This is a genomic window from Burkholderia pyrrocinia, assembly GCF_022809715.1.
In the GTDB taxonomy this organism is placed as follows: Bacteria; Pseudomonadota; Gammaproteobacteria; order Burkholderiales; family Burkholderiaceae; genus Burkholderia; species Burkholderia pyrrocinia_C.
Genome location: NZ_CP094461.1, coordinates 806,458 through 861,497, shown reverse-complemented (window position 1 = coordinate 861,497; position 55,040 = coordinate 806,458). Strand labels below are relative to the sequence as shown.

At 66.2% G+C, this 55,040-nt stretch carries 60 protein-coding genes and 1 pseudogene (2 of these 61 only partly in view); 37 read left to right on the top strand and 24 right to left on the bottom strand.

The window, feature by feature from the left end; genetic code table 11:
• Positions 1-567 carry the beginning of an NAD(P)/FAD-dependent oxidoreductase gene (locus MRS60_RS34050; protein ID WP_243567005.1) on the bottom strand. The gene continues 663 nt to the left of window position 1, outside the view, so only the first 567 of its 1,230 coding nucleotides appear in the window; the start codon lies at positions 565-567; the stop codon falls past the left edge of the window.
• Positions 568-798: 231 nt separating this feature from the next.
• On the opposite strand from MRS60_RS34050, the gene MRS60_RS34045 reads away from it, so the two are divergent.
• The gene (locus MRS60_RS34045; RefSeq protein WP_131947232.1) at positions 799-2,211 is read left to right on the top strand and encodes a PLP-dependent aminotransferase family protein; all 1,413 of its coding nucleotides are present in this window, start codon (positions 799-801) and stop codon (positions 2,209-2,211) included.
• A gap of 10 nt (positions 2,212-2,221) precedes the next feature.
• Here the strand turns inward: MRS60_RS34045 and MRS60_RS34040 are convergent, their stop codons facing one another.
• A complete protein-coding gene (locus MRS60_RS34040; RefSeq protein WP_243567004.1) occupies positions 2,222-2,665 on the bottom strand; it encodes a hypothetical protein in 444 nt (147 codons plus the stop codon).
• 536 nt (positions 2,666-3,201) lie between these two features.
• On the opposite strand from MRS60_RS34040, the gene MRS60_RS34035 reads away from it, so the two are divergent.
• Positions 3,202-4,626 (top strand): PLP-dependent aminotransferase family protein, encoded by a 1,425-nt coding sequence (locus tag MRS60_RS34035; RefSeq protein WP_034184677.1) that lies wholly within the window; start codon positions 3,202-3,204, stop codon positions 4,624-4,626.
• Positions 4,627-4,824: 198 nt separating this feature from the next.
• Here MRS60_RS34035 and MRS60_RS34030 read toward each other — a convergent pair whose 3' ends face one another.
• The 4 genes from MRS60_RS34030 to MRS60_RS34015 form a co-directional block, all read right to left on the bottom strand.
• Positions 4,825-5,199, bottom strand: coding sequence for a hypothetical protein (locus MRS60_RS34030; protein WP_243567003.1), 375 nt, complete (start codon positions 5,197-5,199; stop codon positions 4,825-4,827).
• Positions 5,200-5,453: 254 nt separating this feature from the next.
• Positions 5,454-6,023 carry a hypothetical protein gene (locus MRS60_RS34025; RefSeq protein ID WP_217589129.1) on the bottom strand — a complete coding sequence of 190 codons (570 nt, stop codon included), beginning with the start codon at positions 6,021-6,023 and terminating at the stop codon, positions 5,454-5,456.
• Complete coding sequence (locus MRS60_RS34020) at positions 6,020-6,529, bottom strand: hypothetical protein (protein WP_243567002.1); 510 nt, start codon at positions 6,527-6,529, stop codon at positions 6,020-6,022. The genes MRS60_RS34025 and MRS60_RS34020 overlap by 4 nt, the downstream gene beginning before the upstream one ends.
• Before the next feature lie 364 nt (positions 6,530-6,893).
• Positions 6,894-7,907: a LysR family transcriptional regulator gene (locus tag MRS60_RS34015; protein WP_243567441.1), complete on the bottom strand. Its 1,014-nt coding sequence runs from the start codon at positions 7,905-7,907 to the stop codon at positions 6,894-6,896.
• A gap of 107 nt (positions 7,908-8,014) precedes the next feature.
• On the opposite strand from MRS60_RS34015, the gene MRS60_RS34010 reads away from it, so the two are divergent.
• From MRS60_RS34010 to MRS60_RS34000, 3 genes are read left to right on the top strand one after another with little or no spacing between them, the layout of a single operon-like run.
• Entirely contained in the window at positions 8,015-8,749 is a 735-nt protein-coding gene (locus tag MRS60_RS34010) for an SDR family NAD(P)-dependent oxidoreductase (protein ID WP_131947240.1), read from the top strand.
• A gap of 12 nt (positions 8,750-8,761) precedes the next feature.
• A complete protein-coding gene (locus tag MRS60_RS34005) occupies positions 8,762-9,529 on the top strand; it encodes an SDR family NAD(P)-dependent oxidoreductase (RefSeq protein WP_034184523.1) in 768 nt (255 codons plus the stop codon).
• 27 nt (positions 9,530-9,556) lie between these two features.
• Positions 9,557-10,153, top strand: coding sequence for an NADPH-dependent F420 reductase (locus MRS60_RS34000; RefSeq protein WP_034184522.1), 597 nt, complete (start codon positions 9,557-9,559; stop codon positions 10,151-10,153).
• Positions 10,154-10,403: 250 nt separating this feature from the next.
• On the opposite strand, the gene MRS60_RS33995 is transcribed toward MRS60_RS34000, so the two are convergent.
• The 6 genes from MRS60_RS33995 to fdhD all read right to left on the bottom strand — a co-directional run bounded on the left by MRS60_RS33995 (position 10,404) and on the right by fdhD (position 14,973).
• Positions 10,404-10,589 carry a hypothetical protein gene (locus tag MRS60_RS33995; protein ID WP_034184521.1) on the bottom strand — a complete coding sequence of 62 codons (186 nt, stop codon included), beginning with the start codon at positions 10,587-10,589 and terminating at the stop codon, positions 10,404-10,406.
• A gap of 41 nt (positions 10,590-10,630) precedes the next feature.
• Entirely contained in the window at positions 10,631-10,888 is a 258-nt protein-coding gene (moaD, locus tag MRS60_RS33990; protein WP_243567001.1) for a molybdopterin converting factor subunit 1, read from the bottom strand.
• A gap of 58 nt (positions 10,889-10,946) precedes the next feature.
• Positions 10,947-11,519, bottom strand: a complete 573-nt coding sequence (locus MRS60_RS33985; protein WP_243567000.1) for a molybdenum cofactor biosynthesis protein MoaE — start codon at positions 11,517-11,519, stop codon at positions 10,947-10,949.
• A 46-nt stretch (positions 11,520-11,565) separates the two neighbouring features.
• Entirely contained in the window at positions 11,566-12,690 is a 1,125-nt protein-coding gene (moaA, locus tag MRS60_RS33980) for a GTP 3',8-cyclase MoaA (protein WP_243566999.1), read from the bottom strand.
• 199 nt (positions 12,691-12,889) lie between these two features.
• Positions 12,890-14,104 (bottom strand): molybdopterin molybdotransferase MoeA, encoded by a 1,215-nt coding sequence (locus tag MRS60_RS33975; protein WP_243566998.1) that lies wholly within the window; start codon positions 14,102-14,104, stop codon positions 12,890-12,892.
• Complete coding sequence (gene fdhD, locus MRS60_RS33970) at positions 14,101-14,973, bottom strand: formate dehydrogenase accessory sulfurtransferase FdhD (RefSeq protein ID WP_175747990.1); 873 nt, start codon at positions 14,971-14,973, stop codon at positions 14,101-14,103. Before fdhD ends, MRS60_RS33975 begins: the two co-directional genes overlap by 4 nt.
• 421 nt (positions 14,974-15,394) lie before the next feature.
• Between fdhD and MRS60_RS33965 the strand changes: the two genes are divergently transcribed.
• The 5 genes from MRS60_RS33965 to MRS60_RS33945 all read left to right on the top strand — a co-directional run bounded on the left by MRS60_RS33965 (position 15,395) and on the right by MRS60_RS33945 (position 20,052).
• Positions 15,395-16,795: a cytochrome ubiquinol oxidase subunit I gene (locus tag MRS60_RS33965; RefSeq protein WP_034184515.1), complete on the top strand. Its 1,401-nt coding sequence runs from the start codon at positions 15,395-15,397 to the stop codon at positions 16,793-16,795.
• A 3-nt stretch (positions 16,796-16,798) separates the two neighbouring features.
• Positions 16,799-17,806: a cytochrome d ubiquinol oxidase subunit II gene (gene cydB, locus MRS60_RS33960; protein ID WP_034184514.1), complete on the top strand. Its 1,008-nt coding sequence runs from the start codon at positions 16,799-16,801 to the stop codon at positions 17,804-17,806.
• Positions 17,807-17,969: 163 nt separating this feature from the next.
• Positions 17,970-18,890: a bestrophin family protein gene (locus tag MRS60_RS33955; RefSeq protein ID WP_243566997.1), complete on the top strand. Its 921-nt coding sequence runs from the start codon at positions 17,970-17,972 to the stop codon at positions 18,888-18,890.
• A gap of 98 nt (positions 18,891-18,988) precedes the next feature.
• On the top strand, positions 18,989-19,582 hold the full coding sequence (locus MRS60_RS33950) for an SMI1/KNR4 family protein (protein ID WP_243566996.1): 594 nt from the start codon (positions 18,989-18,991) through the stop codon (positions 19,580-19,582).
• A gap of 83 nt (positions 19,583-19,665) precedes the next feature.
• Entirely contained in the window at positions 19,666-20,052 is a 387-nt protein-coding gene (locus MRS60_RS33945; RefSeq protein WP_034184511.1) for a VOC family protein, read from the top strand.
• A gap of 18 nt (positions 20,053-20,070) precedes the next feature.
• Here the strand turns inward: MRS60_RS33945 and MRS60_RS33940 are convergent, their stop codons facing one another.
• Positions 20,071-20,511 carry a nuclear transport factor 2 family protein gene (locus tag MRS60_RS33940; RefSeq protein WP_243566995.1) on the bottom strand — a complete coding sequence of 147 codons (441 nt, stop codon included), beginning with the start codon at positions 20,509-20,511 and terminating at the stop codon, positions 20,071-20,073.
• Between the two features lie 214 nt (positions 20,512-20,725).
• Between MRS60_RS33940 and MRS60_RS33935 the strand changes: the two genes are divergently transcribed.
• On the top strand, positions 20,726-21,139 hold the full coding sequence (locus MRS60_RS33935; RefSeq protein ID WP_243566994.1) for a VOC family protein: 414 nt from the start codon (positions 20,726-20,728) through the stop codon (positions 21,137-21,139).
• 117 nt (positions 21,140-21,256) lie between these two features.
• Here MRS60_RS33935 and trpS read toward each other — a convergent pair whose 3' ends face one another.
• On the bottom strand, positions 21,257-22,270 hold the full coding sequence (trpS, locus tag MRS60_RS33930; protein WP_034184508.1) for a tryptophan--tRNA ligase: 1,014 nt from the start codon (positions 22,268-22,270) through the stop codon (positions 21,257-21,259).
• A gap of 208 nt (positions 22,271-22,478) precedes the next feature.
• Positions 22,479-22,634: a hypothetical protein gene (locus tag MRS60_RS33925; protein ID WP_165948094.1), complete on the bottom strand. Its 156-nt coding sequence runs from the start codon at positions 22,632-22,634 to the stop codon at positions 22,479-22,481.
• 240 nt (positions 22,635-22,874) lie between these two features.
• Here MRS60_RS33925 and MRS60_RS33920 point away from each other — a divergent pair, with 240 nt between their 5' ends.
• From MRS60_RS33920 to MRS60_RS33910, 3 genes are all read left to right on the top strand, one after another.
• Positions 22,875-23,354, top strand: a complete 480-nt coding sequence (locus MRS60_RS33920; protein WP_243566993.1) for a hypothetical protein — start codon at positions 22,875-22,877, stop codon at positions 23,352-23,354.
• A gap of 107 nt (positions 23,355-23,461) precedes the next feature.
• Entirely contained in the window at positions 23,462-24,562 is a 1,101-nt protein-coding gene (locus MRS60_RS33915) for an SEL1-like repeat protein (protein WP_243566992.1), read from the top strand.
• Between the two features lie 43 nt (positions 24,563-24,605).
• Entirely contained in the window at positions 24,606-24,986 is a 381-nt protein-coding gene (locus tag MRS60_RS33910) for a hypothetical protein (protein ID WP_432207868.1), read from the top strand.
• A 39-nt stretch (positions 24,987-25,025) separates the two neighbouring features.
• Here MRS60_RS33910 and MRS60_RS33905 read toward each other — a convergent pair.
• Positions 25,026-25,256 (bottom strand): annotated as a pseudogene (locus tag MRS60_RS33905) (HipA N-terminal domain-containing protein); the annotation flags it as partial.
• A 233-nt stretch (positions 25,257-25,489) separates the two neighbouring features.
• On the opposite strand from MRS60_RS33905, the gene MRS60_RS33900 reads away from it, so the two are divergent.
• The 4 genes from MRS60_RS33900 to MRS60_RS33885 all read left to right on the top strand — a co-directional run bounded on the left by MRS60_RS33900 (position 25,490) and on the right by MRS60_RS33885 (position 27,649).
• Positions 25,490-26,140 (top strand): hypothetical protein, encoded by a 651-nt coding sequence (locus MRS60_RS33900; RefSeq protein WP_243566991.1) that lies wholly within the window; start codon positions 25,490-25,492, stop codon positions 26,138-26,140.
• Positions 26,141-26,234: 94 nt separating this feature from the next.
• Positions 26,235-26,570 carry a RebB family R body protein gene (locus MRS60_RS33895; RefSeq protein ID WP_243566990.1) on the top strand — a complete coding sequence of 112 codons (336 nt, stop codon included), beginning with the start codon at positions 26,235-26,237 and terminating at the stop codon, positions 26,568-26,570.
• 185 nt (positions 26,571-26,755) lie between these two features.
• Positions 26,756-27,142 (top strand): RebB family R body protein, encoded by a 387-nt coding sequence (locus MRS60_RS33890; RefSeq protein ID WP_243566989.1) that lies wholly within the window; start codon positions 26,756-26,758, stop codon positions 27,140-27,142.
• A 183-nt stretch (positions 27,143-27,325) separates the two neighbouring features.
• Positions 27,326-27,649 carry a RebB family R body protein gene (locus tag MRS60_RS33885; protein ID WP_034184504.1) on the top strand — a complete coding sequence of 108 codons (324 nt, stop codon included), beginning with the start codon at positions 27,326-27,328 and terminating at the stop codon, positions 27,647-27,649.
• 81 nt (positions 27,650-27,730) lie between these two features.
• Here MRS60_RS33885 and MRS60_RS33880 read toward each other — a convergent pair whose 3' ends face one another.
• Positions 27,731-28,540, bottom strand: a complete 810-nt coding sequence (locus MRS60_RS33880) for a Crp/Fnr family transcriptional regulator (protein WP_235212571.1) — start codon at positions 28,538-28,540, stop codon at positions 27,731-27,733.
• A 273-nt stretch (positions 28,541-28,813) separates the two neighbouring features.
• On the opposite strand from MRS60_RS33880, the gene MRS60_RS33875 reads away from it, so the two are divergent.
• The 8 genes from MRS60_RS33875 (at position 28,814) to argE (ending at position 34,956) form a co-directional block, all read left to right on the top strand.
• Positions 28,814-29,371, top strand: a complete 558-nt coding sequence (locus MRS60_RS33875; protein WP_034184502.1) for an RNA polymerase sigma factor — start codon at positions 28,814-28,816, stop codon at positions 29,369-29,371.
• Positions 29,372-29,484: 113 nt separating this feature from the next.
• Complete coding sequence (locus tag MRS60_RS33870; RefSeq protein WP_105391584.1) at positions 29,485-29,778, top strand: RebB family R body protein; 294 nt, start codon at positions 29,485-29,487, stop codon at positions 29,776-29,778.
• 35 nt (positions 29,779-29,813) lie between these two features.
• Positions 29,814-30,446 (top strand): hypothetical protein, encoded by a 633-nt coding sequence (locus tag MRS60_RS33865; protein WP_243566988.1) that lies wholly within the window; start codon positions 29,814-29,816, stop codon positions 30,444-30,446.
• A 157-nt stretch (positions 30,447-30,603) separates the two neighbouring features.
• A complete protein-coding gene (locus tag MRS60_RS33860) occupies positions 30,604-31,050 on the top strand; it encodes a hypothetical protein (RefSeq protein ID WP_034184499.1) in 447 nt (148 codons plus the stop codon).
• A 227-nt stretch (positions 31,051-31,277) separates the two neighbouring features.
• On the top strand, positions 31,278-32,600 hold the full coding sequence (locus MRS60_RS33855) for a flavin-containing monooxygenase (protein ID WP_243566987.1): 1,323 nt from the start codon (positions 31,278-31,280) through the stop codon (positions 32,598-32,600).
• A 76-nt stretch (positions 32,601-32,676) separates the two neighbouring features.
• On the top strand, positions 32,677-33,126 hold the full coding sequence (locus MRS60_RS33850; RefSeq protein ID WP_034184497.1) for a RidA family protein: 450 nt from the start codon (positions 32,677-32,679) through the stop codon (positions 33,124-33,126).
• Positions 33,123-33,800: a DUF1028 domain-containing protein gene (locus tag MRS60_RS33845; RefSeq protein WP_243566986.1), complete on the top strand. Its 678-nt coding sequence runs from the start codon at positions 33,123-33,125 to the stop codon at positions 33,798-33,800. Before MRS60_RS33850 ends, MRS60_RS33845 begins: the two co-directional genes overlap by 4 nt.
• Positions 33,793-34,956, top strand: a complete 1,164-nt coding sequence (gene argE, locus MRS60_RS33840) for an acetylornithine deacetylase (protein ID WP_243566985.1) — start codon at positions 33,793-33,795, stop codon at positions 34,954-34,956. The genes MRS60_RS33845 and argE overlap by 8 nt, the downstream gene beginning before the upstream one ends.
• A gap of 61 nt (positions 34,957-35,017) precedes the next feature.
• Here the strand turns inward: argE and MRS60_RS33835 are convergent, their stop codons facing one another.
• Positions 35,018-35,941: a LysR substrate-binding domain-containing protein gene (locus MRS60_RS33835; RefSeq protein WP_034184673.1), complete on the bottom strand. Its 924-nt coding sequence runs from the start codon at positions 35,939-35,941 to the stop codon at positions 35,018-35,020.
• Positions 35,942-36,329: 388 nt separating this feature from the next.
• On the opposite strand from MRS60_RS33835, the gene MRS60_RS33830 reads away from it, so the two are divergent.
• On the top strand, positions 36,330-37,751 hold the full coding sequence (locus MRS60_RS33830; RefSeq protein ID WP_243566984.1) for a purine-cytosine permease family protein: 1,422 nt from the start codon (positions 36,330-36,332) through the stop codon (positions 37,749-37,751).
• Between the two features lie 132 nt (positions 37,752-37,883).
• Here MRS60_RS33830 and MRS60_RS33825 read toward each other — a convergent pair whose 3' ends face one another.
• From MRS60_RS33825 to MRS60_RS33805, 5 genes are all read right to left on the bottom strand, one after another.
• Positions 37,884-40,163, bottom strand: a complete 2,280-nt coding sequence (locus MRS60_RS33825; RefSeq protein WP_243566983.1) for an FdhF/YdeP family oxidoreductase — start codon at positions 40,161-40,163, stop codon at positions 37,884-37,886.
• A gap of 124 nt (positions 40,164-40,287) precedes the next feature.
• The gene (locus MRS60_RS33820) at positions 40,288-43,134 is read right to left on the bottom strand and encodes an ATP-dependent Clp protease ATP-binding subunit (RefSeq protein ID WP_243566982.1); all 2,847 of its coding nucleotides are present in this window, start codon (positions 43,132-43,134) and stop codon (positions 40,288-40,290) included.
• Between the two features lie 636 nt (positions 43,135-43,770).
• Positions 43,771-44,040 (bottom strand): hypothetical protein, encoded by a 270-nt coding sequence (locus tag MRS60_RS33815; protein WP_034184672.1) that lies wholly within the window; start codon positions 44,038-44,040, stop codon positions 43,771-43,773.
• 106 nt (positions 44,041-44,146) lie between these two features.
• Entirely contained in the window at positions 44,147-44,962 is an 816-nt protein-coding gene (locus MRS60_RS33810) for a family 1 encapsulin nanocompartment shell protein (protein WP_217589163.1), read from the bottom strand.
• Positions 44,955-46,022, bottom strand: a complete 1,068-nt coding sequence (locus tag MRS60_RS33805; protein WP_131949621.1) for a Dyp-type peroxidase — start codon at positions 46,020-46,022, stop codon at positions 44,955-44,957. The genes MRS60_RS33810 and MRS60_RS33805 overlap by 8 nt, the downstream gene beginning before the upstream one ends.
• Before the next feature lie 384 nt (positions 46,023-46,406).
• On the opposite strand from MRS60_RS33805, the gene MRS60_RS33800 reads away from it, so the two are divergent.
• The 8 genes from MRS60_RS33800 to MRS60_RS33765 all read left to right on the top strand — a co-directional run bounded on the left by MRS60_RS33800 (position 46,407) and on the right by MRS60_RS33765 (position 50,892).
• Positions 46,407-46,775 (top strand): helix-turn-helix domain-containing protein, encoded by a 369-nt coding sequence (locus tag MRS60_RS33800; protein ID WP_217589165.1) that lies wholly within the window; start codon positions 46,407-46,409, stop codon positions 46,773-46,775.
• On the top strand, positions 46,772-47,221 hold the full coding sequence (locus MRS60_RS33795; protein ID WP_034184488.1) for a phosphate-starvation-inducible protein PsiE: 450 nt from the start codon (positions 46,772-46,774) through the stop codon (positions 47,219-47,221). The genes MRS60_RS33800 and MRS60_RS33795 overlap by 4 nt, the downstream gene beginning before the upstream one ends.
• Positions 47,222-47,263: 42 nt before the next feature.
• Positions 47,264-47,461 carry a hypothetical protein gene (locus MRS60_RS33790; RefSeq protein WP_034184487.1) on the top strand — a complete coding sequence of 66 codons (198 nt, stop codon included), beginning with the start codon at positions 47,264-47,266 and terminating at the stop codon, positions 47,459-47,461.
• A 104-nt stretch (positions 47,462-47,565) separates the two neighbouring features.
• A complete protein-coding gene (locus MRS60_RS33785; protein ID WP_243566981.1) occupies positions 47,566-48,021 on the top strand; it encodes a DUF1269 domain-containing protein in 456 nt (151 codons plus the stop codon).
• A 32-nt stretch (positions 48,022-48,053) separates the two neighbouring features.
• On the top strand, positions 48,054-48,302 hold the full coding sequence (locus MRS60_RS33780; protein WP_105391572.1) for a hypothetical protein: 249 nt from the start codon (positions 48,054-48,056) through the stop codon (positions 48,300-48,302).
• A 285-nt stretch (positions 48,303-48,587) separates the two neighbouring features.
• Positions 48,588-50,120 carry an FAD-dependent oxidoreductase gene (locus MRS60_RS33775; RefSeq protein ID WP_243566980.1) on the top strand — a complete coding sequence of 511 codons (1,533 nt, stop codon included), beginning with the start codon at positions 48,588-48,590 and terminating at the stop codon, positions 50,118-50,120.
• Positions 50,121-50,409: 289 nt separating this feature from the next.
• A complete protein-coding gene (locus MRS60_RS35110) occupies positions 50,410-50,538 on the top strand; it encodes a hypothetical protein (RefSeq protein ID WP_347814861.1) in 129 nt (42 codons plus the stop codon).
• Between the two features lie 30 nt (positions 50,539-50,568).
• Positions 50,569-50,892: a four-helix bundle copper-binding protein gene (locus MRS60_RS33765; protein WP_105391569.1), complete on the top strand. Its 324-nt coding sequence runs from the start codon at positions 50,569-50,571 to the stop codon at positions 50,890-50,892.
• 52 nt (positions 50,893-50,944) lie between these two features.
• On the opposite strand, the gene MRS60_RS33760 is transcribed toward MRS60_RS33765, so the two are convergent.
• Positions 50,945-51,991 (bottom strand): sigma-54 interaction domain-containing protein, encoded by a 1,047-nt coding sequence (locus MRS60_RS33760; protein WP_243566979.1) that lies wholly within the window; start codon positions 51,989-51,991, stop codon positions 50,945-50,947.
• Positions 51,992-52,341: 350 nt separating this feature from the next.
• Here MRS60_RS33760 and MRS60_RS33755 point away from each other — a divergent pair, with 350 nt between their 5' ends.
• Both MRS60_RS33755 and MRS60_RS33750 read left to right on the top strand, forming a co-directional pair.
• Complete coding sequence (locus MRS60_RS33755) at positions 52,342-53,709, top strand: sigma-54-dependent transcriptional regulator (protein ID WP_034184482.1); 1,368 nt, start codon at positions 52,342-52,344, stop codon at positions 53,707-53,709.
• Between the two features lie 76 nt (positions 53,710-53,785).
• Positions 53,786-55,040 carry the 5' portion of a hybrid sensor histidine kinase/response regulator gene (locus MRS60_RS33750; RefSeq protein ID WP_243566978.1) on the top strand. It continues 1,052 nt past the right edge of the window, so 1,255 of the gene's 2,307 nt are visible here — the first part of the coding sequence; its start codon is at positions 53,786-53,788; its stop codon lies beyond the right edge, outside the window.

The window sequence follows — 55,040 nt, the reverse complement described above, 5'->3', positions numbered from 1 at the left end:
GAACAGCACGCCGCGCTCGAAGATCGGCGCGAGCGCGGGCTCGAGCCGGCGGATCGCGTTCGCGTCGAGCAACTCGAACGGCACGCCGAGCCGGCGCCGCAGCGCGAGCGATGGCTGCGCGGCATCGAACGACGCCTGCCGCGCATACAGGTACAGGCATTCGCGCGGCCGCACGAACGCCGCGAGCCGCGCGGTGGAGAGCAGCGGCGCATAGCCGTCGGCGGCGCGCGACAGCAGCGCGGCCAGCGCGCTCGCGCTGCGTGCGTGACGCGCGGGCGTCGATGCGAGCAGGAACCGCGCGAGCCACGGCGCGCCGCGCAGCAGGTACGGCCAGCGGATGCGCAGCGGGCTGTCGGCGGCGAACAGGAAGTGCGGGATGTCGCGGAACACGGACGGGCCGTTCACCGGCACGCAGCCGTACGGCGCGAACGTCGCGGCGTTGCCGAACGACGCCCCGTGGCCGACGCCGGCCGGATCGAACAGCGTCACGCGATGCCCGTCGCGCTGCAGCCATGCCGCCGCGCCGAGCCCGATGAAGCCTGCACCCACGATGGCGATATTCGCCATGACGCATTCCCTCCGGTACACACGGTTCACACAAAGTTGAGATTAAGAATCACACAGTAATTTTTTGTGTGCAATCAAAATGAGATTGTGTGGCGTTAGTGTTTACCCGATTTCAGCTGGCTGATTCAACAGACTTTTCCGCTGACGTTTGACGGGGAGGGGATGTCATATACAATCGCTGGGCAGGCCAGAATGGCAGACAAACGCTTTTTGTGTGGTCACAGGCGATAAATGGCATCAGACAAACTTTCCGGCGAGCGCGACGGCGGTGTGCCGGTGCAGGCGAAGCGGCCGACTTATGTCGAGGTATCGAGCTCGATCGAGGAGGAAATCCGCAACGGCACATATCCGCCGGGCAGCCGCCTGCCGCCGCAGCGCCAGCTCGCGACCGAGCTCGGCATCAACGTGTCGACCGTGTCCCGCGCGTACAAGGAACTGCAGCTGCGCGGCCTCGTGATCGGCAGCAAGCGCCGCGGCTCGCTCGTCACCGGCGGCGCGATGCCGAGCATCGCGCCGGCCCGTGCGGCGCTCGCGGCGGGCAACGGCGTGATCGACCTGACCGTGAACCGCCCGGCGACCGGCGAGTTTCTCGCGAGCCTCGCGCAGACGTTCGGCACGCTGCCGAACGACCCGCGTTTCGCCGCGCTGCAGGAATACCAGCCGCCGCAGGGGCCCGACTGGGCACGCGCGGCCGGCGCGCAGTGGCTTGCCGCGCCCGGCTTCACGCCGTCGCGCGACCAGGTGGTCGTCACGAGCGGCGCGCAGCACGGGCTGTACGCGGTGCTGAACAGCCTGATCGGCACCGACGGCGTGATCGTTGCCGATCGCCTCACGTATTACGGGCTCAAGGCGCTTGCGCCGGTGTTCCAGTTCGAGATCGTCAGCGCGCCGGCCGACGACGACGGCCTGCTGCCCGACGAGATCGAACGGATCTGCCAGCGCATGCCGGTCAAGGCGATCTTCGTCGTGCCGAACCTGCAGAACCCGACGGTGACGACGATGAGCCTCGCGCGCCGGATGGCGCTCGTCGACATCGCGCGGCGCCATCACGTGACGATCATCGAGGACGATGTGTACGGCCCGCTCGTGCGCGACCGGCTGCCGGCGATCGCGGGGCTGTGCCCCGAGCTGACGTTCCATATCGGCGCGACGTCGAAGGTCCTCGCGCCGGGGCTGCGCCTCGGCTACCTGAGCTGCCCGCGCGACAGCGTCGCGCTGTGCGCGGAAGCGGTACGCACGACCGCATGGATGCCGGCGCCCACGTCGATGCTGATCGCGACGGTATGGATCGAGGACGGCACCGCCGAGCGGATCATGGCCGCGCAGCTCGCGGAGATCCGCGCGCGCGTCGATCTCGCGCGGGAACTGCTGCCGGCCGGGCAGTTGAAGTCCGACCCTGCTTGCATGTTCGTGTGGCTGCGGCTGCCGCCGCCGTGGCGCGCCGACGACTTCGCCGCGAACGCGAAGGCGCGCGGCGTGATCGTGATGCCGTCGTCGACGTTCGCGGTCGACCGCGCGGAAATCGAGCACGGCGTGCGCATCAACCTCGCGTGCCCGGCCACGCGCGACGAGCTCGTCAACGGGCTGCGGATTTTGTCCGGCACGCTGAAGGACCGGCCGCGCGCGCTGTTCGGCTCGATCTGACGGCGGGCGCTCAGTCGAGCAGGCCCGCGACAACGTCGACGATCCGCTGCAGCAGCGCTTCGTCGTAAGGCAGCCACGGCACCGCGCGCAGCGGCGACGGCGGCGGCTCGGTCGCGGGTTCGACGGGTTCGCCGTCGCGCATCACGCGGCCGGTCGCGCAATGCACCGACCACGTGCCGGCGCGCACATGGCGTTCGTCGATCGTCATCCTTCCTTGCGCAATCGCGTCGGCGAACACGAGCGACAGCACGTGCTTGCGATGCCGCGCCATCACAACCAGCGGCAAATCCGACAGCCGGTTCAGGCGCTGCCAGCGTTCCGCTTCGATTTCGCGCTGGCGGATCGGGTCGACGGAGAGCACGGCGGCGGCTGCCGCGCGTGTCGCGTCGTCGTCGAGCGCGAACGCGGACACGCTGACGAGCAGGTCGACCGCGCGCGCCACTTCCGAGAACACGACGCGATCGACCTCGCCGATTCGCCTTCGAGCAGTTCGTCGCTCGCATTGGGGAGGTAGACGACGATCCGTACGCCGAGCCCCTGCAGGACCTGGAACACCTTGCCCACCGCACGGTGTCGGCGCCGCGTTCGGCCTTGACCATGAACGACTCGCTGACGCCGAGGTGGCCGGCCGCGTCGTTCTGGCGCCGGCGGCGCCGCGCAAGGCTTCAGGCCGCCCGGGAATTTCATAAGACGTACAGTTCTCCCGCCATGCGCGATTCGCGCCGAACTGTACTCTTGTTCGCGCGATCGATGTGTGTGCTCGTCGCTGACTGTTCTGCTTTTAAGATTCCATCATCAAGTGCACAGTGCCGCAGATCCTGTCGTACCGGAACCCTGCCGGCGCATCTTCAAGAGAGAGCCAGTGATGGAAAAGGCAAAACCGGAGGGAAGGATCAGGAATCACGACGGCCCGGTCGGCGGGTGGAACACGCGCGTGTCGGACGCGCACAGTATGGCGGCGCGGCGGCGCATGCCGACGGGAGGCGCGCGATGAAGCTCTATGAAAAACTCGCGGACGATATCGAGCGCCTGATCCGCCAGGGCGTGTACCGGCACGGCGACCGGATTCCGTCGGTGCGGCAGGCGAGCCAGCAGCACCGGATCAGCATCACGACCGTGCTGCATGCATACCTGCTGCTCGAAAGCCGCGGGCTGCTGGAAAGCCGCCCGCAGTCGGGCTATTTCGTGAACCTGCGCCGCGACGACAGTCATGCGCCGGTGCGCGAACTGCGGCCGTCGAAGCCGATCGCGATCTCGTCGTCGGTGGACGTGAGCCGGCTCGTGCTGTCGACGCTGCGCTCGATCGGCACCGACGACGCGGTGCCGCTCGGCTCGCCGTATCCGGACCCGAGCCTGTTCCCGTTCGAGAAGCTGAACCGCTATGCGTATGCGGCCGGCCGCGACAAGTCGCTGTGGGGCGTGACGGACGGGCTGCCGCCCGGCCATCCGCGGCTGATCCGGCAGATCGCGCGTCGTTACCTGGAAAACGGGATGTCGGTGGACCCGAACGAGATCATCGTGACGGTCGGCGCGACGGAGGCGATCAACCTGTGCCTGCAGGCGGTCGCGAAGCCGGGCGACACGATCGCGGTGGAGTCGCCGACGTTCTACGCGATGCTGCACGCGATCGAGCGGATGGGGATGAAGGCGATCGAGGTCGCGACGCATCCGGAATACGGGATCGACATCGCCGCGTTGGCGGCGATCGCGAAGTCGCAGCCTATCGCCGCGTGCATGGTGATGCCGAACTTCCAGAATCCGCTCGGCTTTCAGATGCCCGACGAGCGCAAGCGCGAGCTGGTTGAGTTCGCAACGAAGTCCGGCATGCCGATCATCGAGAACGGTGTGTATAACGAACTGTATTTCGGCGATACGCATCCGAGTTCGCTGAAGTCGTACGACCGCAGCGGGATCGTGCTGCATTGCTCGTCGTTCTCGAAGAGCCTGACGGCTGCGTACCGGATCGGCTGGGCGTTGCCGGGCCGTTATCGCGATCAGGTCGAGAAGCTGAAATTCCTGAACACGCTCGCGACGCCGTCGTTGCCGCAACTGGCGATCGCCGAGTTTCTCGAGCGCGATGGGTACGAGCATCACCTGAGGCGGATCCGCAAGGCGTACGCGCAGCAGGCGAACCTGATGCGCGCGATGGTGTCGCGGTTCTTTCCGGAGGGCACGCGCATCTCGAGCCCGGCGGGCGGGTATGTGCTGTGGGTCGAACTGCCTGCGCAGGTCGATGCGATGCGGCTGTACCAGCTCGCGCTGGAGCAGGGGATCACGATCGGGCCGGGCTACATGTTCTCGATCACGGACAGCTATCGGAATTTCATCCGGCTGAACTACAGCAGCCCGTGGTCGCCGGAGATCGAGCAGGCGGTGATCGCGGTCGGGAAGCTGGCCGCGGCGTGCATGCGGTGAAGGGGAGTGTGTGGTCTTTTGTGCTTGAACGACGAAGCCGGCCTGGTGCCGGCTTTTTCTTGGGTCTTCGTGGATTCTCATGGATGTTGCTTGCCGACCCGGAGCGGACAGTTTGAATGCCCAGAATCACTGGAACGGGTTAGGTCCTGCCCGAGGTAATTGACCACGACGAACCTTATCCACAACGTTCAAATTTCATCAGACATGATATGAAAACGTCGAAAGCTGGATAAACGGTTGAATTTGCAATTGAAATCCGTAGGGCGGCGTATGTGCAAGGTCGAAACGACCTCCGAACAGCCGTGCAGCAGAAAATTCAATATATGTGCGCTGATCGTCTCGGATGACACGTGCCCCCGGACAATCGAGCAGGTTGAGCCGAACAAACGGCTCTGCAACCCCTTCATTCCTAAGCAAGACCTCGACGTCGCAATCGATCGGCCATATCGTTAAACTCAAGGAAAGGGGCGCTCTCGAAACGAGATACTGATAGTAAATTCCATACTCGCCCACTACCGGAACGACTTCAAGTGCTTCAAGAAAATCCAATGGTTCCCATGAGAAATTTGGCATAGAGCTTCCTGTCGTATCACAGCCGAGCCTTGTGTGGACTCAACGCTAGCGCATCTGATCCTCGTTTGGATTTCGCCCATTTTTGGTGGATTTTCTGCGATCTCTCCAACGATGTCGAACGACCGTTGGTGGCCGACTCGGCCAGTTGCGGTCCCGGCTGCTGGGACCGGCGCAAATCGACTCGAAGCGGGCATTCATCGTGCCAGACCGAATGACCCAAGCTCACTCCTCAACGGCCGACCGCATCGCGACGCTCAAGAACATTGCCGAATGATTTCGAGGTCTTCAACACGCTCCACGGAGTAGTGTCCGTCGTGGCCGTCAATGTGATACACATCGACCTTCAGCGGCGTTCCCGGATGGACTGTTACCTCATAATTTTCCCCAGATTTTGGGGTGAAGCGAAAGGCGCTATCGTATTGGGCTCGTCCCGGCAGGGCAACACGCAGCGTCAGCAAATGATCCGCTTGCATCCTGAGTTCGAAGTAACTTCGGTCGATATAAGTGTCACCGATTGGCATCCCCAGCCGCGGCTGCTGTCGATGTGTCGAAAAGAGAATGATTGTGTGGTCGTTTTTGAATGGAACGCTCGCCACGCCAATGGGCTCGCCGCCCAGTGGATCGCTCGGCAAGTAGCAACCCGGCAACGGAGGGGGTTGATAAAGGAAGAATGCCCCTTCGCCGATTTCGCGAAAACGAACGTTTGCCGTCGGCACGCCTGACGGTGGCATGTAGTTTGTTGTTACACATCCTGTTACCGACAAGGAAAACGCAAACATCGTCAATCTAGTCAGTAGTCTCATCGCTAGTGTTTTTACTTTCATTGGTGCTGAAACTCCTGCCTGACCTCAACCGTGCCGCTATATGCATTGGGGATCCCCCACCGTTTGCCGGTTTGCGCCGTGAGAACCATCCGATCGGATTCCGACGAAGCCGAGTAGACGATAAAGAATCGCGCGGCCGGAGGGACGATAAAGTAGCCTTGTCTGTAGCTACCCTTCACGAAGGTCGCTCCGTTCGTGCCCTCGAATGACTCGACATTGCTGACAACACGCTTGTCAGCATCGAGGAACATGACATACGGCTTTAGCACCGTTGCCAACGGCAACCATGTACTCGAAAACCACGTACGGACGCACAAAACTGTCGCTGTGGACTGTTGGTCCAAGGAGAAGGCGGCATAGACGCCAAGGCCGTCTGGAAATCGAGCCACGGGCGAAGTGCTCGCGTCGAAGTCAATCGTCTTTGCATCGTTCAGTACAAGTGGCTGATAAGACATCTCTGCATAGCTCTTCACGCCGACCCGTGATTCAGCCAAAGGCGTGGCCACGAGTTGTCGAGTTGCACATCCGCTAAGCGCCGCGCAAATTAAACCGATTCCAATCCAGAATTGCCGTTTCACGTCGCCCCCGATTTCCCTAAACATCCTTGATTACGACAATAGGAGGCGATTCTTTAGACCAAACGCTTGTCTGAGCGATGTCCACCGCAAAGAGGCCGGAACTGGATGTCCGATTACTGACGCAAAACGGAGGTCTCACCTATCTTGGCGTACGTCTCGCCATGGCCGCACAGAGCCCGACGGCGGCCGGCTCGGGACGACCCGTTTCCGCCGGTTGATTCTCGAGGATCCGACTGGCTCGATTCCGAGCATTGCTGCCATCGAAGACTCCAGAAAGCGGACTTCCGGCCATCTACTTTGCGGACGTCCGCCGAGGAGCGACAGGCCGCACTGGTTGCTCCTCACGCTTGGCGGGCTGTCTGGCTTTTTTGGTTTTGTGCAAGACCGAACTCTGGGTGGCATCCTTCGGGCAGTTCTGGCGATCGCCTAGAAGCTCAACGAGTCGTGCCTCGCATTCGGAAATAGAGTACCCGCGCCGCAGCGAGATCATGAAGGTGAGAGGACGCATGTGCCATGCGCGCCGTTGGAGTTCGACGAGCGTTCCCTTCGCGAGGTCTTCATCGACCATATGGCGCGGCATGTGGCCCCAGCACAAGCCTCCCCTGAGCAGATCGTGCTTCGCGCCGAGGTCATTCACCCACCACTGGCGTTCGCTGGCGACCCCCTGTTGTGTCTTTTCCGCATCGGGCTGATTGTCCGTTACAACAAGCTGGATGTGCCGGCCAAATTCCTCCCGCGGGATTGGCCCCGCGATCGAGGCCAGCGGATGCGACGGTGCACAGACGGTCACCATTTGCGAGTCACATAGATGCTGCCGTTCTATGGTACCGGGGCTCAGCTCCGGCACGTCCGTGATCGTCACCGCCAATGCGCACGTGCCTTCGAGAACCAAACGCTCGCCACCCTGCATGGTTGTCATGCGCAGATTGATTGCAACCGTTGGAAAGTCCGCCTGCAAGGTGCGCAGGCATTCGATCAGGTGCGCACGTGGGAAATAGGTATCCACGGCAACCGAGACCTGTGGGACTCCGGCTTCAGCAATCGCAACCGCACGCATCTTCATTTCCTCGGTGCGCGAGATTACCCCACGCGCGTCAGGCAGGAGGCTGCGGCCCGCGGCCGTCAGCGTCGCTTTGCGAGTGTTGCGCTCGAACAGCACCACATCAAAGGCGCTCTCGAGTGAGCTGATCGCATGACTGATCGCCGACTGTGCACGCCTTAGCTGCCGTGCCGCTCCGGAAAAGCTCCCCTGGTCACACACGGCGACGAATGCCCGAAGTTGATTGATGGTGACGTTGTCCAACATATATCTATCTGGAAAGTAGATGGTATTCATACATATTCAGTCAATTGTCTTTATGAATCAAGGGCCTCAGAATCGATTTGTCGCTTTTGTTTCGAAGGATGCAGGGCATGAACAGACTGAATGGAAAGACCGCGGTGATCACCGGGGGCGCTACCGGCATCGGCCGCGCCGCGGCAAAGCGCTTCATAGAGGAGGGCGCCTTCGTCTTCATCTTCGGCCGCCGGCAGGAAGCACTCGACGCCGCTGTGGCCGACCTCGGGCCCAATGCCCGCGCAGTGAAGGGCTCGGTCTCCGACCTGGCCGACCTCGACCGGCTCTACGCGGCGGTGAAGGCCGAGCGCGGAACCCTCGACGTCGTCTTCGCCAATGCCGGGGCGGGAAGCCAGCTGCCACTCGGCAAGATTACGGCCGGGCACATCGACGAAATCTTCGACACCAACGTGAAGGGTTCGATCTTCACGGTCCAGAAGGCGCTACCTCTGATGGGCGAGGGCGGTTCGATCATCCTGACCGGATCGAGCGCCGGCACCACGGGCGCCCCGGCATTCAGCGCCTACAGCGCGAGCAAGGCGGCCGTGCGCAACCTCGCACGGACCTGGGCAGAGGACCTGAAGGGCACCGGTATCCGGGTGAACGTGCTGTCCCCTGGGCCGACCGCGACCGAACTCGCGAAGGAAGCGCTGGGCGAGGAAGGCATGAAGGTCTTCGCTTCGCTCAATCCGCTCCAGCGTATGGCCGATCCGGCGGAGATCGGGGCGGTGGCCGCCTTTCTTGCGTCGTCGGACAGCAGCTTCATGACCGCCAGCGAGATCGCCGTTGACGGTGGCCTCGCACAACTCTGAGGAAAAAACGCAATGACACAATCTCTAAAGGGCAAAACAGCTCTCGTTACCGGGGCATCGCGGGGCATTGGCCGCGCCATCGCAGAACGTCTTGCAAAGGACGGTGCGATGGTTGCGCTGACCTACAACGCCAGCAAATCCGGCGCGGACGAGGTGGTCGCGGCCATCGAGAAAGCGGGAGGCACCGCGTTCGCGATCCATGCGGATCTCGTCGACCCGGCGACCGTCCCGGCGTTGTTCGAGAGACTTGACGACGAGTTCACCAAGCGGAACGGAAGCAAGGCCCTCGACATTCTGGTCAACAACGCTGGCAATTCCGGCTGGGTTGGCTTCAAGGACGCGACGCCGGAGAGTTGGGACACCCTGATGGCGGTCTACGCCCGCGCGCCCTTCTTCATCATTCAGGCCGCTCTCGATCGTCTCGCCGATGGTGGACGCATCATCAACATCTCTTCCGCTGCCGCAACGAAGCCCGTGACGGCTGCGCCCGTCTACTCGATGGCGAAAGCGGCCATCAACACCCTGACCCATACGCTCGCAATCGAGCTGGGGCCGCGTGGCATCACCGCGAACGCCGTAGCGCCGGGCTTCACGCGAACGGATGCGAACGCCGATCTTCGGGAGAATCCCGAGCTCGTCAAGGCGGCCGAGGCCCAAATCGCGCTGGGTCGCTTTGGCGAGCCGTCGGAAATCGCCGCCGTCGTAACGTTCCTGGCCTCCGATGACGGTCATTGGGTGACCGGCCAAACGATTGAAGCAAGTGGCGGTTACAAGCTCTGACCGCGCCGGGAAACGAAGGAGAAACATATGAGTTACGCAATCGTTGGCTTCGGCAAGATTGGCCACGCACTTGCCAAGGCGTTCGCCCGCAACGGTATCGAAGTGGCCGTTGCAACCACGCGCGACCCGAAAAGCTTTGCAGCAGAGGCAGCCGCGATCGGACCCACGATTATTCCCAAAACCCTGACCGAAGCAGTCAAGGCGGACATCATCTTTTTGGCGGTTCGTTTCGAGTCGCACCCGGAGGTCGCAAAAGCACTGCCCGACTGGACGGGGAAGACCATCGTCGACGCGATGAACACGCAGGCCCCGCTCGAGGAACTGAGCGGTCTCCCGTCCTCCGCCTTCGTCGCGAAGGTGTTCACCGGAGCCAGGCTGGTGAAAGGCTTCAACCATCTGGTCGCGGCCGTCCTTGATCAGGATCCGGCCGTCCACGGTGGCAGGAGAGTCGTGTTTCTCGCGAGCGACGATGACGGCGCCGCAGCGAAGATTGGCGAGCTTGCGGAAAATCTCGGTTTCGCGCCAATCAAACTTGGCGGGCTTTCGGAAGGTGGACTGCTTGTGCATGCGCGCGGGAAAAGCTGGGGTCATCTGATCTTCAAGGACTTGATCAAGTTCGACTGATGACAACGGCTTCCGGCTATTTCGCTGAGTCGACGGGTTCTATTGCGTGGAGGGCTCTGCATCGACCTGCATCAATCACGCCGCGGATCTCGACGCGCATCGGCGCCGCCGCGATGGTCGTGTTCGCCACGAAAGCGGTGAAGCGGCGGCATTGAAGATTGCAGTTGCGTGAGCGTCCGATGGCGTTGGAGTTCGTCCGGACAGTGCAGCATGCATCCGCCACCCGGCGAACCCCGCGTGTCGCCCGGCCTCAGCGATTGAGTTCTTCGAGCCGCAGGCCGTTGGTCCTCGGACCGAACGCGCCGATGATCACGGCCATCAGGAGCCTGAACACCGTGATCCCGGTGACCACGCCGGGCACGCCGAAATCCTTCAGCAGCGCCGCGACGCCGACCGCCCGGCGGTAACTGTCAAAACCCGCGGGCGTATGCTGCACGGGGCGACCGACGTCATGACGAATTGCGGCCCATCGTCATGTCACCCGCCCGTCACCGGCGGAAAAAACGCCACTTCGCTATCTTCCCGCACGACGAAACCGCCCGTCACCATCTCGAGATTCACGGCTGCCCGCACCGGCCGGTCCATCCGCAACGCTTCCGCGCTGCGCGCGTTGCGCGCGGCCAGCGTGTTGCGCAGCGCATCGACGGTAAGTTCGCGCGCATCGATCTCGACGATTTCCTCGTCGGTATCGAGTTGCTCGCGAATGCTTGCAAAGTATTTGATCGTCAGTTTCATCGCGATGTCTTGAGTGGAATCGGAATCGGCGGAATCGGAAAACGTGAGGCGCGCGCGGTCAGCCCCAGCGCCGCATCGCCTGGTCGTCGTGCACCTTCGCCTCGACCCAGCCCGATTCGCCGTCGTGGCGGATCTCCTTCTTCCAGAACGGCGCGTGGGTCTTCAGGAAGTCCATCAGGAATTCGCACGCATCGAACGCGGACCCGCGATGCGCGGCGGCCACCACGACCAGCACGACCGCCTGGCCGAGCGGGATGCGCCCGACGCGGTGCACGATCCTGACCGCTTCGAGCCGCCAGCGCGCGCTGGCTTCCTCGACGATGCTCCACAGGGCCTGTTCGGTCATCGTCGGGTAGTGCTCGACCTCGAGCGCGACGACGTCGTCGACGTCGCCTTCGTTGCGCACGACACCGAGGAAATTCACGACCGCACCGACATTCGGATTGCGAACGATCGGTGCTAGCTCGGCACCTGCGTCGATCGCAGCGTACTGCACGCGCACTTCGAAGCCGGCAGAAATTGCCGGCGGCGGCTCGGTGTGCGGTTCGGTCGTGTCGGCGGAATGGGAATGACTGCCGGCGCGCAGCGGATCGTCCGGCAGCCCGGCGCGGGATTCGGTGAAGCTCGTCATCACGGTTCTCCTGTAGGCGGTGCGTCCTGTATCGCGCGGCGGCCCATCAGCCGCCGACGAGCGACATGCGCACGGTCGGATAGGTCTTGCCCGGCGCGCGGGCCGGCCGTGCGGCCCGGCGCTCGGAATAACGATCGTCGCGCCGCGTCCAGCGATCGCGCACGGCGGCGGCGAGCGTGTCGACCGGCGCTGCATCGTCGAGCCACGGCCGCAGGTCGGTGCCCTGGGTCGCGAACAGGCACGTATAAAGCTTGCCGTCGGCCGACACGCGTGCGCGCGAGCAGGTGCCGCAGAACGGATGCGACACGCTCGCGATGAAGCCGACCTCGCCGGCACCGTCGATGTGCGCGCAACGGATTGCGGTCGCGTCGTGCCCCGGTTCGCCGACGAGCACGAGCGGATAGTGCTCGTCGATCAGCTCGCGCATGCGCGCGGCCGGCACGACCTTGTCGCCGGACCAGAAGCTCGCGCCGCCGACGTCCATGTATTCGATGAAGCGTACGGCCACGCCGGTATGCCGGAAGTGACGCACGAGCGGCAGGATCTGGTCGTCGTTCGCGCCGCGTTCGATCACCGCGTTGACCTTGACCGGCGCGAGCCCGGCCGCATGCGCGGCTTCGATGCCGGCCAGCACGCGCGACACGGGCACGTCGGCGTCGCTCATCCGGCGGAATACCGCGTCGTCGAGCGCATCGAGGCTGACGGTCACGCGCGACAGCCCCGCGTCGCGCAGCGTGCGTGCTTTCGCGGCGAGCAGCGAACCGTTGGTCGTCAGCGCGATTTCGACGGGCTTGCCGTCGACGGTGGTCAGTGCGGCAAGCCGTTCGATCAGCGCTTCGAGATTGCGGCGCAGCAGCGGCTCGCCGCCGGTGATGCGGATTTTCTCGACACCGAGCGACGTGAACGCGCGTGCGATCTTTTCCAGTTGCGCGAACGACAGCCGCTCGGACGACGGCATGAATGCGTAGCCGGCGCCGAAGCTTTCGCGCGGCATGCAGTAGCCGCAGCGGAAATTGCACTGGTCGATCACGGACAGGCGCAGGTCGCGCAGCGGGCGGCCGAGCGTGTCGGTCGTGCGGGGGAAGGCGCCGGGCGATGCGCCGCCGGAGCAAGCGGCGGCGGCCGGCGCGGCGGAAACGATGGCATTCACGATCGGTTCGTCGGCCTGCATGAAGTAAGCGGAGGGGCGTCGCCGATCGGCCGCGTGCGTGCCGACGTATCGGCGCACAGGTCGTGGCGAGCCTCATCGTGAGCATAGTCCGCCGGACTTTTCCGGCAGGGACACAATCGCGCCCGAATTGCAGGAATACAGTTCGCCGTGCGGGGTGCGCGGCGAATGCTCAGTATCGGGCGGCTATCAGGCGTCGCGATCATGCTAGCCAGTGCGCGAATTCGTAGTACGGTACCGCGTCGCCGCGCGCGATGTGCTTCCCGGCCGGCAGCCGCGCGAGCCCGCTCGCCTGCACGAGCGATTGCAGCGTGCCGGCGCCCTGCTGCCGCAGCGTGTCGAGCACGGCCGAGCCGTCGGCGCCGATGGCGCAACGCACGCGCACGAAGCGCTCGCGCTGCGCATCCGGCTCGAAGTCGATGTCGATCGGCAGCGACGGCACGATCGGCACGCACGCGTCGCGCCCCTGCAGGCAGCGGATCAGCGGCGCGACGAACAGCGCGAACGCGGTCATCGCGGCGCCCGGATTGCCGGGCAGCAGCACGACGGGCCGCGCGTCGAGCCGCGCGAGCGCGACCGGCTTGCCGGGTTTCATGCGCACGCCGCCGACGACGAACGATGCGCCGAGCGCGGCCAGCGCGGGGCGCAGCAGGTCCTTGTCGCCGACCGACGCGCCGCCGACGCAGATCACCAGGTCGCAACACGCGTGCAGGTCGCGCAGCGCGCGATCGACGGCGGGCGCCGTATCGGCCGCATGCAGGCTCATTGCAACGCCGGCACCGGTTCCCGATACCAGCGCGGCGAGCATCGGTGCATTGCTGTTGCAGATCTGCTGCGGCGCACGCGGCTGGCCGCACGCGACGAGTTCGTCGCCGGTCGTCAGGATGCCGACGCGCAGCGCCGGGCGCACGTCGATGCGCGCGAAACCTTGCGCGGCGGCCACGCCGACGTGCATCGCGCCCATCCGCACGCCGGCCGGCACGAGCAGGTCGCCGGCACGCACTTCCTCGCCCCGGCGGCGGATGTGCGAGCCGCTGCGCTGCGGCGCGTCGAATGCGACCCAGCCGTCCTGTTCGTGCGCATGCTCCTGCATTACGACTGTATCGGCGCCGGCCGGAATCAGGCTGCCGGTGAAGATGCGTGCGGCCGTGCGCGCGGCCAGCGGCGCGGGCGTGTCGCCCGCATAGCAGCGCTGCGCGACGCGCAGCGGCTCGCCGTGCGCGAGATCCGCGTGACGCACGGCGTAGCCGTCCATCGCACTCTGGTCGGCCGGCGGCTGGTCGAGCACGGCGGTTAGCGGCGCGGCCAGCACGTGGCCGTCCGCGTCTGTCACCGGAACAGAGGTGGCCGCAGCAAGCGGTGCGAACGCGCCGGCGAAATGCTGCTGCGCGGTGTCGAAATCGATCAGTTGTTTCATGACGAGAGAGCCGGATGCGCTTGCGAAAGCGCCGGTTGGTCGGGATGGGCGGCGTCGGGCGACACGTATTCGACGAAGCCGTCGTTGCGGCAGAAGCCGAGCAGCCGCACGCCGGCTTCGCGGGCGACGTCGATCGCCAGCGACGTCGGCGCGGAGATCGTCGCGATCATCGGGATCCCGACCCGCGCGGCCTTGCGCACCAGTTCGTAGCTCGCGCGGCTCGACAGGAACACGAAACCCGCGCGCAGGTCGGCGCGGCGCCGCGCGAGGCGGCCGATCAGCTTGTCGAGCGCGTTGTGGCGGCCGACGTCCTCGAACACGTCGAGCACGGCGCCATCGCGGTCGCACCACGCGGCCGCGTGGATGCCGCCCGTCTCGCGCATCAGCGTCTGGCGGGCCGGCAACGCGCGCGCGGCGCGTGCGATCGCGTCGGCGCCGATGCCGGCGGCCGCGCCGGCGGCATCGATGCGCGGCGGATGCAGGTCGAGCTGCGCGATGCTTTCGATCCCGCATACGCCGCAGCCCGTGCGGCCGGCCAGCGCGCGGCGGTGCGCCTTCAGTGCCATGAACGCCTGCTGCGACACGGTGAGCCGCACTTCGGCGCTGCCGGGCCGGCATTCGCTTTCGATGTCGAACACGTCGGATGCGCGCTCGACGATGCCTTCGCTCAGCGCGAAGCCGAGCCCGAACGCGTCGAGGTCGATCGGCGTCGCCATCATGACCGTGTGCGAGATGCCGTTGAACACGAGTGCAACCGGCGTTTCGTCGACGACGCGATCGACGGTGTCGCGCGTTTCGCCGGCACGATGACGCGTCACAAGACACGCGGTGCTGCCGGTCGGATCGTCGCGGCGGGTGCAGGGCTCCATGCGTTTTTCTCCAGGCGGATCGGCCGGTGTGCCGGCCGGCCCGGCGCGTACGCCGGGCGACGGGAATCGATGCCGCCGGGCGGGCGCCGAGGGGCGCGCCGTCGCCGCGGGCAGGCGTTGCATCACATGGTAAGGGCGGTGAACAGCGCGCCGCAGGCACAGCGTCGCAACGCGGAAAGCAGTACAGCTGACCACGCCGCAGGCGCGAAATGTGTTTTCCGTGCACACATCCTCGCCGACGGAACCATCACAGTTTCAGCGCACGTTCGAGTGATTGCGAGTATCGTGGCAAACGCGATATCGTCATTCACGCTTCGATGCCATGCGAATGATCGTTTGTGTTCGCATGTGTTGTCGCCAAGCCGTCGCGCGATTTCCTGCTTCGGGCGGACGTTCTCACAATCACGAGCAAATTACGGTCATGGAAATCTTCGATGCGTTCCATCTCGCACGATTGCAATTCGCGTTCACGGTGTCGTTCCACATCGTGTTTCCCGCGATCAGCATCGGCATGGCGAGCTTCCTGGCGGTGCTGGAATGGCGTTATCTCGTCACCGGCGACGCCGCCTACAAATCCATGTTCCAGTTCTGGTCGAAGATCTTCGCGATCGGCTTCGGGATGGGGGTGGTGTCCGGCGTCGTGATGGCCTACGAGTTCGGCACGAACTGGGCCGGCTTCTCGCGCGTCGCCGGCAACATCACGGGGCCGCTGCTCACGTATGAAGTGCTGACGGCGTTCTTCCTCGAAGCCGGCTTCCTCGGCGTGATGCTGTTCGGCTGGCAGCGCGTGAGCCCGCGCGCGCACTTCTTCGCGACGCTGATGGTCGCGGTCGGCACGCTGATCTCGACGTTCTGGATTCTTGCATCGAACAGCTTCATGCAGACGCCGCAGGGCTACAAGATCGAGAACGGCCTCGTCGTGCCGGTCGACTGGTTCAAGGTCATCTTCAATCCGTCGTTCCCGTATCGCCTCGTGCACATGACGATCGCGGCGTTCATCGTCGCGGGCTTCATCGTCGCCGCGTGCGGTGCGTGGCACCTGCTGAAGGGGCGCCGCGACGAGCCGGTGAAGCGCAGCTTCTCGATGGCGCTGTGGATGCTGCTGCTGCTCGCGCCGATCCAGATCGTCGTCGGCGACGCGCACGGGCTGAATACACGCGAATACCAGCCGGCGAAGATCGCGGCGATCGAGGGGCTGTGGGAAACCGAGAAGGGCGGCACTGCGCTGAACCTCGTCGGGCTGCCCGACATGCAGGCCGAAACCACGCGCTATGCGATCCAGGTGCCGCACCTCGGCAGCCTGATCCTCACGCACAGCTGGAGCGGCGAAATCCGCGGGCTGAAGGAATTCCCGCCGCAGGATCGCCCGTATTCGCCGATCGTGTTCTGGACGTTCCGGATCATGGCCGGCCTCGGGATGCTGATGCTGCTGACCGCGCTGCTCGGGCTGCTGCTGAGAAAGGGCGGGCGCCTGTATGAAACGCGCTGGTTCCAGTGGTTCGTGGTGGGCATGGGGCCGTCGGGCATCGTCGCGCTGCTGGCCGGCTGGATCACGACCGAGGTCGGGCGGCAGCCGTGGACCGTCTACGGCGTGCTGCGCACCGTCGATTCGGTCGCGCCGCTTAGCGCGCAGCAGGTCGGCGTGTCGCTGCTGATCTTCGTGGTCGTGTATTTCCTGGTATTCGGAACGGGTATCTACTACATGATGAAACTGATGAAGCGCGGGCCGGCTGCCCAAGCCGGGTACATCGAGCTGCACCGGCATCCGGGGCTGCGCAAGAGCGCGCTGTCCACGCCGCTGAACGTCACCGAAGCGGAGTAAGCCATGCAAATCGATCTTCCTGTCGTGTGGGCCGCGATCATCGGCCTCGGCGTGTTCATCTACGTGATGCTGGACGGCTTCGATCTCGGCATCGGCCTGCTGTTCCCGTTCTTCGATGCGAAGGCCGAGCGGCAAGTGATGCTCGACACCGTCGCGCCGGTGTGGGACGGCAACGAGACGTTCCTGGTGCTCGGCGGCGCGGGGCTCTATGGTGCGTTCCCGGTCGTGTATTCGACGCTGCTGCCCGCGAATTACCTGCCGCTGGTGCTGATGCTGGTCGGGCTGATCTTCCGCGGCGCGGCGTTCGAACTGCGCGCGAAGGCGACCCGCACGCAACACATGTGGGATCTCGCGTTCATCGGCGGCTCCGCGCTCGCGGCGTTCTGCCAGGGGATCGTGCTCGGTTCGCTGCTGCAGGGCATCAAGATCGAGAACAACCAGTTCGCGGGCGGTCCGTTCGACTGGCTGTCGCCGTTCAGCCTGCTGTGCGGGATCGGCGTGCTCGTCACGTATGCGACGCTCGGCTGCGGCTGGCTGATCCTGAAGGTCGACGGCGAACTGCAGCGCAAGATGCGGCTGCTGATGAAGCCGCTCGCGGGCGTGCTGCTCGGCGTGATGGCCGTCGTCAGCCTGTGGACCGTGATCGGGCTGCCGGCCGTCGCGCACCGCTGGTTCGGCAGCGGCAACCTCGGCTGGTTCCTGCCGGTGCCGGTCCTCGTCGTCGCGTGCGTGTGGGGCATCTTCCACACGGTGAAGCGCCAGCACGAGGCCACGCCGTTCCTGCTGACGCTTGCACTCGTGTTCCTCGGCTACACGGGGCTCGTGATCAGCATCTGGCCGAACATCGTGCCGCCGTCGCTGACGATCTGGGATGCGTCGTCGAGCCATTCGAGCCAGCTGTTCGCGCTCGTCGGCACGGTGATCGTGCTGCCGATCATCCTCGTGTACAACGCGATGCAGTACCGCGTGTTCCGCGGCAAGGTGCGCGAGGGCGACATCGGCTATCACTGAGCGGCGCGCGATGTGACGGGGCGCAGTGTGCGCGGGCGTATCGTCGCGCGCAACGCGGCCCCGGCACGGCCCCTGCCCGAAAGCGGCCCGCCACGCGCGGGCCGTTGCGCATCGGGTGCGGGCGTTCCGTGTTGCGTATTCCTTTGTCAGTCGAGAAACAATCATGATCGTCAGACCACGACAAAACTGGCTCAGGATGCTGTTCGTCTGGAACGGCTCCGTGCTGCAATCGATCATTCCGCAACTGGTGTTCATGGCGATCGTCAGCACGCTGGCGGTCTTCACGAACGGGCGCATCTTCGGCGAGAAGATTCCGCTCAACACCGCGCCGTTCACGCTGTTCGGGCTCGCGCTCGCGATCTTCCTCGCGTTTCGCAACAACGCGAGCTTCGAGCGCTTCAAGGAGGCGCGGCATCTGTGGGGCAACCTGCTGATCGCGGCGCGCAACGTGACGTCGCAACTGAATCGCTACCTGCCCGGCAGCGTCGGCGATGCCGAGCGCAACCGGCTCGCCGATCTGCTGATCGCGTTCTCGTATGCGCTGAAGCATCAGCTGCGCCATACCGATCCGACCGAAGACCTGCAGCGCATCCTCGGCGAGGAGCGCGCCGGCGCGCTCGCACGCAAATGCTTCAAGCCGGTCGCGATCCTCGACGAGCTGCGCGGCGGCATCGTCCGCGCGCTGGGCCGCGTGCCCGGCAGCGATGCGACGTGCTGGATGTTCGACACGCAGCTCGACGAACTGGGCAAGTCGGTGGGTGGTTGCGAACGCATCCTGTCGACGCCGATTCCGTTCTCGTACAGCGTGCTGTTGCATCGCACCGTGTATGCGTACTGCGTGCTGCTGCCGTTCGGCCTCGTCGATTCGACGGAGTTCTTCACGCCGCTGATCTGCGTGTTCATCTCGTACACGCTGATCGCGCTCGAAGCGATCGCGAACGAGGTCGCCGAACCGTTCGGCCTCGCGCCGAATGCGCTCGCGCTCGATGCGATGACGCGCACGATCGAGCGGTCGGTGCTCGAATTGGGCGACCGCGCGATGCCGGAGGAATTCGAGCCGGCGTCGACGTACCAGATCACGTAGGCGGGCGGGCGCAACGGATCGGTTATCCGGTCGGCAAAGCGGGCTGCGGCGGGCGCTAGAATGGCGCTTGCCCGTTTCACGAACCCGGACCTGACGCGATGACCCTCGTCGACACCTATCTGGCCGGCCTGCGCGCCGCGCTGCCCGACGCCGACAACGCGGCGCTCGCCGCCGCCACCGGCGCGATGCCCGCGCAACTCGACGCGCTGCGCGCCGCGTATCCGCAATGCCCGGCCAGCCTGCTCGAACTGCTCGGTAAACTCGACGGCACGTACTGGCGCGACTACGGCGGCACGACGATCAACGTGCTGGTGCTGGGCTCCGACGTCTACGAATATCCGTACTACCTGCTGTCGGCCGAGCAGATGCTCGACGAAGCCGCGAAGTACCGCGACAGCATCGCGGACATCTACGGCGACGACGCGAACGACGACGGCGAACTCGTCGATCAGCGCATCGACATCGCATTGCCGATGAGCCGACGCCTGTGTTTCTCGCATTGCATGAACAACGGCGGCACGTCGCAGCTCTACATCGATTTCGATCCCGCGCCCGGCGGCAAGGTGGGGCAGGTCGTGCGTTTCCTGCACGACCCCGACAGCTACGCGGTGATCGCCGACGACTTCGACGGCTACCTGCGCCAGCTGATCGACGGCGGTTATGCGTTTGTCATCGATTTCGACGAAGAATAGCGGCGGGGGCGTTGCCTGTTATCGACGATGCGGCGTGACCGGGCGCACGGCGATTGCCGGTTGCCGCTTCAGGAGAGACTGACATGCGAATCTACGTGACGAGTATTTTTGTCGACGATCAGGACAAGGCGTTGACGTTCTATACCGACAAGCTCGGGTTCAGGCTGAAGAACAACATCCCGGTGGGCGACTACCGCTGGCTGACCGTGGTGTCGAAGGACCAGCCGGACGGCACCGAGCTGCTGCTCGAGCCGAGCAGCCATCGTGCGGTGGGGCCTTACAAACAGGCGCTTTACGAGGACGGTATCCCGGCGGCTTCGTTCCAGGTCGACGATCTCGATGGCGAATTCGCGCGGCTTACCGCGCACGGCGTGCGGTTCACGCTGGAGCCGATGGACGCTGGGCCTGTGCGCGTTGCCGTGATCGACGATACGTGCGGCAACCTCATTCAACTGATGCAGATGAAGTAGCGCGTCGCGCGGGCTCGCTCAGAGCGCTGCGACCGGCGGCGCGTTGAGCGTCCAGCTGCGTTCCTGCAAGCGGCTCCGGATGCGCCACCCGCATTCGGTCCGCATCAGCAGGTCGCGATGCCACAGGCCGACGAAGCACACGCGATCGTCGTCCGCTTCGTCGGCCGAGATCATCATCACCTGGCCGGCGGTGCGCGCGGTCGCGGCGTCGCCGTCGACGATCAGCAGCGCCGTCGAGATCGTGTGCTGCGTGGCGCGCATCGTCGATGTCGCCTGCTTCGGATAGGCCGCGATTTCCGCGCGGTTGCCGACCGGGCCGTCGAATGCTGTGTAGTCGAGCATCGCGTTGGCTGCGAACAGCCGCTCGAATTCGCGCCAGTCCTGGAGGTCGACCGCGTGGCAATAGTGCGTCAGCAGATCCTGGATCTCCAGCCGGTCGATCGCTTCCTGCGGCGTCATGGTGTCGTGGGTGGGCGTGGATGACGGGGAAACGATAGCGGGTGCGCGTGGGTGTGGCATCGGCGGAGTGGACTAAGGGCCTGTCCGCAATTGGCGGGAGCGGTTGGCGGCGGTCTGTGTCAGCACGATCGCCGTTCGTCCGTTAGCGGGCGGGGACTTTGGTGTGATACGCCACGCTTGTGTAGACTCATGCTCGTTCAACGGAGCAAACACCATGCAACTTCTCGATCACGTGTCCATCGGCGTTCCGGATATCGGGCAGGCACGCCCCTTCTACGATGCCGTCATGGCCGCGCTCGGTGCATGCAAGGTCTATGACCGGGGCACTGCACTCGGTTACGGCGAACGTTGCAATGCCAACGACACCGCATCGACCTTTCTGGCGGTTTATCTGGATCCCGCCGAAGTCGGGACGAGCAAGCGACACTGGTGCTTCAAGGCCGCTACCCGCGCGCAGGTACACGCATTTTTCGAGGCCGGCCTGTCTGCCGGCGGCCAGTCCGACGGCGACCCGGGATTGAGGCCGCACTACCATGCCGACTACTACGCGGCCTTTCTGGTCGACCCTGCCGGCAACCGGATCGAGGCAGTGTGTCACGCTGCTCCGTCGGAGACCGAGCGGGCGTGACGGCGCCGATCGGTGACTGACCGCCTGTGGAATGGCCTTGTGCCGATCGGGGCCTGACAAGCCGCTTCGAAATTCCGCCGCGCATCGTCACCGGGTCGCGTTTGCCGCCCACGCCGCTCAATCGAAATACGTGAGCCCCAGCGCCCCCTTCACCTCCGCGAGCGTCGCTCCCGCGACTTCCCGCGCGTGCATCGTGCCGCGCTTCAGGATCGCCATCACCTCGCCCTTGTCGGCCTCGAACTCTCGGCGGCGCGCACGGATCGGCTCGATCAACGACTGCAGCCGTTCGTTCAGCACGCGCTTGACGACGCTGTCGCCGAGCCCGCCGCGCCGATAGTGCGCCTTCAGCTCATCGACCTTCTGCACATCCGGCTCGAACGCATCGAGGAACGTGAACACGACATTGCCCTCGACCTGGCCGGGGTCGCTCACGCGCAGGTGGTTCGGATCTGTATACATGTCCTTCACGGCCTGCGCGATCTCGTCCGGCGTCGCGCCGAGCGTTATTGCATTGCCGAGCGACTTGCTCATTTTCGCCTTGCCGTCGATGCCCGGCAGCCGCGTGACCGACGACAGCACGGCCTCGCATTCGACCAGCACCGGCTGGTCGACGGTCGCGTTGAAGCGGCGCACGAGTTCGTTGGTCTGCTCGATCATCGGCAACTGATCGTCGCCGACGGGTACGTGCGTCGCCTTGAACGCAGTGATGTCGGCCGCCTGGCTCACCGGGTAGGTCAGGAAGCCGGCCGGGATGTCGCGCTCGAAGCCGCGCAGGCGGATCTCTTCCTTGATGGTCGGATTGCGTTCGAGGCGCGCGACCGTGACGAGATTGAGCAGGTATTGCGACAGCTCGGCGAGCTCGGGCACCTGGGACTGCACGACGATCGTCGAGATCGCCGGATCGATGCCGACGGCGAGATAGTCGAGCGCGACCTCGATCACGTTCTCGGTGACGCGCTGGCGGCGGCCCATGTTGTCGGTCAGCGCCTGCGTATCGGCGAGCAGCAGGAATTGCCGCGCTTCGTGCTGCATCTGCACGCGTGCGCGCAGCGAGCCGATGTAGTGGCCGAGGTGCAGCGGGCCGGTCGTGCGGTCGCCGGTAAGGATGGTCGGGCGGTTCGGGTGGGTCATGGTGTCGTTGGCTCCGGGTTGTCGAAGCCGCCAGCCATGATGTCGGCGCAGAAACGCAAATGCCGCCATGGCTGGCGGCATCACGTTTGGGACATGCAAAAGGAAACGGGCCGCCTGGGTCAGGCGCGCCACCAGCAATGCAGGTTCGGCAGGGCAGGTTTGGTTTCCATCGCAAAAGTATAGCGCAGCGCGGGGACGGCCATGCGCGTCAGCGCAACACCGATTCCATCGCGAGGTACGCGGTTTCGGCGGACGGCCACAGCAGGTACAGCAGGCCGGCCATCAGCAGCAGCGCGCCCGCGCGCACCAGCGGCGTGCGGTCTTTGTTGCGCGGGGGGCGGATGGGTTGATTCGGTTTCTTCATGCTTGCAGGCGCGCGATGCGCCACTCCAACGGTTGCTGCAACGGGTCGGGTTGGGAGCGACGCCGGGGTGTTGCGGGGAAACGGGCGGTGCACAGTGGCGTGGGCGGCTGCGCGACGTAAAAAAGGGGATGATCAGATGGTCCGCTCGGGTTCCGGAACGCATGCTGCGCGTCACATATTGCGAGGCGACGCGCATGCTATCAGTTTGGCGGTTCATGAACCGTCAAGAATTGTCGGGCAATGGCCGGGTTAAAGAGTGGTCGGACGCGGGACGTTTTCCGTCGGGTATCTGAAATATTAAAAACTTCAATAAAAATTGCCCGACCCGGACATGGCGCCGATGCTACCGTTGCCGACGAGTCGATCGCGGCTTGGTACAGGGAAATCTACATCCACAGTAAACTGCTGCCGATCGGCGACGGCTTCTTCACGTTGGGCAGCACCAGCCTGAATTTGCGGAGCATGGCGGTTGATGCCGAGATCAACGTGGGCAGCGATGATCGTGCCAAGAGTACCGATCTGCGGAGGCGCGTCTGGAATCTGCATACCGGTGGCAAACATGATGGCAGCGACGGCAGTCCCGTCGTCATCACGGAAACGTTCATGAAGTGGCAAAAACTCATGGATTCGAATGCCAGACGACGGAAGCGCGGTCTAGAGCCGGCGGGCTTCCTGATGGCATTTCAAGACGATCGTACGTCCAGCGTTCGGCTGGCCTAGCGCACTTTCAGATCATGCGGGTTCCGATGAGTTCTACAACGTCTAAACGATTGCGCCTGGCGGGCGTGTTTTCCGTCTCCCTGTTCTTGGCTTGTACCGCTTGCTCGATGAAGGATTCCCTTCCGCGAAATATGTCGCTCGACGCTTTCAACCCGCATCGCGAGACGTTTGATTGCGTGCACGAAGCCGCTGTCGTTCCAGCCGTGGATCCAGAGGCGGATCGCTGGAATCAGCAGGCGATGAAGATGACAAGCGCATTGTTGTGGCCGAACCAGCGCGACTATGCTGGTGCCGTCGCGCTATGGAGCAAGGCTGCCGAGCGCAAGCACTGGAAGGCAATGCTGAATCTTGCGAATGCGTACGCTCAAGGACTGGGGGTCGATCGCAATACCGAGCGTGCGGTGCAGATCACCGAGCAGGCAATGAAGCTGGGCATACCTGCGGCCTACGATCTGATGGGCACGTACTATATGAACGGAGTTGGAGTAAAGCAGGACGCCAGCCGGGCATATGCATTCTGGCAACTTGCTGCGGACAAGGGTAGCCCGAGTGCGATGGCTTATTTGGGCGGCAAGATGGACGCGCTCTATGACGATCCGAAGGCAGGCTTCTGGGGCAACCGCAAGATCGCACTCCAAATGCTTGAATGTGCCGTCGCACAAGGAAATGGGCGGGCGGCATATGAGTTGGGGACGACAATTGCGGGCGATCGAGCCGAGTTGAGCGAGAACAACGAACGCGCACTCAAGACTTTGCACGCGGGCGTGAAATTCGGCAGTGCAGAGAGTGCCGGATGGTTAAGTGCGTCGTTCGGTAAGGGAGATGCGCTGGTCGGTCATGTCAAGGATGAAGCACGCGCCGAACGCTACGGAGTTCTTGCCGATCGCCTCGAGCGCGACCCCGACCTGCGTCTGCCGAATCTGGACAAGGTGGTGCCGCTGCCGCCGGCCAAGTTGCCCAAGTGGGACGGCAACAAGGAAACGTTGATCAATGCGGCGAAGGTGGTGATGTCGGCGCCGGCAACACCTTCCAAGGTCGCGGTGCATCCGGTCTCGCTAGGTACCGGTCGAGCACACGTGCCCGATGGTTACATGCTGCCCGCGACGCCTCCCGCGGGCGTGCCTCCGCAGGCAGAAACGACCGCCGCCCCTGTCGGCGGCTACTGGCTCGCACAACTGACGTATCCGACCGCCGAACGTCATTTCTGAGGACGGTCGCATTTTCTTCCATTACGTCGGCGACGCGATTCCCATGCCCGCGCAACAGGCGGAATCGCATTCCCGCGTAGCGCAAGGCATTGCGCGCGCCGCCGAATTTCCCGATCCTGCCGTTCAGAGTCGAGGCACGCGCGCGTGTCCGGTGACGGGCGTCTGGCAGGCCAGCGCGACGGACGATCATCCTCGGGCGGCCACGTTCAATCAGTGGTATCGCCAGGCCTGCGTCATGCGGGGGGACACGTTCCCCGATCCGCGGGCCATGCATCTGGACGTATCGCCTGCGGACGTGACGTGGACGTGGTGGAACGAGGCCAATCGCTTCGGGTTCGCGAAGCTGCCTCAGGTCAGCGATCGGAAAAGCGCGATGACGCAGTTTGCGCTGCTTTACCCAGAGCGATTCAACATCGGAATCTGAGTCCTAACCCGCCTCGCACACGGAATTCCGGATACCTCCGAGTGCTGCAGCCTCTTCCCGCTCGCCTTCGGCGAGCAGCGTGAGCGCGCCGGCCGATTCGCGCCCGAAGTATGCGAGCAGGCCCCAGGCGTCGCCTTTAGCGTCGCGCGCGAGCGACATGCGCGTCCCTTCTTCCGGCAGCAGATTGTCCACGAACCGCTGGACCGGGCGATCGGTCGACGTATCGATGCACGCTTCCACGCGCAGCCAGAACGTCGGCGACATCCGGTACCCGACACACGCAGCCGCCGCGCGCCGGCGACCGACTTCACAGACCCGTCGCACCCTTCGTCCCTGCAGCAGTCCTGCCGAAATTTCCGGCAAGGCCGTCGCGCATCCATTTCCCGGAGAACACCATGCGATATCCATTGCAGCACGCCGACCAACGCGCGTCGGCGCCGCGTCCATCCGAACCCGAACCGCACGCACCGGCGCCGCGGGCGGACATCGAGGAGGTGTGAGCCATGAGCAGCGAAGCACTCGACCCCCTGCTGCGGCAGTTTGCGGAGAAGCGCTTGGGACGGCCGCTCGAGCCGGGCGAAGAACAGGCGCTGCTGGAGCGGCTGCCGGGCAGGCACGGGAACCCGCCGGCGCCGGCCGCCGGCACGGCCACGCAGGCGAGCGCCGCGAACCCGCCATTGCCGCGGTTGAAAACCCGGCAGGAGGCGCGCGAGCAGGTCAAGCATTTTCTGCAACTCAACCAGCAGAAGGCGTACGAGAAGATGCGCGGCATCCTGCAGACGATCGACGCGCAGAACGAGACGACCCTCGGCATGCTGGCGTCGGAACAGCAGAAAGTGTCCGGCGTACTCGACGCGAACGAGCCGCCGGGCGACGCGCAGGCTTCCGGCACGGCCGACATCCAGGACAGCACCCGCCAGGCGCTGGCGATGATCGGCGAACAGCTGACGGGCCTCATCCGGCAGGAAATCGAAGCCTGCTTTCGGCAATACGTCGATTCGCTCGCCGAACGGCTTTCCGTACGGCTCGACGCGATAGACGACCGGCTGCGGAGCGTCGGCGCCGGTCCGACCGAACCGTCCGAACCGACCGCGCCGGGTGCTGCCGCCACCGCTGCCGTTCACGATACGCCCGGCCCAGCGTCCATGGAGTAGCACGCGGGTCATGCGGCTGAAGTCGAGCGGCTGAATGCGAAACCGGCCGGCCCCGATGTGCGATCTCTCAACTACGTGAATCAAGGAGCTAAAAATGGGTGATAAGTGTCAAGTGTGCCAGGTCAATCCTGCGATTACCGATGCCGTCACGCAGGTCAACGTCAAGGTGGTCGCCGAGGCGCCGGCAATGGCGATGGGCTCGCTGTACCAGGCCCAGAGCCATTCGCTCAGCATCCTGTTCGAGAACGCGGTGCAGCAGCAGTCGCAGGCCGCGATCCAGTCGCAGACGTCGACGAACGTGGGGACGATGCAGCTCTACACGATCGGACCGGAAAGCGCGGGTGCGGCCGCCACGGAAATCGGCTCGAACGGGATCATCTCCCTGCTGGCCGACGTGATCGCGATCGGCAAGGCGGTGACCAGCCACTAAGGGGGCAACGCCGTGGTCGAGCGGCGGCGCAAGCGGCACGAGCCGCCCATGCCGCCGCCCTGCCGCGGATCCGCGGCACGGCCGCCGGCGCCTGAACAGCGGTGCCGCGCGGTGTTCCGGAGCAACCGACAGAACGGGCCGAGCCGATTCGATGCGGCGCCCGTTCGCAAACCAGGAGAAACACGATGGCAAATGACGCAAACGCGAACGCCGAAGACCCGAGGGTCCCGAATGACCCGAAGGACCCCTGCAACTGCAAGACATGCGCGGTCAACGCCGCGATCACCGACGCGGTCACGCAGACCAACGTCAAGGTGGTGGGCGAAGCGCCCGCGATGGCGACGGGCTCGCTGTACCAGGCCCAGAGCCATTCGCTCAGCGTGCTGTTCGAGAACGCCGTGCAGCAGCAGTCGCAGGCCGCGGTCCAGCTGCCGACCTCGACGAACGTGGGCACGATGCAGCTCTATACGCTCGGGCCGGCGAGCGCCGGCGCCGCCGCGACGGAAATCGGCTCGAGCGGGGTGATTTCCGTACTGGCTGACGTGCTCGCGCTCGGCAAGGCGCTCGCCTGACGCGTAACCCGGCGTCGACGCCGGGCGGCAGCCTCGATCCCGTGGCTGCCGCCCGGCGCCCGGCGCCCGCCCCCGTGTCGACGCCCGCGACGGCGAGCGCGCGTGCGGTGCGCATCGCCGACCGATCCACTCATGCTTTCGCCGTGACTGCGCCGCAGCGGCGAGCAAACCAGGAGTAACGACATGACGGAACAGGTTTCCGCCGCGATTACCGATGCAGTCACGCAAGCCAACGTCAAGGTGGTGGGCGAATCCCCGGCCGTGGCCTTGGGCACGCTCATGCAGTCGAACAGCCATGCGTCCGCGATCCTGCTTCACAACGCGGTGCAGATGCAGGCGAACCAGGCGGCGTCCAACCTCGCCGCCACGACCGTCGGCATCATGCAGCTCTATGCCGGCTCGCCGGTGGCGGCCGCCGCCGCGGCGCGCTCGGCGAACGACAACTTTGCGTCGCAGCTGGCCGCCATCGCGCAGTTGATGAACGCCATCAGCCACTGGCGCGGCTGACCTTCACCGCGCGCCGCGCAACCCGGCGCGCGCAACCTTCCCGCACCGCGTCGCGGCACGACACACGTGCTTGCCGGGGCGTCAATTGGCGTCGGCGATGTACCGGAGCTGCTCCGGTTTTTCGATCGTCACGCCGTGCTCGTGAAGCCGGATCAGGCCGTCGCGCTGCATCCTCTGCAGGCTGCTGTTCAGCCGCGGCCGGCTGACGTTGAGCATCGCTGCCAGGATGCTCTGGTTCTCCGGCAGCGGCACCTCGAGATCGTTCCCTTGCATGCGGTTCAGCAGATGGCGCGCGAGCCTTGCCTCGAGCCGGTACAGGCACGCCGACTCGACGAAGTCGCTCAGCTGATGGATATGCCGGCACAGCTGCTCGTGGATGCGCTCCATGAAATCCGCGTTGGCCAGCAGCGGCGCGAAGTACTGGCGATGCAGCAGCGAAATGCGGCAGTCGGGGCTCAACTGGGCGGTGAAGCTGCGCCGGTGTGCGCGGATCAGCGTGCTTTCGCCGATGAGTTCGCCCGGCACCGAGTGGCCGAGAATGATTTCGCGTCCGCCGGGTTCGTGCAGCGTCATATAGACGCGGCCGCGGTGCACGAAGGCGACGAAATCTCCCGGGTCGCCCTTGAAGAACAACAGGCGATTGCCGTGTTCGGGCCACGGCGTGACATGCCGCTCGATATGAGCCAGCAGGCTTTCCGGCAGATCGGTGAGTATCGGTATATTGCGCAGCGTTTGAACGTTAGCAAGGGGAGGCATGTTTTCCGTGCAAGGTTGTTTGACGATGCGGCCACCTAGCGAAAAACGCTGCCTTTGGCACTGCGTGAAAAATGAACAATGGAGATAGCCAGATAATCGGCAAGCAGTCCGGATATGGCGGCACTTCGGCGGCAAGGACGCTTGGTCGATCGACGCGGATAGCAGCGTGCCGGCTCGCGAACGCGTCGCGGCGGCAGTCGTTCTTTTTCATCGCAATGCCGTTATTCACGCCCGGCGGCGCGCCTGAAACGACGGATGGGAGCTATGCCGGGGGATTTAAATTTCCGTTCATAATAATCAAGAAAATTTACCGAAGCCGATTATCTTGATAACGGTGTTACGCGGGTAACAGCGTCATTCGCGGCATCGAATCGATTCTGTGTTTTCCATAAAAAAGGAAGGCACGGGATGACAACCTCGAACCAGCACGCTGCCCCGCCGCCCGAGTCACCGGCGCAGCAGCTCGATCGCACATGGCGGGAAATGCAGGGGAAATTGCGGCGCCGCGCGCGCCTGTTGTGCAAGGGCGATATCTACCGTGCCGACGAACTGCTCTCCGATACCGCACTCAAGGTCCACATTTACCTGCAGCGTTCGCCCGAGCGCGTTCAGAACCTGGCTGGCTTTCTCTTTCTGGCGCTGAACCATGCGTTCCTCGATGGCGCGCGCCGCCGTCTCCGCGAAAGCGGCAGGCTCGAATTCGACCCGGACTGGGACGACGATCACACCGTCGAGCTGGCTGGCCACGCGCCGTCGATGGAGCAGCAACTGCTGCTGCGGCAGCTGCTGCTGCGTCTCGAGCAGGCGCTGTCCACGCTCCCGCCGCAGCAGCAGATGCTGTTCACGCTGAAGTTCGAGGAGGACCGGCCCTATCTGAACATCGCGGCGACGCTCGGGATCAACGAGCCGCTTGCCAGAAAGCGTGTCGAGCTGTTGCGCAAGAAGTTGCGCGAGGAACTCGCGTGAGCACGTTCACGAACGCGGGCACACAGCGTTCCTAACGGCATGCGCGGCGTCGATGGCCTGCCGGCCCGCCGTTCCTTCAATCGCATGCCGGAGCCGAGATCCGAGGAGGCCTCGTGGCAGACAAAGTCAATGAGCAGGTTACCGACGCGCTGACGCAGACCAATGTCAGCGTCGTCGCGGGATCGCCGGCCCAGGCGCTGGGCACGCTTTACCAGATGTTCAGCCAGGCCGTCGGCATCTCGGCGCAGAACATGACGCAGCAGCAGGCGGCGCTGAACCAGATTTCGAACGCGGTCGTGTCGAAGGCGGTGGCCATGATCCTGTCCGTCGAAGCGTCGCCGAAGCCCGCCTCGGGCGGCGCGGCGCATGCCCCGACGGCCGGGCCGCAGACGGGTTCCACGCATTAGGACGCGCTGACTCTCGGGATACCTGAACCATGAACATGAAAGGCATTTTGGGCGGGCGCGGCGACGGCGCGCCGCCGACGTCGCCGACGTCGCAGACACCGCAGACGCCGCGCGATGTCGCAGACGCCGCAGCCGAAGCAACGGCGCCGGCCGATGTCGCGCCGCAAACCGCGGCGTCGAAGGCCGGCGCGCGTACGTGGCCGGTCAACCGGCTGCGCAGGCTCACCGACGCGCTGAAGGCGCCGAACCAGATCGCCGATACGGCCGGGTCAGGCGGTTCGGCGCTGCAGACCGTACAGGCGATCAACGCGGAAGCCGCGTCCTACGCGACGACGCAGATCGCCGTCGGCCCGAACATGATGATCACGCAGGCGGGCGGCATGGTCGCGCAGGCGGCGGCGAACTACTTCGAGGCGTCGACGTCGCTGGCGATCGCGGGCAAGAGCGTGCTGATGAAGGATCTGGCGCAGAAGACCATCGACGAGAACGTGCGCGGGATGGCGATGGATGCGGTGGGCCTGCTGTTGACGGACCTGTTCGTCGCGACCGCGGCGATCGTCGCGGGTGCCGCGGAGGCGATCGAAGGGGAGGCCGCGAGCGTCGCGCTCGACAAGATCGACGAGAGCCTGCAGAAGTATCAGGCGCTGCTGGACAAGAAGGGTACGTAGAGCGCGACCGCGCGCAGTGGCAAGGAATCAACCGACACGACCCGCCGGGCCATCAGGCCGGATGCGGGATGTGAGCGGCGGGACCGATGCGCGCCCGTGTTCCCGGACACGTCGCGGCCCCGTCACCGGCAGTCCCATCGAGTCAAATGAGGAACCCATGCCCTACGACATTCACAATGTACAAGGTCCCGCGCCGCTGGCGGTTGGCGAGCGCATCTGGGGAGATGCGGCGGAAATCGATTTCGGCGCGATGACGAGCTGCATCGCGCTCGTCGAGCAGACGCCGGGCCAGCCGACGTCGGTGCGCGCCATCCATCTGTCGATCGTCAGCGGCGACGGCACGAAGGTTTACGATCCGTCGGCGAACGTGGCCGGGCAGGTCGAGACGATCATGCAGCAGAGCGGCGACCTGCGTACCTGCCTCGGGCGCATCGATCTCTGGCAGGCCAGCCAGCAGCAACAGCTGCAGGATTTCTTCGCCGCGCTGATGCTGAGCCTCGACATGCAAAACTGGGTGCAGGTGCCGGACGGCAACCTGCGGGTGCGGATCAACGGCGGCGTAATCCAGTATCAGAAGGGCACCGGTCCATGGACCAACGCGTAGCCGGCGCGACCCGTTGAAACCGGCGCCCGCCATCCGGGTGGGCGCCGGTGCAGTACGGGCGCGTCGTCCTGCGCCGCTCGCCGCCCGCGCCACACCCAGCTTTTTGCTCGTCAACACCAACAAAAATCATCATTTCGCCTCCGGCGGTGTGTCAGCAGAATGTCTCCATTCCAACTCGTGCGACAGCAAGAACGTCGCATCGAGCCGCACTTCAGAAGGAGACAGCCGTGGCAGTCGAAACAACCTCAATCGATACGCTCGTCGTCGGCGCCGGGCAGGCCGGCGTGGCCATGAGCGAGCACCTGGGCAAGCTGGGCGTGCCGCATCTCGTGCTGGAGCGCAGCCGCATCGCCGAACGCTGGCGCACCGGGCGCTGGGATTCGCTGGTCGCGAACGGTCCCGCGTGGCACGACCGCTTCCCGGGGCTCGAATTCGACGGCCTCGATCCCGATGCGTTCGCATCGAAAGATCAGGTCGCGGACTACTTCGAAGCGTATGCGCGGAAATTCAACGCGCCGATCCGCACCGGCGTCGACGTGAAGAACGTGGTGCGCAACGCAGGCAAGCCGGGCTTCGTCGTCGAGACGTCCGACGGCACGATCGAGGCGAACCGCGTGGTGGTCGCGACGGGGCCGTTCCAGCGTCCGGTGATTCCGCCGATCGCGCCGGACGACGCACGTCTCGTGCAGATCCATTCCGCCGACTATCGCAACCCGGGCCAGCTCCCGGAAGGCGCGGTGCTGGTGGTCGGCGCGGGTTCGTCGGGCGTGCAGATCGCCGACGAGCTGCAACGCGCGGGCCGGCAGGTGTACCTGTCGGTCGGGCCGCACGATCGTCCGCCGCGCGCGTATCGCGGCCGCGACTTCTGCTGGTGGCTCGGCGTGCTCGGTGAATGGGACAAGGAAGTCGCCACGCCCGGCCGCGAACACGTGACGATCGCGGTGAGCGGCGCACGCGGCGGCCATACGGTCGATTTCCGCGCGCTCGCGAACCAGGGCGTGACGCTGGTCGGGCTGACGAAGTCGTTCGACGGCGGCGTGGTCACATTCGAACGCGATCTCGCGGTCAATCTCGCGCGCGGCGACGAGAACTACCTGTCGCTGCTCGATGCGGCCGACGCGTATGCGGTGCGCAACGGGCTCGACCTGCCGGAAGAGCCGGACGCGCGCCGCATCCTGCCGGACCCCGAATGCGTCGCGCATCCGATCCTTGCGCTCGACCTCGCCGGCGCCGGCGTCACGTCGATCGTCTGGGCGACCGGCTATGCGGTCGACTACGGCTGGCTGAACGTCGACGCGTTCGCGGCGAACGGCAGGCCGCAGCACCAGCGCGGCGTGTCGAAGGAGCCCGGCATCTATTTCCTCGGGCTGCCGTGGCTGTCGCGGCGCGGTTCCAGCTTCATCTGGGGCGTGTGGCACGACGCGAAGCACATCGCCGATCACATCGTCACGCAGCGCAAGTACCTCGACTACCACGACGCGTCGCAACACCGCGCGGCCGCGCAAGCGGCGCAGGCCGACGCGCGCCCGCTCGCCGAAGCGACGAACTGACGAGCAGACACGAACCCGCCGCGCTGGGTCTGCTGCCGGTGCGGCGGGTGTTTCCACCGACGATCGAAGGACCTCGATGAGCCAACCCACCCATACGCGTATCCGCATGTTCAACACCAAGGATACCTACCCGAACCAGACGCTCGACAACGACCTGTGCCAGGCCGTGCGGGCCGGCAACACCGTCTACGTGCGCGGCCAGGTCGGCACCGATTTCGACGGCAACCTGATCGGCCTCGGCGACGCGCGCGCGCAGGCCGGGCAGGCGATGAAGAACGTCAAGCAGTTGCTGGAAGAAGCCGGCAGCGACCTCACGCACATCGTGAAGACGACGACCTACCTGATCGACCCGCGTTATCGCGAGCCGGTGTACCAGGAAGTCGGCAAGTGGCTGAAGGGCGTGTATCCGATCTCGACGGGGCTCGTCGTGTCCGCGCTCGGCCAGCCGCAGTGGCTGATGGAAATCGACGTGATCGCGGTGATCCCGGACAACTGGCAGCCGAACCGCGCACCGGAGGCGACATGACTTTCTCCATCGTCGGGCGCTGCCCGGAGACGGGCCAGCTCGGCATCGCGATCAGCTCGTCGAGCATCGCGGTGGGTGCGCGCTGCCCGTGGGTGCGTGCGGGCGTGGGCGCGGTCGCGACGCAGAACATCACGCTGCCGGCGCTCGGCCCGCAGATTCTCGACCTGATCGAGCACGAACAGCTCGCGCCCGCCGCGGCGCTCGATCGCGCGCTCAGCGCGAACGGCTGGAGCCAGTACCGGCAGGTCACGGTGATCGACGGGCAAGGGCAGACGGCGTGCTTCACCGGCAAGGAAGCGCTCGGCACGCATCACGCGGTGAAGGGTGAGCAATGCGTGGCGGCCGGCAACCTGCTGGCCGCGCCGGCCGTGATCGATGCGATGGTGCGCGCATTCGAACAGGCGCCCGGCCTGCTCGCCGATCGCCTGCTGGCCGCGATGCATGCGGCGATCGCAGCCGGCGGCGAGGCGGGGCCGGTGCATTCGGCCGCGCTGAAGGTGGTCGGCGACGTGACCTGGCCGATCGTCGACCTGCGCGTCGACTGGGCCGATGCCGACCCGATCGGGCAGCTCGACGCGCTGTGGCGCGCATATCGGCCGCAGATGCAGGATTACCAGACCCGCGCGCTGAACCCGACCGCCGCGCCGAGCTACGGAGTGCCGGGCGATGAGTGACGCATCGAGCCGCGCGTTGCTCGAACGGTTGATCGCGTTCGCGACGGTCAGCCGCGATTCGAATCTCGAGATGATCGAGTTCATCCGCGACTATCTCGCGGGCTTTGGCGTATCGAGCGAACTGTTCTATAACGCGGAACGCACGAAGGCGAGCCTGTACGCGACGATCGGGCCGCGCGATCGCGGCGGCATCGCGCTGTCGGGCCACACCGACGTGGTGCCGGCAGACGGGCAGGCGTGGACGGTCGAGCCGTTCCGGCTGACCGAGCGCGACGGCCGCCTGTACGGCCGCGGCACGGCCGACATGAAGGGCTTCATCGCGTCGGTGCTTGCGGCGGTGCCCGCGTTCGTCGCGAGGCCGCTGAGCGTGCCCGTGCATCTCGCGTTCTCGTACGACGAGGAAGTCGGCTGTCTCGGCGTGCGGCCGATGCTCGAAGCGCTGGCCGCGCGCGAGCACCGGCCGCGCCTGTGCCTGATCGGCGAGCCGACCGAACTGAAGCCGGTGCTCGGCCACAAGGGCAAGCTCGCGATGCGCTGCCGCGTGAAGGGCGCCGCGTGCCACTCGGCGTATGCGCCGTCGGGCGTCAACGCGATCGACTATGCGGCGAAGCTGATCGGCCGGCTCGGCGAGATCGGCGCGGCGCTCGCGCGGCCCGAACGGCACGACAGCCGCTTCGATCCGCCGTTCTCGACCGTGCAGACCGGGTTGATCAAGGGCGGCCGCGCGCTGAACATCGTGCCGGCCGAATGCGAGTTCGATTTCGAGGTGCGTGCGCTGCCGGATTTCGATGCGCACGACGTGCCGCGGAAGCTGCAGGACTATGCGGAATCCGAACTGTTGCCGAGGATGCGTGCGGTGCAGCCCGATACCGATATTCAACTGCAGCCGCTGGGTGCGTACCCGGGGCTCGCGACCGCGCCCGACAGCGAGGCCGCGCGCCTGCTCGCAATGCTGAGCGGGTCCGATGCGTTCGGCACGGTCGCGTTCGGCACCGAGGGCGGGCTGTTCGGGCAGGCCGGCATTCCGACCGTCGTGTGCGGGCCCGGCAGCATGGACCAGGGGCACAAGCCCGACGAGTTCGTCACGCTCGAACAGCTGCACGGATGCGACGCGATGCTGAGCCGTCTGGCCGCGCATCTTGCTTCGGCCGCCTGATCGGGTTGCCGACACGCACGCGCCCGTCCTGCGGCGCGTGCGTTTTCTTCAGTGCTCAGTGTTATTGCGCCGATTCCGCGACGATCTGCGCGAGCCGCTCGCGGCAGAAATCGACGAACGACTGCGCCTGCTTGGTGAGCTGCCCACGTTTCAGCCGCGCGCTCACGAGCCCGGACGGGCTCACCGTTTCGCTGAGGCCGATCGTCACGACGCGCCGGCCGTCGTACGTGTATTCCGAATACGGGCGCGTGACGAGCAGCGAGAAGCCGAAGCCCTGGCCGACCATCCCGCGCACCATCTCGATCGACGGCGAGCCGAACACGATGTTCGGCGTCAGCCCGAGCTCATGAAACAGGCTGACGAAATACGTGCGGCTCGGCTGCACGTCGAGCAGGATCATCGGCTCGACACAGAGGTCGCGCAGCGACACGTGCGGCTGGCCCGCGAACCGGTGGTTCTCCGGCAGCAGCACGTACGGCTGCTGCGGCGGCATCAGCGGTTCGGTTTCGATCGTGCCGTCGAGATCGTGGTCGTACATCAGCGCGAGATCGAACGTGCCGGACGTCAGGCCCTGCACGAGTTCCTGCTGGTCGCCGTCGCGCAGCCGGATGTTGACGCCCGGGTAGCGCTCGCGAAACCCGGCGATGAGCTGAGGAAGATAGAGCGGCGCGACTGTCTCGAAGCAGCCGATGTCGATCTGCCCGGTAATCACGTCGTTGTCGGCGAGCGCGTTCTGTTCGAATTCGTGCGCGATGCGCAGCAACTCCTGCGCTTTCCGGTAGAAGCGCGTGCCGCTCGGCGTCAGCGATACGCCCTGCGCGTGATGGCGGATGAACAGCTTCACGCCGAAGCTTTCCTCGAGCCCCTTGATCGCGCTGGAGATCGACGGCTGCGCGATGAAAAGCTGGCGCGACGCCTCGGCGACGCTGCCGGATTCGACCGTCGTCACGAAGTATTTCAGTTGCCGCAAAGTGTAGTGAGCCACAAGCACCTCTGATGCCCGGCCCCGGCATGCCGCCGAGGGCGAATTCTGTCCATGGTTTCGCGTAGCACCTTACCTGAAGAAGCCCGAAGCCGAAATTTCCGCTACAGAGCTTTTTCGTATGTCCCGGAAATATTTTTAGTATTTCTCCGTCGCTGCATCGGTGGCGCACCATCGTCTCCAATCCGGATCGCAACGAGGCTGCACACGTGCCGGCGGGACATGTCATCCGTCCCCGCATGCCGCGCATGGTCCGCTTCGGCCGACACCGCCGCGCGTGCACGCGGCGCGTCGTCGCTCGCGTATCCGGACCCGATTGCAGGCGCGCACCCCAACGCGCGTCGGCTGAAACGGCACGCGCGCATCGCCGCGCAGGACAGGAGACTTCACCATGACGAACGTGGACCGCAACGCGTCCCCGATGATAGAGAAACACACGATCGGCTACGTGCCGCCCGCGGAGCGCCACGGCAAGGTGCGCGACCTGTTCACGCTCTGGTTCGGCGGCAACATCGCGCCGCTGCCGATCGTGACCGGCGCACTCGGCGTGCAGCTCTTTCACCTGAACCTGATGTGGGGCATCGTCGCGATCGTCGTCGGCCAGGCGGTCGGCGGCGTGCTGATGGCGCTGCATTCCGCGCAGGGGCCGCAAATGGGCATCCCGCAGATGATCCAGAGCCGCGCGCAGTTCGGTTCGTGGGGCGCGCTGCTCGTTACCGTGATCGCGGCCGTGATGTACGTCGGCTTCTTCGCGTCGAACATCGTGCTCGCCGGCAAGTCGGTGCACGGCATCGCGGCGTCGGTGCCGGTGCCCGTCGGCATCGTGATCGGCGCGGTGGGATCGGGGCTGATCGGCATCGTCGGCTACCGCTTCATCCATATCCTGAACCGCATCGGCACGTGGGTGCTCGGCATCGGGATCCTGGTCGGCTTCTGGATGATCCTCACGCACGTGACGACCGACGATTTCCTGACGCGCGGCGGCTTCGACTTCGCGGGCTGGCTCGCGACGGTATCGCTGTCGGCGTTGTGGCAGATCGCGTTCGCGCCGTACGTATCGGACTATTCGCGTTATCTGCCGGAGGACGTCGGCGTCGCGTCGACGTTCTGGGCGACCTACCTCGGCTGCACGATCGGCTCGACGCTCGCGTTCATCTTCGGCGCGGTCGCGGTGCTTGCGGTGCCGGCCGGCGCGGACACGATGGATGCGGTCAAGCAGGCGACCGGCCCGCTCGGCCCGCTGATGCTGGTGCTGTTCCTGCTGAGCGTGATCAGCCACAACGCGCTGAACCTGTACGGCGCGGTGCTCGCGGTGATCACGTCGGTGCAGACGTTCGCATACAAATGGATTCCGACCGCAAAAACCCGTGCGGCGGTGTCGGTCGTGATCTTCGTTGCGTGCTGTTACGCGGCGATCGGCGCATCGACGAACTTCGTCGGCAACCTCGTCGATCTCGTGCTCGCGCTGCTGGTCGTGCTCGTGCCGTGGACGGCGATCAACCTGATCGACTTCTACGTGATCCACAAGGGCAAGTACGACATCCAGTCGATCTTCATGGAGGATGGCGGCATCTACGGCCGCTTCAATCCGCAGGCGCTGCTCGCGTATGCGATCGGCATTCTCGTGCAGATTCCGTTCATGAACACGCCGATGTATGCGGGCCCGATTCCCGCGCATCTCGGCGGCGCGGACCTGTCGTGGCTCGTGGGGCTGGTGCTGACGTCGCCGCTGTACTACTGGCTCGCGACGCGCGACAGCGCGTACCGGCGCCGGCAGGGCGGTGCGCATCTGCCGCCGACTGCAGCGCAGTAAGCGGGGCGCCTTTCGACGCGGAGCAGGAAGAGGGGGCCACCGCATCGGTCGAGATGCGGTGGCCCGTGGCAGCGTTTCGACATGACGAAGGCAGGCCCGCGGCGGGTGACGTGCCGCAAGCCTGCGCGTGCATTACACGACCGCCGAGCGCGCGACGCGCACCGGCACCGACTTGTACGACGGCGTGCCGCTTTCCTTGTCGATGTAGTCGAGCGGCACGAGCACGTTCGCTTCCGGGTAGTACGCGCCGACCGAGCCCGGCGCGATGTCGTACTCGATCGCGGTGATCTTCTCGAGACGCAGCGTGCGGCCCGACGCGGTGATCGTCTCGATGTCGACGAGGTCGCCGTGTTCGAGCCCGTACTTCGCGAGATCCGCCGGGTTCATGAACAGCACGTCGCGCCGCCCGAACACGCCGCGATAGCGGTCGTCGAGCCCGTAGATCGTCGTGTTGTACTGATCGTGGCTGCGCAGCGTGATCAGCCGCAGCACATTCTCGCCGCCGAGCACTTCCGCGTCTTCCGCGACGCCCTTGTACACCGAGAACATCGCCTTGCCGGTCGCCGTGGGCCACACGCGCTCGGTAGGCGGCAGCGGCAGGCGGAAGCCGCCCGGCGTGCGGATGCGCTCGTTGAACGCCTCGAAGCCGGACACCGTGCGGTCGATCAGGTCGCGGATGCGATCGTAGTCGGCGATCAGGTCGAGCCACGCGACCTTGCTGTTCGGCAGCGTCGCATGCGCGATGCCCGCGACGATCGCGGGCTCCGAGCGCAGCTGGTCCGACGCCGGCTTGAGCTTGCCGGCCGATGCGTGGACCATCGACATCGAATCCTCGACCGTGATCGATTGCCGGCCGCTCGCCTGCATGTCGAGCTCGGTGCGGCCGAGCACGGGCAGGATGAAGGTTTCCTTCCCGACCAGCAGGTGCGTGCGGTTCAGCTTCGTGCCCAGGTGCACGCTCAGGTCGAGCTTCGCCATCGCCGGGAACGACAGCTCGGGATCGGGCAGCGCGACCGCGAAGTTGCCGCCGAGGCACAGCAGCGCCTTCGCGCTGCCGTCGACCATCGCCTGCATGGCCTGCACGGCGTCGTGCCCGTGATGCGCGGGCGGCGTGAAGCCGCATACGTCCTCGATCTTCTTCAGGAACTCGGCCGACGGCTTCTCGGTGATGCCGACCGTGCGGTTGCCCTGTACGTTCGAATGGCCGCGCAGCGGGCAGATGCCTGCGCCGGGCTTGCCGATGTTGCCGCGCATCAGCAGCAGGTCGGCGATCAGGCGCACGGTTGCCGTGCCCTTGTTGTGCTGCGTGACGCCCATCCCGTACGTGACGATCGTCGCGTTCGATTTCGCGTACGCGAGCGCGACCTGTTCGAGCTGCGCCTGGCTGAGGCCGCTCGCGCGCTCGATGTCGTCCCACGACGTGACCTGCAGGTCGGCCGAGAACGCGTCGAAGCCGTTGGTGTGCTGCGCGATGAAGTCGCGGTCGAGCACGTCGCCGCGCTCGGCGTCGAGCTGCAGCAGCGCCTTCATGATGCCCTTCAGCGCGGCTGCGTCGCCGCCCGCGTCGAGCTGGTAGTACGTCGACGCGATCCGCGTCGAGCCGAACGACGCCATCTCGATCATGTCCTGCGGATCCGAGAAGCGTTCGAGCGCGCGCTCGCGCAGCGGATTGAACACGATGATCGGCACGTTGCGCCGCGAGCATTCGTGCAGCGTGCCCATCATCCGCGGGTGGTTCGTGCCGGGGTTGTGGCCGATCGAGATGATCAGCTCGCAGTGGTCGAAATCCTCCAGCGACACGGTGCCCTTGCCGATGCCGATCGACTGCGGCAGGCCGACGCTGGTCGGCTCGTGGCACATGTTCGAGCAGTCGGGGAAGTTGTTGGTGCCGAGCTCGCGCGCGAACAGCTGGTACAGGTACGCGGCTTCGTTCGACGCGCGGCCCGACGTATAGAACTCGACCTGCTCGGGCGGCAGCGCGCGCAGCACCTCGCCGATGCGCGCGAATGCGTCGTCCCATTCGATCGCGCGGAACGTGTCGGTTGCGCGATCGTAGACGAGCGGATGCGTGAGCCGGCCCATGTTCTCCAGTTCGTAGTCCGACATGCGCAGCAGCGACGACACGGTGTTCGCCGCGAAGAACTCGGGCGTCACGCGCTTGGTCGTCGCTTCCCACGTGACGGCCTTCGCGCCGTTCTCGCAGAACTGGAACGTCGACTTGTGCTCCTTGTCGGGCCATGCGCAGCCGGGGCAGTCGAAACCGTCGGGCTGGTTGGTCCGCATCAGCACGATCGGCGCCTCGATGGTTTCCATCTGCGTGCGCACGGCCTCGGCTGTCGCGCGAAGCGCGCCCCAACCGCCGGCGGGCCCATCGTACTTCCTGATGCCTGGCACTTCGCGTCGATTTGTCATTGTGAATCTCCATGAGCCGGGCCCGTGCGGGCGGCTCGGGTTGCGCCGTGTCGCGGCGTGGTGCGGCTCCGTCCGTCGGACGGAGCCGGTCATGCGTGCCCCGGGGCTGCAGGGCAGGCGGGGTTCAGTGCGCGTGCTTCTTCGCGCCGGACGACTTCTTGCCGGACTGCTTTGCGGTGGGCGGCGGCACGTCGGCAGGAGCGTCGTCGGCGTTCGCGTCGCCGGATGCGTTAGCGGCCGCCTTGCCGTTCGGTTTCGTCTTGCCGTCGGCGTCGTTCTTCGCGTCCTTCGTGTCCTTCGCTTCAGGCGCGGCGAGCTTGTCGAACTTCACTTCGCCGCTGTCCTCGTCGTAATCGACCTCGACGCGGTCGCCCGACTTCAGCCGGTCGGCGAGGATCTCCTTCGCGAGCCTGGTCTCGATGGTCTGGCGGATCTGGCGCTTCAGCTCGCGCGCGCCGAACTCCGGCTGATAGCCGGCCTCGGTCAGGTGCTCGACGAGCGCATCGCCCATCACGAGCGTGATGTCCTGCGCGGCGGCCGTGCGCACCACGCGGTCGAGCTGGATCTGCACGATCGCGCGGATGTTCTCCTTCGACAGCGCGTGGAAGACGATCACCTCGTCGATCCGGTTCAGGAACTCGGGGCGGAAATGGCCCTTCAGCACCTGCATCAGTTCGCCGCGGATCGCCTTGTCGGTCTTGCGCGCGGCTTCCGGCTGCGTCAGGTTATCCATGATGATCGCGGCGCCGAGGTTGCTCGTCGCGATGATGATCGTGTTGCTGAAGTCGACCACGCGGCCCTTGCCATCGGTCAGGCGGCCGTCGTCGAACACCTGCAGCAGCACGTTGTAGACGTCCGGGTGCGCCTTCTCGATCTCGTCGAGCAGGATCACGCTGTACGGGCGGCGCCGCACACGCTCGGTGAGCTGGCCGCCTTCGTCGTAGCCGACGTAGCCGGGCGGCGCGCCGATCAGCCTCGCGACCGCATGCCGTTCCATGTACTCGGACATGTCGATGCGGATGATCGCCTGCTCGTCGCCGAACACGGTCTCGGCGAGCGCCTTCGCGAGCTCGGTCTTGCCGACGCCCGTCGGCCCGAGGAACAGGAACGTCGCGATCGGCCGGTGCGTCTGGCCGAGCCCCGCGCGCGACAGCCGCACGGCGTCGCTGACGGCCACCACCGCGTCGCTCTGGCCGACCACGCGCTCGCGCAGTTGCTCCTCCATCTTCAGCAGCTTCTGGCGCTCTTCCTGCGTGAGTTCGGACACGGGAATGCCGGTCAGCCGCGACACGACTTCGGCAACCGACTCGACCGTCACCTCGAGCGTTTCGGAGCCGGTCTTGCGCTGCCACGCCTCCATTTTTTCATCGAGCGTCTTCTGCTTCGCGTTGATCTGCTCCTCGAACTGCTTCGCTTCGTCGAAGCGCTTGCGCGACGTCGCGTAGTCCTGCTCGCGCTTCAGTTGCGCGATCTGCGCTTCGCCTTCCTGGATGTCGACAGGGCGCGACGTCGCGCCGATCCGCACGCGCGCGGCGGCCTGGTCGATCAGGTCGATCGCCTTGTCGGGCAGGAAGCGCGACGTGATGTAGCGGTCGGCGAACTCGGCGGCCGCGACGAACGCGTCGTCGGCGAACGTCACCTGGTGGTGCGCCTCGAGGCTGTCGCGCAGCCCGCGCAGGATCACGATCGTCTGCTCGACGCTCGGCTCCGGCACGAACACCGGCTGGAAGCGCCGTTCGAGCGCCGCGTCCTTCTCGATGTACTTCTGGTATTCGTTGAGCGTCGTCGCGCCGATCAGGCTCAGCTCGCCGCGCGCGAGCGCGGGCTTCAGCACGTTCGCGATGTCGAGGCCGCCTTCGCCGCCGCCCTGGCCCGCGCCGACGATCGTATGCAGCTCGTCGATGAACAGGATCAGTTCGTCCTGCTTTGCAGTCACTTCGTCGATCAGCTGCTTCGCGCGCTCCTCGAACTCGCCGCGATACTTGGCGCCGGCGACCATCGAGTTGATGTTGACCTCGACGAGCCGCTTGTTGCGCAGCACCTCGGGCACGTCGCCGTTGACGATCCGTTGCGCGAGCCCTTCGACGATCGCCGTCTTGCCGACGCCCGGCTCGCCGATCAGCACCGGGTTGTTCTTCTTGCGGCGCGCGAGCACTTCGATCGTGCTCTCGATTTCCTGCGCACGGCCAAGCACGGGGTCGAGCTTGCCCTGGCGCGCGATCGCGGTGAGGTCGCGGCCGAACTTGTCGAGGTTCGGCGTGCCGGTCGGCGCATCGACGCGGCCGTCCTCGGCGCCCTTGCCGACCACCTTCACGACTTTCTGGCGCAGCGCCTCGGGCGTCACGCCGTATTTCTTCAGCAGCGTGCCTGCGATGCTGTCCGGCACCGATGCGAGACCGATCAGCAGGTGCTCGGGGCCGATATACGAGTGGCCGAGATCGCGCGACGCCTGGAACGCATATTGCACGGCCTTCTTCACGCGCGGCGAGATCGACAGCTTGTCGAGCGGTGCATCGGGGGCGGCCGTGCCGGTGTGCGCATGCTCGTCGATATACGACTTGATGTCCTGCGGCGACAGCTTCAGTTCCTTCAGCAGCGCGGCGCACACGTCGGTGTCCGCGAGCGCGTAGAGCAGGTGTTCGGAGTCGAGCTCGCTGCGGCGCAGTTCGTGCGCCTTCTCGGCCGCGCGCTGCAGCAGTTCGAGCGTCTGTTCGCTGAACGCGTCGGTCGGGTCGACCGATTCGCGCGGCACCTCGGCGGCGAGCGGCGATTCGTCGCCGAGCCCGCCGAACAGCGACGACGAGCCACCGCCGCCCAGCAGCGCATCGAACGGGTTCAACATGCTCTGATGCCGCATCAGCTGACGGAAATGGTAGTCGCAGATCGAGATCGTCTTGCGCTCGCCGTCCTGCATCACGGTTGCGCGCGCGACGGCCGGCCGGGCGTGGCAGATATCGCAAAGTGCGGGCATGGTGGTCTGGCTCCTGTCGGTGAAGGTGGGTCGAAGAGTGAAGTCCCGATGCGGTGCGGCGCGCGCGCGTCCCGACCGCGAACACACGACGCGTGGCGCGGCGGTGCGCGTGCCGCGCCCACGCTGTCGCGCAGCGCGCGCCGGCGTGTCACACGGTCGCGGTCGGGGCGGGAGGCGCGAGTGCTGCGAGGAGCCCACGGCATCGCTTCGACTGCGTTCAAAATAGCGAATCGGCGGGGGCCATCCAAGACACAGTTCCACACCGGACCGACCGCGAATTGCACCCTCACATGCGCGCGCACACGGGGGGCAAGGAGTACAGACGGGCGCGCACGCGGCGGCACGGGCGTGCGCGGCATGCGCTGCGCGCGGTGACTGGAGGCAGGAAGGAGCGGAACGCGAACGGAGCGCGGTGCGACATCGGCGCGCAGGGCGCCGGTTGCCGGCAAACGGACGGCGTTGCGGGTGGGTAAGCGCGGCAGAAGCGCCGCAGTGCGAGCGCGCACGCCGGTGGCGTACGCGAACCGGTCGTGTCCGGCCACGCGCGCACCGCAGCCGATGCGTACGTGGCAGCCGAAGGAGAGGTCGGGTTGCACGGTGCGAGCCGGACATGGCGCCAACCGTGGCGAACCGCGATCAGTCGGACAGTTTCATCGCGAGCCGCTGGCGGGCGATCTGCTTCACGTCCGTCGACAGTGCCGCATTCGGCAGACCATTGGCCCAGACGGAGAACGAATCCTCGATCAGGTTGCGCGTGTCGGGCGGCAGCTCGGCCAGCATCAGCGACACGACGGTAAACAATACGGCGGTGTCGGCGGCCTCGCTGCCCGCGTTCGCGTCGACCGTCTTCTTCAGGCTGTCGACCGACGCTTGCAGCGCCTGCAGTGCATCATTCGTATCGCTCATGACATCCTCCATGCGAGATGGGCTCGATCGGCGACGAACATGCGGCCGGCGCCGCGGCCGGCCGCGCGACGCCCGGCGGGCGGGCATCGCACGCAGGCAGCCGCGGTCAGGCCGCCGGATTGCCCTGCGGCGCCACGGCCACCGATGCTTCGCTCGTCAGCATCAGGAACGTGAACGTTTCGCGCAGGTACAGGCGGACGGCCTTGTCGTTATGGCTCGTGTAGCCGATCGATACGTCTTCCCCGAGGTGCAACTCGTAATCGCCGCCGCGCATCGACAGCACGCAGCCGCCGCTGAGCGCCGGCGCCCAGATGATCTCGCCGCTGACGATCCGCTTGATGTGGCCGAGAACCGGATAACCCTGGTCGCGCGCCTCGCTGAGCGCGGTATACGCGTCCGAGCCGAGCACCACCGAGTACGGGCCGTCGACGCCCGCGAGCCGCAGCGCTTCGAGCGCGTCGCTGATCGCGTCCGGGTACGCGCTGACGTCCGCCGGCAGCGTGAGCTTGCGGTTCGACGTGCCTTCGCGGATGCCGACGATGCCGGCGGCCGGGTAGCCGTCGAAAATCGCGTTGTCCTCGGCGAACGCGAGCCGCTGCGCGGCGTCCTTCGCCGGTTGCCAGTCGGCGTCGCGCGCGCCGCGCTCGACGCTGTCGATCGCATCGCGGCTCAGCTCGAACGGCACCGTCAGCTCGACGATCGTGCGGACTTCGCGCAGCCGCGCGTTCACCTGCTCGCGCGGCGCGGTGACCTCCACCAGGTGCCCGGTGCCGACGGCCGACAGCTCGGGGCCCGCGGGGCCGTCGACGTCGACGACGCGGCGGCCGGCCACCGATCGTTTGAAGGTGCGCGCCACTTCCTCCTCGATTTGTTCCCAGGCGGACGACGAGATCGGGGCGAGTTCGCGGTGCAGGTTATTCATAGGCTTGGGTTCCTTTCAGCGAGCCGATTTTCAGCGAGCCGTCGCGCTGCGGCGCGGACGGCGAGGATTCAGGTTGCGCGGCGTCGGCGGCCGGCGCCGCGCGATCGGCGAGCGCTTCGAGCAGGTCGGCCGACGGCACGAAGAACAGCGAGCCGGTGACCGCGCGGCTGTAGTCGAGCAGGCGGTCGTAGTTGCCGGGCGGGCGGCCGACGAACATGTTCTCGAGCATCTGCTCGATCGGCGCCGGCGAGCGCGCATAGCCGATGAAATAGGTGCCGAATTCGCCTGCGCCCGGACGCCCGAACGGCATGTTGTCGCGCAGGATCTTCACTTCCTGGCCGTTCTCGTCGAGCGTGGTCAGCGAACTGTGCGAACACGACGGCTTCACGTCCGGCGCGAGCTCGATGTCGGACAGCTTGGTGCGGCCGATGATGCGCTCCTGCGTCTCGACCGCGAGCGCGTTCCAGCCGGCCATGTCGTGCAGGTACTTCTGCACGATCACGTAGCTGCCGCCCGCGAATTCCGCATCTTCATCGCCGATCACCGTGAAGTCGACCGCTTCGCGGCCTTCCGGGTTCTCGGTGCCGTCGACGAAGCCGATCATCGCGCGCTGGTCGAAATTGCGGAAGCCGTGCACCTCGTCGACGACCGTGACGGCGCTGCCGAGCGCGCCGAGCAGTTGCGTCGCGAGTTCGAAGCACAGGTCCATCGCTTCGGCGCGGATGTGCAGCAGGATGTCGCCGGGCGTCGCGACCGCGACGCGCTGCCCGGCGCCGAATTCGCGGAACGGATGCAGCGACGCGGGGCGCGGGGCGCCGAACAGCGTATCCCACGCGTCGGCGCCGAAGCCGCACACGCATGTCAGGTTGCCGCCCGGCACGCGCTTGCCGACCGAGCGCACGAGCGCGGCGATGTCGCCGCACCATGAACGGATCGTGTCGGCGTGATCGGCACCGGGATTGATCGTCGCCACGAGGAAGATCGCGCTGCGCGTGATCGGGCTGTGAACGGCCTGGGAGAGCGGGGGAGGTGTCTGCATCGCGGCCTGCCGGTCAGTCATGTCGGGACGGACGGGCCGCGGCTGCCGCTGCCGCGGCGCGCGATGGCGTTCGGTTGGACTGTGTCATGCGACTGTTCTCTTTGTGACATGCGGATGAAGGACGTTGCGCGCGCATCGCGCTACGGGCCGCCGCCGCAGTAGCGGCCGGCCGCCCGGCGCGTGACCTGCGCGCACCGCGTAACGTCGTCGAGCATGCAATCTAGCAGCTTCGGCGGGGCTTTGCACTGGTAGCGGTAATCTGTCATTCGAATGTGTCAAACGGGGCCGGATTTTGCGCGCTGGCCGCGCAGCTGTACTCCTGGCATGCACGGCGCTGTGCTCTTGAGCGTGCGTGCCGCGTGCAGTAGATTAGGTCCCGCTGCGCCGCCGACGAGGAGCGTCACCATGAACCTGCTGGAAGCAATGCGTGTTTATGTCGCGGTGGTCGAGCATGGCGACCTGTCCGGCGCCGCGTCCGCACTGAAGCTCGGCGACGCGCAGGTGAGCGACCGGATCGACCGTCTCGAACGGTATCTCGGCTGCCGGCTGCTGCTGTGCCGCGAGCATGGCGACGTGGCATGCACCGACGCCGGTGTCGCGTTTTACGCGTGCTGCCGGCGGACGCTGTCCGCGGTCGAGCAGGCGACCGGCGCGGCCGGTGCGGCCCGCGCGCCGGCGCCGGATGCGTTCGATGCCGCGCATTGCACTGCGCATTGCATGGATTTCCCGCCGTCCGGTACCGCTCACGCATCTTCATACCGACCGTCACCTTGAATACGTCTACCGTTTCCTGTTCGCCGTCCGAGCGCATCCGTCGCCGCTTCGGCCACTTCCTTCACGCGGCCGAACTGGCCGGGCTGATCGTGATCGGTCTCGCGACCGCGTTCGCGATGACGCAGGAGGCATGGAAGGTTGTGCTCGCGGGCGAGGTGTCGCTGACCGACCTGCTGCTGATGTTCCTGTATCTGGAAGTGCTCGCGATGAACGTGCGCTACCTGCGGCTCGGCCGGCTGCCCGTGCGGTTTCCGCTGTTCATCGCGATGACGTCGCTCGCGCGCGACCTGATCCTGCGCGGCGCGACCGACAGCCCCGAGCGGATGCTGATGACGACCTTCGGGATCGTGCTGCTCGCGGTGGGCGTGCTGATCCTGAGCTTCGGTCAGCATCGCTTTCCGGCCGACGTCGACGATGTCGAGGAGGATGCGCATGTGGGCCGGTGACGCGAGAACGGTATGCATGATGTCTCTGCAGGAGGGTGCCGGATGAGCACGGATTCCGTCGCAACGAAGCAGGCGAACGAATTGCAGCACGCGTCGTCGGACGCGTACCGGCAGGCACGCGACGCGCGTGACGCCGATCCGGCGCGCGCACGTGCGCCGTTCGTCGTCGCGATGCAGCGGGCGGCCGCGCATGCGTATGTCGAGGCAGTCCGCGCGCGTGTCGAAGCAACAGGCATCTGAATGAACGCCGGGTTGCCGGCGCACCGCGCGCGTGCGGCCCCGGATCGTCGCGCTGCGCGATGTGCAGCGGCCGCGCATGCCCATCTATACGAGAGAGGTGTCGAATGACCCAGCAATTGATCGTCGCCGTGTTCGGCAGCGTCGACACGGCCCGTCAGGCCGCGAACGATTTCGAGGCGCTGTCGGAGAAGAATGAAGGATTCCACATCGAAAACGGCGTCGTCGTCGAAAAGGACGCGGCCGGCAAGCTCGCGGTGCTCGCCGCCGAATCGCGGCCGTTCAAGGGCGGCGTGATCGGTGCGATCGCGGGCGGCCTGCTCGGGATCCTCGCCGGGCCGCTCGGCGTGGTCACCGGCATGGCGGCAGGCGCGGGCGCCGGCATCCTCGCGGACGCAGCCGGCAACGCGCTGCTCGACGGCACGTTCGTCGAGACGGTGGCCGCGCGGCTCGTGCCCGGCAGCGTCGCGATCATTCTCGAGGCGAAGGAGGCCACGCCATTCTCGGTCGACAACGTCGTGACGGGATTCGGCGGCAAGGTCTTCCGCCAGGCGCTCGGCTGAGCGCCGCGTTCCAACCGCTTCTGGAGAACAGCATGCGCATCGATCAATCGTACCGTCGCTTCGACATCGCGGCGACGCTGTCGCCGCTGCCCGGCAACCGCGCGATCGCGACCGTCGACGTGACGACCGACGATCCGGCCCGCATCGCCGATCTCGGCACCGGCTATTTCCTGCAGATCCGCAAGTGGGTCGAGTCGAACGACGTCGAGCAGCTGACGGTGGTGTTCGACGAGTGCAAGGTCGCGATCGACCACTACGCGGACAACGTCGACGACGCGTGAGTTCGCGCGGGCCCGCGCATTGCCGCGCCGTACGCGCATCGGTGACGGGAGAACCTCCGGTGACGGAATGAAGATGGAGCGGCACGCGAATTGCGCGGGCCGCGCGGAAGTACGATTACACGGCGGCCGCGTGTTGCGCCGCAACGTCGATGACGTTCTACGCCGGTCATGGATCGGGTACACGCTACAGCCGGTGTTTGCGTGCGCTGCGGGGCGTCTGTACCTGTTCTTTTCATGAAGGACGCCGATAATGGGATCGTTACCTGGCTCTGCGGGAGCGATGTCATGTCCGGAAGCGATTCCTCGTCTTCACACCCCGATCTCGCGCAGGGCATCGCGCTCGACGACATCGCCGACGGCGCGATGATCGAGGGCCATGTCGGCGACGCAGCGGTGCTGCTCGTGCGCCGCGCCGACGAACTGTTTGCGGTGGGCGCGCAATGCACGCACTACGGCGCGCCGCTGGCCGATGGCCTGCTGGTCGGCGACACGATCCGCTGCCCGTGGCACCACGCGGCGTTCTGCCTGCGCACCGGCGCGCGGCTGCGCGCGCCGGCGCTCGACGGGCTGCCGTGCTGGCGCGTCGAACGCCGCGATGGCCGCGCCGTCGTGCTCGATGCGCGGCCGGCCGCCGCGCCGCCTGCGCTGAACGCGGCCGGGTTGCCCGCATCGGTGGTGATCGTCGGCGGCGGCGCCGCTGCGATCGCAGCCGCCGTGACGCTGCGGCAGGAAGGTTATCCGCATCCCGTCACGCTGCTGAGTGCCGATCGCGATCCGCCGTACGATCGGCCCAATTTGTCGAAGGACTATCTCGCGGGCACGGCCGACGCCGACTGGCTGCCGCTGCGCGCGCCGTCGTTCTACGCCGACCATCGAATCGACGTACGGTGCGGCACGCGTGTTGAACGAATCGATCCCGCGCAGCATGCGGTCGAGCTGGCCGACGGCAGCCGCGTCGGATACGGCGCGCTGCTGCTTGCAACGGGCGCCGAACCGAACCGCCTGACCGTGCCCGGTGCCGATCTGCCGCACGTATGCGTGCTCCGCTCGCGCGCCGACTGCGACGCGCTGATCGGCAAGCTGAAAACGGCGCGCCGTTGCGTCGTGGTCGGCGCGAGCTTCATCGGGCTCGAAGCGGCCGCTGCGTTGCGCACGCGCGGGCTCGACGTGCATGTCGTCGCACCCGATGCGCAACCGATGGCACACGTGCTCGGCGAAGCGCTCGGCGGCACGATCAAGGCGCTGCACGAATCGCATGGTGTCGTGTTCCATCTCGGCGCGACGCCCGCGCAAATCTCACCGGACAGCGTGACGCTGTCGACCGGCGACGTGCTGCCGGCCGATGTCGTGGTGGTCGGCATCGGCGTTCATCCGAACGTCGAGTTCGCACAGGACGCGGGGCTGGCGGTCGAGCGCGGCGTGACGGTCGACCGCTTCCTGCAGACGAGCGCGCCCGGCATCTACGCGGCCGGCGACATCGCACGCTGGCCCGATCCGCTGACGGGCCAGCGCATTCGCGTCGAGCACTGGGTCGTCGCCGAGCGGCAGGGCATCGTCGCGGCGCGCAACATGCTCGGGCAGCAGCAGCCGTTCGACGCGGTGCCATTTTTCTGGAGTCAGCATTACGACATGACGATCAACTACGTCGGGCATGCGGAGCAATGGGATCGCGTCGAGATCGACGGCGACCTCGGCGCGCACGACTGCACGATCGCGTACTGGCGCGGCGACACGCGGCTCGCGGTCGCGACGATCGGCCGCGATCTCGACAGCCTGAAGGCGGAAGCGGCATTGGAGCGGCAGATTGCAGCCGCGTGACAGCGGCCCGAATCCGGCGGTGCTGCGCGCCGTATGACACGCAGTCGTGCGTCCGCGTGACGGCCGTCACGCAGCGCCTGATGGGGATGATTCTCGCGGCGTTCGCGATGCAGATGATCGTCGCGAGCCTGAAGGCCGCGTTCGCGCTGCCGCGTTGAAGGCGCCGCCCGACTCGTCGAAAACCCGCCGCTGTTTGACCCGACGCCAGCGCCGTTGCCCGGGCGCGCGCCTTGCTCGATCAGTTCGACGGTCACGTTCGCCGTCCCGCTTTCGACAACGAGGGCCGCACATGAAAGCCGTCATATTTCACGGCATCGGCGACATTCGCATCGATACGGTGCCCGACCCGGATATCGCCGATATGGCCGATGCGGCCGCACGCGAACCGGGCCGGATGAAGGTGCAGCTCGAACCCTGACGAATGCGAACCGGAACGAGGAGCGATGCGATGGACGATCGATACGACAACTGCATGGCTGCGTGCGACGCGTGTGCGCACGCGTGCGATACGTGTATGGCCGCATGCCTCGCGGAACCCGACGGGCATGCGCTGGCGGCCTGCATCGCGCTCGATATCGAATGCGCGCAGCTGTGCCGCTTCGCGTCGGGCGCGATGGCGCGCCGCAGTGTGCTCGTGCCGAGCGTGTGCGCGCTGTGTGCGCAGGCGTGCGACCTGTGCGCGACCGAATGCCTGCTGCACGCACACGATCATTGCCGCAATTGCGCGCTCGCGTGCGAAACGTGCGCGGCGATGTGCCGCGCGATGGCGTGAGCATGCGCGGTCGCGGGGCGCGCTGAACCCGATGCGCGACGCGCAGCCGTGCTCACTGATTCAGTGCGCCCGGCGGCGGGGCTGCGCTCGCGCTGGTGGTGGCGATGGCGTCACCGGGGTTCGGCGCCGCCGCGCCGTTCGTCGCGCTGCGCTCGTGCTCGGGCAGTAGCGCGAGACGGTTGTACAGCGTCTTCAGGCTGATGCCGAGCGCCTTCGCGGTGCGCGGCTTGTCGCCGTTGAAATGCCGCAGCGATGCGGCGATGAAGCGCTGCTGCGTGTGCGCGAGCGTCGTGCCGATATGCAGCGTCATCGCGTTGTGGCGCACTTCCTCGTGCGGCGGCTGGCGGCGCGGCAGTTGCAGGTCGATCTGCTCGTCCGCGAGGATGAACGCACGCTCGAGCGCATTGCGCAGTTCGCGCACGTTGCCGGGCCACGTATACGCGCGCAGCGCCTTCATCGCCTGCATCGACAGGCGCTTTCTCGTGCGGTGCCGCGCGTTCAGCCGCTCGACGATCTGCAGTGCGATATCGCCGACGTCGTCCTCGCGCTGCCTGAGCGGGGGCACATGCAGCGCGATCATCGCGATCCGGTAGAACAGGTCTTCGCGCAGCCGGCCGCTGCGCACGGCCTCGACGGGATCGTGATGCGTGGCCGCGACGATCCGCACGTCGAGCGGAATCGATTCGTGGCCGCCGACGCGCACGATCGTATTCGATTCGAGCGTGCGCAGCAGCTTGACCTGCAGCTCGCCCGGCATTTCCGCGATCTCGTCGAGGAACAGCGTGCCGCCGCAGGCGGCTTCGAACATGCCCACATGCTGCGCGACCGCGCCGGTGAAGCTGCCTTTTTCGTGACCGAACAGGTGCGATTCCGCGATGTCGGGCGCGATCGCGCCGCAGTTGACGGGGACGAACGGCCCGCGCCGCCGCGGGCTCAGGTCGTGCAGCAGGCGCGCGACGATGTCCTTGCCCGCACCGCTTTCCCCGACGATCAGCACGCTGGCGTGCGTGGTCGCGACGCGCGACACCTTCAGTAAAAGGGCCTGGATCGTACGCGAGCGACCGAAGAGCCGCGCGCCGTCATCGCCGGTTTTCGCCATGGCGCGATATCGAATCAGGAAGATTTGACCGAATATTGTGGAGGTCTGATGAAAAATCGACGTGGCATGCGTCGATTTCCTGTAGGGAGCTTACCTTTTATACCAACGGCGCGACATTGAATCTGGCAATGCGGGCCACCGCGACAGATAGATTTATTCGATGGGCGATGAATGCGCGACCGCGGTCTCCTATACTTCCAAGCAGCATTTTCCATTGCAGGACGGCCGATCCGCTCATTGGTGTGCAGAGCGGAAGGCGTCGCCATGTGCCGGCCGCGCGTGCTGCGCCGCATATCCGTCGCGGTACCGGCCAGCGCCCGCGCCGGGCCGCCTCTCACCAGGAAGCCTCGATGCCCTATGTCCTGATCGTCGAAGACGATGCCGATACGCGCACGATGCTCGCGACGCTCGCTCGCACGCAGCAGCTCGCATGCGATACGGCCGCGACGCTCGAAGAAGCGCGCACGCTCGTCACGACGCATACCCCCGATCTCGTGCTGTGCGATCTCGTGTTGCCGGACGGCAACGGCATGGATCTGTTCGATGCATTGCCGAAACGATCGCACTGCGAAATGGTGTTGACCACCGGTCACGCGAGCCTCGAAACCGCGATCGACGCATTGCGGCGCGGTGCGACCGACTATCTCGTGAAGCCGCTGAACATGCAGCGGCTGAACAGCATCTTCGCGCGCGTGCCGCGCACGACCGCGCTGCACGAAGAGATTGCCGAGCTGCGCTCGGAGCTGAAGCGCCTCGGGCGTTTCGGCCGCATGCTCGGCAGTTCGCCCGCGATGCAGACCGTCTACGATGCGATCGGCCGCGTCGCACGCACCGAGGCGTCGGTGCTGCTGACGGGCGAATCGGGCACCGGCAAGGAACTCGCCGCGCAGACGGTGCACGACCTGAGCCTGCGCCGCCGCGGCCCGTTTCTCGCGGTGAACTGCGGCGCGATCGCCGCGAACCTGGTCGAGAGCGAGATGTTCGGCCATGACCGCGGCAGCTTCACGGGCGCCGAGCGCCAGCACAAGGGCTTCTTCGAACGCGCGGACGGCGGCACGCTGTTTCTCGACGAGATCACCGAGATGCCGGTCGAATCGCAGGTCAAGCTGCTGCGCGTGCTGGAGACGGGGCGGCTCACGCGGCTCGGCTCGACGCGCGAGATCGACGTCGACGTGCGCATCGTCGCCGCGACGAACCGCGATCCGGAAGCCGCGATGGCGGACGGCAAGCTGCGGCCCGACCTGTTTCACCGGATCAACGTGTTTCCGATTCCGTTGCCGCCGCTGCGCGAGCGCGGCGACGACATCCCGATGCTCGCCGACGCGTTCCTGCAGCATTTCAACGAAGAGAGCGGCCGGCATCTGCGCTTCGCGCCGGCCGCGCGCGAAGCGCTGAAGACCCATGAATGGCCCGGCAACGTGCGCGAACTGCGCAACTTCGTGCAGCGCGCGAGCATCTTCAGCGATGCGGACGTGATCGAGACGCTGCCGCCGCCGATCATGGAAGAGCTGTCGAACATGGTCGATTCGCACGAGGATCGCGTGACGGTGCCGTTCGGCACGCCGCTCGAGGAAGTCGACCGGCGGCTGATCCTCGGCACGATCGCGCAATGCGGCGGCGTGAAGGCGCAGGCAGCCGAAGTGCTCGACGTCAGCCTGAAGACGATCTACAACCGGCTCGCGCAACTGGAAGACGAAGCGGACAAGCCGGATTCCTGATGCCGCCGCGCCCGCGCCCGTGCACCCGTTCCCGCGTGGCGTCGCGCATCGTCGTCGCGCGGCAGGAGCGTATCCGATGATCGACTTCTCGCGAATGCGCGCCGGGAATTACGCAACGGCCGTGATGCTGGTCGCGATCGCGACCGTGCTGCAGGCGCTCGCGATCCGCTTCGGCGGCGTGAACCTGCCGTTCGTCCTCTACTACCCGCTGCTCGCGGGCGCCGCGTGGGCCACTTCGTTCCTGTTCGGGATGGTGGCGACCGTGATCAGCGGCATGCTCGTGTGGACGCTGTTCCTGTCCGATCCGGCTGCCTATACGGAGCCGCTGCCCGAGCGGCTCGTCCGGCTCGGGATGCTCGTGCTGGTCGGCGCGCTCGTCTGCGCGATTGCGTCGATGCTGCGGCACGCGCGACTCACGAACGAACACGCGCGCCGGCGCGAAGCGGCCGCGCATCGGCGGCTCGCAGCCATGTTGCAGGCGCTGCCGCATGGTGTGATCGCAACCGATACGAACGGACGGCTCACCTACATGAACGCGGCCGCGGCCGCACTCGTCGGCTGCGCGCCGGGCGATGCGACGGGCCGCGCCGCGCGCGACGTGCTGCGGGTGTTCGATCGCACCGGCCGCCGCGTGCCGGCGACGCCGCTCGATCGCGCGCTCGGCGGCGCGGGCGTCGTGTCCGACCAGCACTGGCTGCATGCGGACGGCCGCGAGCCGGTGCCGATCGTCGAGGTCGCGTCGCCGATCGCCGATACCGACGGCAACATCGACGGCGCGGTGCTGCTGTTGCGCGATGCCGGCGCGGATCGTTCGCGCGTCGACGCGTCGCGGCTGCAGCGCGCGGTGGTCGACGCATCGCCGGACGCGATCGTCGGCGTCGATGCCGACGGCCGCATCGTCAGCTGGAACCCGGCCGCGCAGCGCCTGTTCGGCTATGACGAAGGCGATGCGCTCGGTCGCGCGTTCGAATCGCTGGTCGCGATGCGCTGGCTGAAACGCAGGCCGTTCGCCGAATTGTTCGACGATATGCGCGAACCGGTCGGGCCGATCGACCTGCTGTGCGTGCGACGCGATGGCCGGCGCTTTCGTGCGACGGCGGCGGCGGGCCCGGTGAGCGGCGACGCGCGTGCGTGCGTCGCGCTGTCGCTGACATTGCGCGAAACCGGCGCGCAGCGCCTGCGCGACCTGCGCACGCTGCGCTCGCTGCAGCGCGCGCGCCATGCACGAGACCAGGCCGATACGTCGAACCGTCTGAAGGACGAATTGCTTGCGACGGTGTCGCACGAATTGCGCACGCCGCTGAACGTGATCTATGGCTGGGTCGAGGTGC

Bases quoted from the DNA above. Each gene is read 5' to 3' on its own strand.
- MRS60_RS33760 (WP_243566979.1), bottom strand. From the start codon at position 51,991: ATGGCGAAAACCGGCGATGACGGCGCGCGGCTCTTCGGTCGCTCGCGT.
- MRS60_RS33775 (WP_243566980.1), top strand. From the start codon at position 48,588: ATGTCCGGAAGCGATTCCTCGTCTTCACACCCCGATCTCGCGCAGGGC.
- MRS60_RS33820 (WP_243566982.1), bottom strand. From the start codon at position 43,134: ATGCCCGCACTTTGCGATATCTGCCACGCCCGGCCGGCCGTCGCGCGC.
- MRS60_RS33890 (WP_243566989.1), top strand. From the start codon at position 26,756: ATGGCAAATGACGCAAACGCGAACGCCGAAGACCCGAGGGTCCCGAAT.
- argE (WP_243566985.1), top strand. From the start codon at position 33,793: ATGAGTGACGCATCGAGCCGCGCGTTGCTCGAACGGTTGATCGCGTTC.
- MRS60_RS34010 (WP_131947240.1), top strand. From the start codon at position 8,015: ATGAACAGACTGAATGGAAAGACCGCGGTGATCACCGGGGGCGCTACC.
- MRS60_RS33945 (WP_034184511.1), top strand. From the start codon at position 19,666: ATGCGAATCTACGTGACGAGTATTTTTGTCGACGATCAGGACAAGGCG.
- MRS60_RS34015 (WP_243567441.1), bottom strand. From the start codon at position 7,907: ATGTTGGACAACGTCACCATCAATCAACTTCGGGCATTCGTCGCCGTG.
- MRS60_RS33950 (WP_243566996.1), top strand. From the start codon at position 18,989: ATGACCCTCGTCGACACCTATCTGGCCGGCCTGCGCGCCGCGCTGCCC.
- MRS60_RS33940 (WP_243566995.1), bottom strand. From the start codon at position 20,511: ATGACGCCGCAGGAAGCGATCGACCGGCTGGAGATCCAGGATCTGCTG.
- MRS60_RS34025 (WP_217589129.1), bottom strand. From the start codon at position 6,023: ATGAAAGTAAAAACACTAGCGATGAGACTACTGACTAGATTGACGATG.
- MRS60_RS33955 (WP_243566997.1), top strand. From the start codon at position 17,970: ATGATCGTCAGACCACGACAAAACTGGCTCAGGATGCTGTTCGTCTGG.
- MRS60_RS34045 (WP_131947232.1), top strand. From the start codon at position 799: ATGGCATCAGACAAACTTTCCGGCGAGCGCGACGGCGGTGTGCCGGTG.
- MRS60_RS33915 (WP_243566992.1), top strand. From the start codon at position 23,462: ATGAAGGATTCCCTTCCGCGAAATATGTCGCTCGACGCTTTCAACCCG.
- MRS60_RS33895 (WP_243566990.1), top strand. From the start codon at position 26,235: ATGGGTGATAAGTGTCAAGTGTGCCAGGTCAATCCTGCGATTACCGAT.
- MRS60_RS33910 (WP_432207868.1), top strand. From the start codon at position 24,606: ATGCCCGCGCAACAGGCGGAATCGCATTCCCGCGTAGCGCAAGGCATT.
- MRS60_RS33785 (WP_243566981.1), top strand. From the start codon at position 47,566: ATGACCCAGCAATTGATCGTCGCCGTGTTCGGCAGCGTCGACACGGCC.
- MRS60_RS33800 (WP_217589165.1), top strand. From the start codon at position 46,407: ATGAACCTGCTGGAAGCAATGCGTGTTTATGTCGCGGTGGTCGAGCAT.
- MRS60_RS34000 (WP_034184522.1), top strand. From the start codon at position 9,557: ATGAGTTACGCAATCGTTGGCTTCGGCAAGATTGGCCACGCACTTGCC.
- MRS60_RS33810 (WP_217589163.1), bottom strand. From the start codon at position 44,962: ATGAATAACCTGCACCGCGAACTCGCCCCGATCTCGTCGTCCGCCTGG.
- MRS60_RS33790 (WP_034184487.1), top strand. From the start codon at position 47,264: ATGAGCACGGATTCCGTCGCAACGAAGCAGGCGAACGAATTGCAGCAC.
- MRS60_RS33860 (WP_034184499.1), top strand. From the start codon at position 30,604: ATGCCCTACGACATTCACAATGTACAAGGTCCCGCGCCGCTGGCGGTT.
- MRS60_RS33865 (WP_243566988.1), top strand. From the start codon at position 29,814: ATGAAAGGCATTTTGGGCGGGCGCGGCGACGGCGCGCCGCCGACGTCG.
- MRS60_RS35110 (WP_347814861.1), top strand. From the start codon at position 50,410: ATGAAAGCCGTCATATTTCACGGCATCGGCGACATTCGCATCGATACG.
- MRS60_RS33825 (WP_243566983.1), bottom strand. From the start codon at position 40,163: ATGACAAATCGACGCGAAGTGCCAGGCATCAGGAAGTACGATGGGCCC.
- MRS60_RS33925 (WP_165948094.1), bottom strand. From the start codon at position 22,634: ATGAAGAAACCGAATCAACCCATCCGCCCCCCGCGCAACAAAGACCGC.
- MRS60_RS33850 (WP_034184497.1), top strand. From the start codon at position 32,677: ATGAGCCAACCCACCCATACGCGTATCCGCATGTTCAACACCAAGGAT.
- MRS60_RS34005 (WP_034184523.1), top strand. From the start codon at position 8,762: ATGACACAATCTCTAAAGGGCAAAACAGCTCTCGTTACCGGGGCATCG.
- MRS60_RS33765 (WP_105391569.1), top strand. From the start codon at position 50,569: ATGGACGATCGATACGACAACTGCATGGCTGCGTGCGACGCGTGTGCG.
- MRS60_RS33830 (WP_243566984.1), top strand. From the start codon at position 36,330: ATGACGAACGTGGACCGCAACGCGTCCCCGATGATAGAGAAACACACG.
- fdhD (WP_175747990.1), bottom strand. From the start codon at position 14,973: ATGGAGCCCTGCACCCGCCGCGACGATCCGACCGGCAGCACCGCGTGT.
- MRS60_RS33755 (WP_034184482.1), top strand. From the start codon at position 52,342: ATGCCCTATGTCCTGATCGTCGAAGACGATGCCGATACGCGCACGATG.
- trpS (WP_034184508.1), bottom strand. From the start codon at position 22,270: ATGACCCACCCGAACCGCCCGACCATCCTTACCGGCGACCGCACGACC.
- MRS60_RS33805 (WP_131949621.1), bottom strand. From the start codon at position 46,022: ATGACTGACCGGCAGGCCGCGATGCAGACACCTCCCCCGCTCTCCCAG.
- MRS60_RS33885 (WP_034184504.1), top strand. From the start codon at position 27,326: ATGACGGAACAGGTTTCCGCCGCGATTACCGATGCAGTCACGCAAGCC.
- MRS60_RS33845 (WP_243566986.1), top strand. From the start codon at position 33,123: ATGACTTTCTCCATCGTCGGGCGCTGCCCGGAGACGGGCCAGCTCGGC.
- MRS60_RS33815 (WP_034184672.1), bottom strand. From the start codon at position 44,040: ATGAGCGATACGAATGATGCACTGCAGGCGCTGCAAGCGTCGGTCGAC.
- MRS60_RS34030 (WP_243567003.1), bottom strand. From the start codon at position 5,199: ATGCCAAATTTCTCATGGGAACCATTGGATTTTCTTGAAGCACTTGAA.
- MRS60_RS33965 (WP_034184515.1), top strand. From the start codon at position 15,395: ATGGAAATCTTCGATGCGTTCCATCTCGCACGATTGCAATTCGCGTTC.
- MRS60_RS33900 (WP_243566991.1), top strand. From the start codon at position 25,490: ATGAGCAGCGAAGCACTCGACCCCCTGCTGCGGCAGTTTGCGGAGAAG.
- MRS60_RS33780 (WP_105391572.1), top strand. From the start codon at position 48,054: ATGCGCATCGATCAATCGTACCGTCGCTTCGACATCGCGGCGACGCTG.
- MRS60_RS33920 (WP_243566993.1), top strand. From the start codon at position 22,875: ATGGCCGGGTTAAAGAGTGGTCGGACGCGGGACGTTTTCCGTCGGGTA.
- MRS60_RS33875 (WP_034184502.1), top strand. From the start codon at position 28,814: ATGACAACCTCGAACCAGCACGCTGCCCCGCCGCCCGAGTCACCGGCG.
- cydB (WP_034184514.1), top strand. From the start codon at position 16,799: ATGCAAATCGATCTTCCTGTCGTGTGGGCCGCGATCATCGGCCTCGGC.
- moaA (WP_243566999.1), bottom strand. From the start codon at position 12,690: ATGCAGGCCGACGAACCGATCGTGAATGCCATCGTTTCCGCCGCGCCG.
- MRS60_RS33975 (WP_243566998.1), bottom strand. From the start codon at position 14,104: ATGAAACAACTGATCGATTTCGACACCGCGCAGCAGCATTTCGCCGGC.
- MRS60_RS33935 (WP_243566994.1), top strand. From the start codon at position 20,726: ATGCAACTTCTCGATCACGTGTCCATCGGCGTTCCGGATATCGGGCAG.
- moaD (WP_243567001.1), bottom strand. From the start codon at position 10,888: ATGAAACTGACGATCAAATACTTTGCAAGCATTCGCGAGCAACTCGAT.
- MRS60_RS33985 (WP_243567000.1), bottom strand. From the start codon at position 11,519: ATGACGAGCTTCACCGAATCCCGCGCCGGGCTGCCGGACGATCCGCTG.
- MRS60_RS34035 (WP_034184677.1), top strand. From the start codon at position 3,202: ATGAAGCTCTATGAAAAACTCGCGGACGATATCGAGCGCCTGATCCGC.